Here is a 57,671-nt window from a genome sequence, read left to right on the forward strand (position 1 = left end):
CCTCGCCACCTGCGGCAACGGCCTACGTCACACCCACCAATTTTGCCTACTTCCCCCAAGACATTCGTCCTTTACCCGGCAAGTTGGACGATGTCCCCGTGTTTAACAGCAATAGTCCAGAGATGGTGCGCTCTGAGGGGATTCTCCTCTCCACCTTTCCACCCCACGGGAAATGGCAACCGGCGGCTCACCTCAACTATCCCTTAGAGGGGCGCTTTGATGTCTTTGCCCACCACATTACCCAATCCAATCGGGCGGTGAGTACGCCAACCCTCTATTTGGGGCTGCTTGCCTATAACCCAACGGATCGCTATGTCACGGTGAGATTTCATCAAGCCGCTAGTTTTTTAAGTACGCCAGATGCTCCCTTCCGCAATTTGCCCGCCATGCTCGATAACCCCACGGGCTTTGTTTTTTCAGGGCCTGGGAGTCGCGTCACCAACCAAGTGCTGCGGGGGGTACGGCAGACGTTCTTTCCCTCACAGATAACCATTCCCCCTCGCGAAGCGCGGATGCTGGCGAATTTGCCGCTGCCGTTGCCCACTCAATTTCCCAATGCGGTACTCAATCGGGTTCGGGCAGAGTTTATGCTCAATGCCGATGGCAGCGTCGGCCCCAAGTTACCCCTAATCCCGGATACAAATCCCTTTGGTGAGGTCTCCTCCTCCAATGGCCGTTCCACCCTGATGTATTTAGAAAGTAGTGGCCCGATTTACTTAGCGCAAATGTCAATGTTTGCCCGCATGAACGAGCAGGGCACCGAACGGGCACCCACCCTAGAGGAATGGTGGGCAATGCTCCATCGCGGTCAACTGGTTACCCCCCGCGACATTCCACCCACGCCCCCCAATAGTGGTCAGTTTGGGCGCTTCTTTTATGGCCGTGTGGCCGGTGTCAGTCAAGGCTCTCGCTGGCAAGCCACCCTCACCGATGGCCAAACCCATGGACAGGCTTTAACGATTCCGGCACCGGGGCGAGCCATCTCCTATGGCATTAGTACGCTGCACCGCGGCACCCTTGGCACGGGTCAAATTCAAAGTGCCCCCATGTTGGTACGCTATCCAGACACCGCCTACTACGCCCATGGCAATTATGGTGTTCACTATAGTTTGACCTTGCCCTTGGTCAACAATACCCGTCAGTTCCAGTCGGTGGTGCTAACGCTGCAAACCCCTCTCAAACAAGATCACCGCAGTGTCGTCCTCCAATTTTTGGAACCCCCGGCTCCCCAAGTGTTTTTCCGGGGAACGGTGCGTGTTCGCTTTACAGATGATTTAGGACAGAGGCAAGAGCGCTATGTCCATTTGGTACAGCGGCGGGGTCAGCGGGGAGAACCATTAGTGACATTAAATATGCGTCCAGGTGAAAAACGGGATGTTACTGTGGATCTACTCTACCCACCCGATGCCACCCCACCCCAAGTGCTGACAGTAGCGACATTGCTTGGTCCTAGCTATGAGAACACGACTCAAGTGCCGGCCGCTCCCAATTCTTTGTCCCTCACACCCGTGACGACACCCTAGGAGTGACGAGAGTGGGCGATCGCGCCGCGTGGCCAAAGGACAATCGCCTTGTTCTCATTGGGGATGTCCACGGTCACTATGAAGGCCTGTGCCGTTTACTAGATCTCGTTTCACCTCGCGTGGGCGATCGCCTGTACTTTCTTGGCGACCTTGTGGATCGAGGGCCGAGTAGTGCCGCTGTCGTGGAATTAGTGCGCCAGTGTGGCTATGGTGCTGTGCGCGGCAACCACGAAGACATGATGCTCTTCACCTTTGAGAATAAACAAATCAATCCAGCGCGGCTCTTTGTCTGGTCGAATAGTGGTGGGGATGAGACCCTTGCCAGCTACACCTCCACAGAGTTGCTTTGGCAGCACCTCGACTGGCTGCACAGAGTGCCTTTTTATCAGGATTTGGGAACGGTGTTTATCGTCCATGCGGGGCTTGATCCAACACTGCCCCTAGTGCAGCAAACCAGTAAAGAGTGCTGCTGGATCCGCGAGTCGTTTTTAGGCCACCCCATCCCCTACTTTGCGGATAAAACAATTGTGGTCGGCCACACGATTACCTTTACGTTTCCCAATGTCGAAGCAGGACAAATCGTGCGGGGTGCTGGCTGGATAGACATTGAAACCGGTGCTTATCATCGCCGCAGTGGCTGGTTGACGGCGCTGGATTGGACGAATCAATGGGTCTATCAAGTGAATGTCCTCTACGGCGGTACCCGCCAAGGGAAACTGGAAACATTCCTTGTGGATTTGGCAGATTTCTCTTGGAGCACGAGCTAGCGCTGGCGCCATGCCGACCACAAAAGACACGCAATGCCGATATTAATGGCAATATCCGCCACGTTAAAGACGGGAAATTGAATCCAGCGAAAATCCAAGAAGTCAACGACTTCGCCCGTGAGAAAGCGATCAATGCCATTGCCTAAGGCGCCACCCAGTAAACAGCCATAGCCCACTTGCTGCCAGCGATCTAATCTCGGACCGAGCACCGCCCAAGTGATCAGACCCAAGCTCACGATGAGAGACAGCCAGCGCAACCAGACACTGCCATTGGCAAAGAGGCTAAAGGCCGCCCCAGTATTTGTAACGTAGGTAATGTGAAAGACACCGGGGATAATGGGCGTTGTTTGCGGCGGTACTGTTAGGGCATAGGTGGCCACAATCCATGCTTTCGTCAGGCGATCGCTAACTAAGGCGAGGCCAGCCGCCCACCAAAAAAGGGGATTCTTGATCTTGAGCCGCTTACTGCTCATCCCACAGGACTAAGGGCGGCCACTGAGACCCGTGCCGCCACCTGTTGGGCGATCGCCCGTAGGGCTTGCGCCGAAGCAGACTGCGGATCCGCAATGAGAATCGGTTGACCCAAATCTCCCCCTTCCCGCACGGGCAATTCCAAAGGCACCTGTCCTAAAAGGGGTACACCCATTTCCGCCGCCAAGGCTTCGCCGCCCCCACTGCCAAAAATGTCATAGCGACGATTGGGCAAATCGGGGGGAATAAAGTAGCTCATATTTTCCACTAGCCCAAGGACTGTGACTCCCAACTGCTGAAACATCCGCAATCCCCGCCGTGCATCCCCAAGGGCAACAGGTTGGGGCGTTGTTACAATCACTACACCTGCCATTGGTACCGCTTGCGCCAGTGTGAGTTGGGCATCCCCAGTGCCGGGGGGCAAATCCACAATCAGATAGTCCAATGCGCCCCAATCGCTTTGGTAGAGAAATTGGCGAATAATGCCATTGAGCATGGGACCGCGCCAAATGACCGGCTGATCACGATCAATCAGGAAGGCCATCGACACCACTTTCAAACCATGAGCTACCGGAGGTAACAGGACATCGCCTCTGGCTTCCTTGCGCACTTCGACAATGGCATCCTCTAGCCCCAGCATCGTGGGAACATTCGGCCCATAGATATCCGCATCAATAATGCCAACGGCAGCCCCCGCTTGGGCAAGGGCAAGGGCTAAATTCACCGCAACGGTACTTTTGCCGACCCCCCCTTTCCCACTGGAGACGGCAATAATGTTCTTGACTCCTGCTACATCGGTGCGATCGGGCAGGCTCTTTTGCTGCGGCGTTTCAGCGGTAACCGCCACTTGCACATCCATCACCCCCGGCAGAGTAAAGACGGCCTTCTTGCAATCCTCGACAATAAATTCCCGTAGGGGACAAGCCGGGGTTGTCAGTACCAGTGTAAAGCGAACCGTGCCATCCTCAATGGCAACATCGCGGATCATGTTGAGTTCCACTAGCGATCGCCGTAACTCGGGATCTTCCACAGGACGGAGAACGGCCAACACAGACTCAACAGTAAGGGGGGCACTCATGCAGGTGATTCGTTACATTCGCTACTTAGATAGCGATCGTACCATCGTTGGGCAGATTCCTCCGCCAGCCACAGCAGCGATACAGCCAACGATGCAAGCCAAGACCGCTCTCAGACAGGATCACACCCCCATTTGCCTACACTATATTTCAGAAAAGGGCGGTATTCTGGAAAGTATTAGCCATTTGGGATCAGAAGGATTGCAACGTTGACTCACTCCACCCTCCACCAACCCGCCACAGCCGCCGGCCAAGGCCTGCAACGCCAACTTATTGTCATTCTTGATTTTGGGTCGCAATACTCCGAACTTATTGCCCGCCGCATTCGAGAGACCCAAGTCTATTCCGAGGTCATTTCCTACCGCACCACTGCTGAGCAACTTGCCCAATTAGCCCCCAAGGGCATCATTCTCTCCGGTGGCCCCAACTCCGTCTATGACGAGAATGCTCCCCAATGTGATCCAGAAATTTGGAACCTCGGCATTCCCATCCTTGGCGTGTGCTATGGCATGCAACTGATGGTGCAACAGTTGGGGGGAACTGTGGAGCGAGCCACCGCTGGCGAGTATGGCAAGGCAGCGCTCTTTATTGACGACCCCACGGATCTGCTCACGAATGTTGAGCAAGAAACAATTATGTGGATGAGTCATGGTGATAGCGTCACCGAGTTGCCCCCCGGTTTTCGCGTCTTGGCGCATACCCACAATACGCCAATGGCGGCGATCGCCCATCCAGAGCGGAAACTCTATGGCGTTCAGTTCCACCCAGAGGTGGTGCACTCCGTGGGCGGTATTGCCCTGATCCGCAACTTTGTCTATCACATCTGCGATTGTGAACCCACTTGGACAACGGCTGCCTTTGTCGAAGAAGCGATCCGTGAAGTGCGCGCCAAAGTGGGGAACAAACGGGTACTCCTTGCCCTATCGGGGGGGGTGGATTCCTCGACACTGGCCTTTTTGCTCCACCGCGCCATTGGCGATCAACTCACCTGTATGTTCATTGACCAAGGGTTCATGCGCAAAGGCGAACCGGAGCGACTCCTCAAGCTCTTTCAAGAGCAGTTTCACATCAAGGTGGAGTACGTCAATGCCCGCGATCGCTTCCTTGCCCAACTGGTGGGCGTCACAGACCCCGAAGAAAAGCGCAAACGCATTGGCCATGAATTTATCCGCGTTTTTGAAGAAGAGTCGCAGCGGCTAGGGCCTTTTGACTACCTTGCTCAGGGCACGCTGTATCCCGATGTCATTGAATCGGCAAATACCAACATTGACCCGCAAACCGGCGAGCGCGTAGCGGTGAAAATCAAGAGCCACCACAATGTGGGCGGTCTGCCGGAAAACCTGCGCTTTAAGCTGGTGGAACCCCTGCGCAAGCTCTTCAAGGATGAAGTGCGCCAAGTGGGGCGATCGCTGGGTCTGCCCGAAGAAATTGTGCGGCGGCATCCTTTTCCCGGTCCCGGTTTAGCGATTCGGATTCTGGGGGAAGTGACCCCGGAACGCCTAGAGATTCTGCGGGATGCGGATCTGATTGTGCGGCAGGAAATTAACCGCGCCGAGATGTACCACGACTTTTGGCAAGCCTTTGCGGTGCTGCTGCCGATTCGCACTGTGGGGGTAATGGGCGATCAGCGAACCTATGCCTATCCAGTGGTGCTGCGGTTTGTCACCAGTGAAGATGGAATGACCGCTGATTGGGCACGGGTGCCCTACGATCTCCTCGAGCGCATTTCCAACCGCATTGTCAACGAGGTGCCGGGGGTGAATCGGGTGGTCTATGACATTACCTCCAAGCCACCGGGAACCATTGAGTGGGAATAAATTTGCCAGAAAGGGGAGCGATCGGTTTAACTGGGAGAGATGGTGGTGTGAGTGATGTGGCATGAATGGCAAATGGACGCTGGCCCTTGGCTTTAGTGCAGGTGTATGGCTGCCCCTCGCGGCAACGGCGCAATCTAGCCCGCCCCAATGGCAAATTGAGGCTCGGCCAATAACTCACCCCACCTTTGAAGTGGCACCAACGGTGGAAGCACTGCCCCAATGGCAAGCCGTTCCCGAACCTAGGGGCGATCGCCCGTGGCAGCCAGCAACGCCAGAAGAACTGGCGCAACCCATTTTGCCCCCTGTAGCTGAGCAGGCACCGACACCCGTCATTGCCGAGGAACCCCAGTATCGCATTCCTCCCTTAATGCGTCCGCCCACCCGTCTCTTTAACTTGGAGACTGCCAATATCCTGCCGGAGCAAACCCTTGAACTACGGGGGGGAATTCGCAACTATGATCCCCAAGTGGCTGGGGGCGGCGGCGGTCTGCAAATTTTCTATGGCTCCATTGACTATGCGATCAATCATCGCTTACAAGTGAGCTTTAGTGGCAATTACTACGACGATCCCTTGGGACGCTTGGTGAAGGGGCTACAGCCCGACCTTCAGTTTGGGGCGATCGCTGCTGGTCTCAAATATCAAGTGCATCGCGGCGAGAATCTATCGGTGGCTGTGGCTGGCTCCCTAGAGGCAGTACGGGTGCGATCGGACAATTTCCTCTTTGTGCCGGGTGCTGCCCAAGCAGGTACTTGGACGGTTGCCGCCTCATTGCAAGCGCCAATGACCTATTCCTTTAATCCCCAGTTGCAGTGGCACTTTACGCCCAACCTCACCTATTTTCCCGACACAGTGAACAAGGGAGGAGAATTTTACGGCACGAACTTCAACTTTGGCACAGGCATCAGTTGGCAGCCCCATCCTCGCTTTAATCTTTTTGCCGATGTCAATATGCCCGTCGGTCCGGGGGGCAATGCCGTGCGCAGTAGCGATGGCGCGATCGTCAACCTGCCCGTGTGGAGTGCCGGTGTGCGCTTTCTAGTGAACCCTTCAGTGAGTATTGATTTGGCAGCCACCAACGCCTTTGGCATTACACCTGCAAGTCGTACCTTGGCTTTTTTGCCCGGTGCGGATCAAGTGGGTGTCATGGCGGGATTAAGCTATACCCCCAATATGGGGCCTGATTTTGCGCCACCCTTTTTGCCCAGTTTTCGCAGTGGGCCTCGGCAACCCCTCACGGATCGCGATCGCCAGCTTTTACTCAATGGCCTCACCCTTACCTCCCCCAGCACCCTTGATCCGGGGATGCTGCACCTGCGGGGCAATAGCGGCACCACAGGAACCGGTTTTCAGGTGGGCTTTGGTCTTGCCTACGATGCCCAATTTGCCATTGCCATTGAACAGTGGGAACGCGGCGAAACCCTCATCGAAAACATCAACTACAGCGGTAACTTGCAGTTGGGGCTAGCAGCGAAGTTGCGTTTCCTCGATCAGGCTCAAGGGGATCCCTTTTCTTTGGCCTTTCAAGGCTCATTTAATCGTGGCATTAAGCAGGGGGGAGGTGGCAGTCGTTCCCTAGGCGGCTTGGAACTGGCCTTTATGTATGAGCCAACCAAGAATGTGGCACTCCTGTTGAATCCCAAGTTGGGCATCTTTAGTCCCAGCCAAAAAATCGTCGGTGGTGTGGGGGTCGGCCTCAATGTTGAGGTAGTCCGCAACCTCCAATTCATTGCCGAAGCCACGCCGGTCTTTGGGCAAACGGGGGTCTATAGTGCCGGCTTGCGTTACGTCGTGCCCCAGTGGGGACTAGGCATTGATCTCTATGGATCAACGGCAGTCGGCAGCAGTATTCCCAATGCAGGTCTTGTCGGTCAGGGGTCGCCGGGGGTGGGGGTCAACCTCCATTGGCTGTTTGGCGGATCGCGGCCACAGGAGAATTAAAGTCATGCAAACTCAATAGTTGTTAGTCCCCCCTCAAGCGCAATGAAGGGGGAGCAGGGGCTAACACCTAACTGCCGTAGATGCCTTTATCATCCCGTTGGAAGAGGCGTTTGATGTGCTCCCACGCCTTAATGAGGGCATTTTTTTCATCGTTGGACTCCTTCAGCGCCTCGTTGTAGGCTTCGACAAATTTAGACTGAGCGGCCTCCGAGAGATCTGCGCGTACCTCTGGGGAAATATCCTCTGGCCCAGACAACTGCCCCTCAGGCTGACGCGGAATTTGCATCTCCGTAATGGCTGCCTCTTGACCGCCAGCGGATTGCAATAGGAGAAAAATCTCGCCGGCTTTGTCCTCAGGGACTTCAACGACCAGCAAAAATTCACCTGCCTGTACCCGCGTTTGATAAATGGCAGCTTTGTCCTGCGGCATCCCCAAGGAAATCAGTGCGGATCCTAGGCCGGCGCCCAAAGCACCATAGAGCGCACCACTGGTCGCCCCCAAAAGGGCAGCCGCCAGAGGGCCAGCAGCAGCCACAACGCCAATAAAAGGAATAAACAGAACGCCGACTCCGGTCAGCAAACTCAGCAGTGAACCAAACACCGAGCCATAGAGGGCACCCGTGGTGACGCCATCCAAAATAATATCTTTCTTAGTAATAAATCCACTAATGCGGGCTTCAGACTGAAAATTGCGGCCAATGATTGAGATATTTTCCTTGGGCACACCGCGATTCAAGAGTCGTTCGATCGCCTCTTTGACTTTGGCCTCTTCCTTGAAGGTGGCCGAGACACATTTTGTTGCTGGTTGAGCAAAAGTCGTACGCATTGATGGGTTTCCTCATCAGGACATGACCCCAGTATAGATACGAGCAATTATCGTTGACACCGAACCTCCAAGGTGAGGAAACAGAACGCTCTCCCCACTCGACTAATCGCGGGCAAGGTTTTCAAAGCGAGTGTATTGGGGGTCAAAGAGGAGCTTGACGGTGCCCACTGGGCCATTGCGGTGCTTGGCAATCAGGAGTTCACAAATGCCGCGATCGGGGGTGTCAGGGTTGTAATATTCATCGCGGTACAGCAGAATCACTAAGTCGGCATCCTGTTCAATAGAGCCGGATTCGCGCAAATCAGACATCAGGGGGCGTTTATTTTGCCGTGATTCAACACTGCGGCTGAGTTGGGAGAGGGCAATGACAGGGACATTGAGTTCCCGCGCCAGTCCCTTGAGGGAGCGGGTAATTTTGGAGAGTTCCTGCACCCGACCTTCGGTAGTTTCTTCGCCACCCATTAGTTGCAGATAGTCAATCAAAATGAGGCCGAGGCCATTGGGATGCTCGGCATGGAGACGACGGGCAGTGGAGCGAATCTCCCCAAGGGTGGGATTGGGAGTGTCGTCAATGTAGATGGGCAGTTGCGAGAGAATACCGATCGCCCGACTTAGGGGTTCCCACTGGTGTTGGCTAATGCGCCCCGCCCGTAAATAGTTGCTGTCAATGCGGGCTTCGCTGGCAAGGAGACGTTGCACCAGTTGCTCCTTGGACATCTCAAGGCTGTAGATCGCCACCCCCAGATTATGAATTTCGGCAATGCGACGGGCAATCTGTAGGGCGATCGCCGTCTTGCCCATTGAAGGACGACCGGCAATGATAATCAAGTCCGATCGCTGGAAGCCTTGGGTCATGTTGTCCAGATCATAGAAATTGCAGGATAGACCCGGCTGAATATGACCGATCGCCCGCTGCTCCAATTCCGTAAACGTGCGGGTAAGAATTTCATCGGTGCGGGTCAATCCCTGCTGAATCCGATCCTGCGTCACACTAAAGATCTGCTGCTCGGCCTGATCCAAGATCACATTCAATGGGAGGCTGCTATCGTAACCCAGCTTCACCACATGGGTACCGGCTTCAATAAGCTTACGGCGCAGGTATTTTTCCTTGACCAAGAGGGCGTAGCGATCGATATTGATCGCGCTCACTGTGCGCTCGACCAGTTCCACCAGCTTGGTGTGCCCCCCAACTCGTTCCAATAGCCCCTGATCCTGTAGCCAAGCGGTAACGCACAGCAGATCCGTGGGGCTGCCGCGACTGTGGAGCGAAACCGCTGCCCGATAGATCTCGCGGTGGGCACTGAGGTAAAAGGCCTCAACCGGCAAAATATCCACCACGCGGTTGATGGCTTCCGGGTCTAAGAGAATACCCCCCAAGATCCACTCTTCCGCTTCGAGGTTCTGGGGGGGAATCAGTTGGCTATCGGGCTGAAAACTTGGCTCCTGAACCATCAAGGAGGCTAGCCCTAATCGGCAACGACTTGGATATTGAGTTTGACACTCACTTCGGGGTGAAGCTTGATTTCAGACGTGTAGGTGCCCAATTTGCGAATCTCCGGCAGAGTTATTTCGCGACGATCGATGGTTTCACCCGTAATCGCTTGAATTGCATCGGCCACATCTTTGGGTGTAACGCTGCCAAAGAGCATATCTTTTTCGCCCACGGGCATTGAGATGGTAATGGTGGCCAGTTTTTCGAGGGTGGCTTTTTGTTTTTCAGCAACGCCTTTAAGTTCGGCGAGCCGCTGCCGTTCTTTTTCTTGGAGCCGCTCTACGCGCCGCAGGGCACTGGGGGTTGCTGGCTCGGCAATCCCTCTTGGAAATAGGTAATTACGGGCATAGCCGGGGGCGACTTCGACAACTTGACCCATTCGCCCGAGTTTATTGACGGTTTCATTCAAGACAACTTGCACCCGCTTTGCCATGGGGATCCTCTTTCATTGAACTGGATGGGTTAACAGCAAGCGTCAGCGCTGGTGGCTACGGCTGCTATTTTAGGACAAATAACTATTCTATAGCCTCTCGGCAGCAATTGCGACAAAAAAAGGGCAGAACGCTGTTCCACCCTTGTACCGAGTTTGTTCCAAAGTTAAGGGTTCACTTAGAGGGGATGGAAGAGCAAGTCGGGATAGAAACGATTAAACTCAATCAAAATCCCAGCGGTAATCGTCATCCAAATGGCGGCCAGCACGGGCGCGGTGGAAAGATAGGTCAAAAAGTGTTTCATGGTACGTCGTCCTTATGACAGTCAACAAACAGTGAAGCTAGCGAGGGGAAACGGTGATTTCGTTGTCTTTGGCGGTGAGTTCACCCGATGCCAGCTCCTTGAGGGCAGCCAATGGCCAAGCAAACCCCGTGAGCATGCATTTGATGGCAAGGGGCACATCAATAATGATTTCTTTTTCATTGGCCTCACCGCTGTTGCGCACAGCAATCAAGTAGGCGCGACCCACCCAGCCAATCCAGCCGGCAATGTACAGGAAGAGCACACTGGGAATGAGAAAATCACCGGCACGGCTGAGGCGACCATCCACAACGAGGTGGGGCAAACCATCTTGGCCGCATAGGGCTTGACTATAGCGCTCAAACCGTTTTTGACCGGAGGCGGGATCAGCGGTGGTATTCACAGCAGCGGCAGCACGTTTTTGAAAGGCAGGAGAATCTTTGCAGGGGACGAGTCCTGCCACATCAGCGGCGGCTAGAGGGGTAAAACCTAGCCACAGGGTCAAGACAAGGAGTAGGGCTAACAATCGACGCATGGAGTGTTGTCCTCAAATGCAGACAGGTCAAAGTGCATTCACGGAGAGAGCAATCCCTCCCAAAGCTGCCATCATTTTAGCGGATGGGCTTCAACCCAACCCTAGGGGAAAGGTTAATAATTTTTACGAGGGCAAATGCTGACTAATGCTTCCTCTGGCGATCGTTCTATGGTTGATTGGTGCTACCGCACAAACTGCATCTATTGAGCCAGACAAAGCTCCTTTGCTAGACTGGATCTATTGCTGGATTTGACTTTGAAACATCTACACATCGGTGGCGCTGGGGGGAGAGCTGACCCACGGTGATTTCGCAACCATGAAAAGTGTTTCTCCTATTTTACCCCCCATGGATGCTGACCTGACCTTTAACTTGCCCGACCAAAAGATCCTCGAGACCTTACCTGCCCAACAGTTAGTGGCGATTATTTTGCGTCAGCAGCAAATTATTAATCAACTCCGCCATACCCTCTCGCAGATTCCCGGCGCCCCTGAGGTCGTTCACCTTGAGACCCCACCCCCCTCAGAACCCCATCTGGCACTGGTGAGTGAGGACACGGTTTGTTATTTTCCCTTGACAGGGGGGAACTGCTGGACCATTGGCCGCAGTGAAGACAATTCCATTGTGCTCAGCGATCGCTGGATGTCACGGAACCATGCCATGATTCAGCGCATGGGACAGGGGGAGTTTTATCTCATTGATCTCGGCAGTCGCAATGGCACGTTCGTCAATGGTCGCCGCGTCAGTATTCCCGTGGCCCTGCACAATGGCGATCGCATTACCTTTGGCCAAACGGAACTGGACTTTTTTAACGAACCCTTTGCCTCCCTATTTGCCGAAAATGCCACTCTGTCTTTGCCTCAATCCGAAGGCTCCTCCACAGCACTGCTCCATGTCCGCCGCCTGTTGACGGTTCTGGTGGTGGATATTCGTGACTTTACCAAGCTAACGCGGCAACTCGAAGAGGAGCTACTGTCGGAGCTAATTGGCACGTGGTTTCATCGGGCGGGCGAGATTATTCGTCAGTACGGCAGTTGGGTTGATAAGTACATTGGCGATGCGGTCATGGCGGTTTGGATCCACGAAAGCGAGGAGATTGGCTATCAAGAAATTTGCCACACCCTCTCTGCCTTAGAGGATTTACGGCTGATGACGGGAGAACTGCACCAGCACTATCCCTTGCCGTGGCCACTGCGCATTGGTTCTGGTTTGAATACGGGCTATGCCATGGTGGGTAATACGGGGAGTGGCGATCGCCCCGACTATACTGCTCTGGGAGATACCGTTAACGCTGCCTTTCGCCTTGAGAGTGCCACCAAAACCATTGCCGCTGATCTGGCTATGGGGGCAACCACCTACCACTACCTTGTGCAGTCTTGTCCAACCGTTGTCCCCTTTCGACCCCAAGTGCTGAACCTCAAGGGCTATGATGCTCCTGTACCCGCCTACGTGGGCAGCTTTGATGACCTCCATCGGTTCCTTGCCCAAGCCATCAAAGGTAGGGACACCCTGCACTAAACACCTGAAAAAAGGGATTAAGGGACGGCCTCCCTCTGATATTATTGAATCACCTGTAGGGGGCAGTCTAGACATCAGTCTATTGTGGGCGTGATGCCTCAGTTTCCTCTGTCACCCTGCTGGCGATCGGCTACCGCCGCCTGCGCTCGCTGTGCGATGTGGTCAGTTCTTTGCTTTGACTCTTAATGAACCGCTGTTTTTTGTAATGACCTGTGAGATTTGGGAGGTAAAGGAATTATGCAACGTTTGGGCCGCTGGCTAGCACTGGCTTACTTCGTGGGCGTTAGCCTGTTGGGCTGGATCAACTGGAGTGCCCCAACCTTGGCGGCAACTGCATCCACCGAGGAAGAACTGGTCAATGTGATAGATGAGAAACTTGGCACTGCCTATGGTGAAAAAATTGACCTTAACAATACCAACATTGCCGCCTTTATTCAATACCGGGGGTTATACCCAACCCTAGCTAAGTTAATCGTTAAAAATGCCCCCTACCAATCCGTTGAAGATGTCCTGAATATTCCCGGCTTGACGGAGCGGCAAAAGGAAATTCTGCGGGAAAACTTGGATCACTTTACGGTGACCGAGGTGGAAACGGCTCTCGTTGAGGGTGGCGATCGCTATAATAATGGGCTATACAAATAACTACCCTCATTAGATCAACTTTGGGTTAGCGTTGACTCCCGCAACTTCTGGATTTGATGTCTTAATCATTGGCAGTGGTGCTGCGGGTCTCAGTGCTGCCCTTGCCCTTCCCCCTAGTTATCGCATTGGCCTGATTACCAAAACTGACCTTCGCCAATCTGCCAGTGGCTGGGCACAAGGCGGTATGGCTGCGGCCATTGACCCGACGGATTCTCCCCTACTCCATGCCCAAGATACCCTTGCTGCGGGGGCTGGCCTCTGTGATCCAGTGAGTGTCCAGTTTTTGGTTGAGCAGGCACCGGCACAGGTGGAGCGGCTCTTGGCGATGGGGGTGGCTTTTGATCGCGTGGGCGATCGCCCGGCTCTGACCCTCGAAGCGGCTCATTCTCGTCCTCGGGTACTTCATGCCGCTGACACCACAGGTCAAGCCCTGATTACAACACTGCTCGAACAGGTCACTGCTGCACCCCATATCGCGCTTCTGCCCAATAGCTTTGTCTTTGATCTGTGGCTAGAGTCGGGGCGATGCTGTGGGGTGTGTCTGTTGCGTCAGGGACAACTTCAGTGGCTGCGCTCGGGGGCAGTTGTTCTCGCCACAGGGGGCGGCGGTCAAGTTTTTGCCCAAACCACGAATCCCCCCTTAAGCACTGGCGATGGTGTGGCAATGGCATGGCGGGCAGGAGCACACATTCGGGATGTCGAGTTTTTCCAATTTCATCCCACCGCTCTTGCCGTTGAGGGAGCACCGCGATTTCTGATCAGTGAAGCAGTGCGCGGTGAAGGGGCACATCTCATAGACCACACAGGGCATCGCTTTGTGGCGGACTACCATCCTGCTGGCGAGCTGGCACCACGGGATATTGTCAGTCGCGCCATTTACCGTCACCTTCAGCAGAGCCATGCCCCCCATGTCTGGCTGGACTTACGACCGATTTCTCGCGATCGCCTGCACTACCGTTTTCCGAAAATCATTGCTGTCTGTCGGCAGTGGGGCATTGATGTTGAACAGCAACCCATTCCCGTGTCTCCAGCAGCCCATTACTGGATGGGAGGAGTCGTCACCGATTTACAGGCCAAGACCAGCCTTCCCGGCCTCTATGCCGTTGGTGAAGTTGCCAGTACTGGTGTCCACGGTGCCAATCGCCTTGCGAGTAACTCCCTTTTGGAATGCTTTGTCTTTTCAGCTCAACTGGCACATCTGCACCCTCAGCCCCTTCCCTTGGCGGTGTCCCCTGTTAGCCAGCAAGCCCTTGAAATTGAGCCAGTGAGTTTTCGGCAGTGGCGCCAAGATCTGCGGGAACTCCTGTGGCAAAGTGCTGGCATTTGTCGCGATGCTCCCACACTGATGGCCGCTCTTTCCCAAGTGAAAGAATGGCGCCAAGAACTGCTGGCTCATCCGATTGCGATCGCCCTTCGTGAACTCAACCCCAATCACTGCTATACCCTCAGCAATACAGCCGCCCAGACAACTCTTTGGGAATGGGGCGAGCTACGCAATCTCTTGGACATTGCCTACTTAATTCTCAAAAGTGCCCTCTTTCGGGAGGAAAGCCGCGGAGGCCACTACCGTCAAGACTACCCCCAACCCGATCCCAATTGGCAAATGCACACCCTAATTTGGGGAGAGCACTGGCAAAAAGCGGCAATTCAAGGCGTCCAGAGTAAACTATAGTTGCTATAGATTCCAAAAATTTTTTGCGGTGATCTATCCCTATGATGCAGTCACGGCGTGTGCAGGAAAGTTTGGTGGGTCTGGTGATCCTTGCGGGCTTAGCCACATTAGGGGTCGGCCTACTCTGGTTGCGGGGCAACCTTGCCGGTACCAATAGCTACACCCTTGAGGTGGAATTGGATACAGCACCCGGCTTAGCGGTGGGGACACAGGTGCGCTATCGCGGTGTCCAAGTGGGTCGCGTCACGGCCATTGGGTTTGACGCCAATGGTGTCCAAGTGAGTGTGCGCGTCAATAATGTGTTGATTCCCCGTAGTGCTGTACCGGAGATTCGCCAGTCGGGCTTTATTGGTCAGGCTTTCTTGGACTTTACCCCCAAGGAGCGAGTACCGGAGATTCCCGAGGGCGTCACTGCCTTTGCCCCCAAGTGCCAACCAGACTTGATTTACTGCAATGGCGATCGCGTGACGGGCGTCCGAACAGCCAGCCTCGAAGACCTCATACGGGCAGCTACCCGCTTTACCCTAGCGCTGGAAGAATCAGGGATTATCAATAACGCCAATACCCTCATTCTGGGCGCAACCCGCACCGTCAATCGTGCCGATCAATCCCTGACGAAGGTGACCACTGCCCTCGATAGTTTCAACGCCCTCAGTAATGAAGCCCGTGCTGAACTACGGAACTTTAGCACAGCCTCGCAAGCGGTGACCCGTGCGGCCAACCAGATCAGTGAAATGGTTGAGGTCAACCGCAACACGATTAACTCCGCCTTGCGCAACATTGATGGCGCGGCCCGCGATCTGAGAACCACGCTTCATGCCCTTCGTCCCCTGACCAAGCAGCTGGAGCAGGGGGAATTATTGGCCAATTTGGATGCCCTCATTAAAAATGGTGCTGAGGCAGCAGCCAATCTCAATAAAGTCTCTGGGACACTGAGCAGTCCTATCATTATGCTGTCGATCGCCCAAACCCTAGATGCAGCACGGGCAACATTTATCAATGCCCAAAAACTCACGAATGACTTGCTCAAACTCACGGGCGATGAATCGTTCCAGTCTGATTTGCGACGCCTCATTAAAATCCTCAGCCGCCTACTGGCTTCGAGTGAGGAGCTTGAGCAGCAATTCTTGGCACTCCATGCCACTTCCCTAGGAGAAACTCAGCCACCACCCCCCAACCCTGCCCCGAGTCCAAGTGTGGCTGCGACGCCCCCCAAAGAGGAAGAAGCTGCCGTGACCAGTGATCCCTAGGTTGGCAATTGGTTGAGCGGGCGGTTTCTGTGCTACCCATACAGGTAAAGCGCACTTCGCTACGACGACGGGAAACATCTGGATTGCGGTTTACTGGTGCGAGTTGACCATTGAGCCAGTAGAGCTGCCCCGCAGAGTAGGCGCGAAATTTCAGGCCAGCCAGTTTGGGTTGTTTTGCTTGGGCCTTGCGCAGTTCGTTGGCGATCGCCAGTGCCCGCATCAGACCGAGATCAGCATTCGAGCCGGGGGTCAAGCAGTTCAATGTATTACTGGCTGCCGCCTGCTCTAGCAAGGCAAGGATTGGCGTTTAGTACAGCCCTTTTCCAAAATATCCCGTGCCCAATCCCGACGTAAAAATCCGTAACGTTGATTTTAACGAGCTGTTCGGGTTTCTCCTGTGCGGGTAAAGCGCACTTCGATACGACGCCGGGAAGCATCTGGATTGCGGTTCGCTGGTGCGAGTTGACCATTGAGCAAGTAGAGCTGCCCCGCAGAGTAGGCGCGAAATTTCAGGCCAGCCAGTTTGGGTTGTTTTGCTTGGGCCTTGCGGAGTTCGTTGGCGATCGCCAGTGCCCGCATTAGACCGAGATCAGCATTCGAGCCGGGGGTCAAGCGGTTCAATGTATTACTGGCTGCCGCCTGCTCTAGCAATGTATCGAGATTACTGCCACTGCCTTGATTGGGCTGGCCGTCGGTATGGCCAATGATTTCCACGGTGTCAATACCATACTTTTCACGGGTATCCATAACCATTGAGGCTAAATTTACCCAAATGTATTGGCGAAACGGTTCAGAGAGTTGCGCACTGCCCGCAGGGAAACGAAATTTTTCATTATCTGGAATAAAGAGAATCGGCGGCGGTCCTTGGACAGTCTGTTGGGTTTGAAGCTGTTTTCTCAGTTCATTCACTTGTTTTTGATTAACAATCATAAAAATCATCATGAAAAACGTGATTAAGCTCAAAATCAGCAAGCTGCCAGACATCAGATCCGTGTAGGACATCCAAGGGTTGAAGTCCTCTGATTCCTGTTGCCAAGAGCGACGGAGTGGGCGCATAGACAATTACCTAAGTTTGCGTGGGAGCGGGTGTAATTTTTTGGGAGAGAGTCACCAAGTTGCCATTGATTTGCTCAAGGGATTGAACGGCTTTGGTCATTGATTGGCTAGAGTCTTGGCTGTGTTTCTTCAATTGGCTTAACTGCTCGTTGACCACTTGGGTAATTTGATCCGTCACTTGCTCTAGGCACTTCTCAAGGGCTTTGATCTGGCTCTGGCGATCGCCATCGCTTGCGGAGCGTTGCTTGCGATAGTTTTCAAAGCTATTTCTGAGAGTTGTTAACTGGTCGGTGAGGGATTTATATTGCCGATCCAACTGCTCTGTGACACGGGAAATTTGGTTTGCGGCTGTACTCAGTTGTTCGACATGGGAGGTATTCTTCCTCAAAAGAGTGAGCAACTGCTCTTGACTGGTTTTGTTCTGCTCAATAATATTGGACACTTCCGTGCAAAACTTGCTAACACCAAAACGCACTTGCCGCAGTTCCTCATTCCCTTGGAGGAGGTGTTGGCCAACATCATTACTAAGTCGCTCCATAGAGCGCAGCATCGTTAGGAGTTCCTGTTGATTTTGGCTCAGGGTATTTTGTGATCTTTGGGCGATCGCCAGCAGTTCCGTCAGTTGATCTGCGACTTGTGCCAGTTCCGTGGACTTCTGCGCCACTTGCCGATTCACCTGCTCAATCTGGTTGACCAAGCCCAAAACCATGTCGTGAATATGTCTAAAGGTGGTCGTGGTGGTGCTGAGATCGCTGGCAATTTCCTCAAAATTCACGTGGGTGCGATTGACCCGCTCTAGGGTTTCTGAAACCTTGGTGGTCAGGGCAATCACTTGACTATTCAGTTCTTGCGATCGCGCCGCCGCTGTCGTCAACTGATCAATAAACTGCGCAAGTTGCTGTGTTGCCGTACTAAATTTCTCCGCAAACTCGCTATTTTCCAATGTCTGCACTGCGGTCTGAAAGATATTTGCCCCAGACACAAGATTGCCCGCTGCGTTATCGATTCTGGCAAAGACCCTCTCCGCTAGCTCAATATTCCTGCTGTACATTTGCCTAAGATTGGCCAATTCCCGCTCGAGGGGTTCTCTAATTGCGCTAGTGACAGTTTCATGGAAGTTCTCTAAAAAGATAGAAAAGTTGTCATCAATGGATTTAATCAACCGTCCAGTGGGGTTTCGTTGTTCACTAGCTAGTTCATGATCCAGATACAGTTCTACAGCTGTGAAAAAGTGCCGCCGTGCCAAAGTGGTATTCCAAATAGAATTGATAAAGGTTAGCAAAATTCCCAGCGAAAGGCTGACCAAACTCGACACAAAGGCCAGCGCCATTCCCCGCAGCGGCTGACGGAACCGAGTGAACAATTCCTGAATCACAACATTCTGTTGGGCAGGATTTTCCCCTTGAAGGGCAGAAATATCCAGTGTTCCCAAGTTGTCGATGATGCTAAAGACATTGATCGTGATTCCCAAAAACGTGCCCAGCAACCCAATCGCAATCAGTAAGTTGGGGGTTACCCGTGTCAGGTACTCAATTTGTTCTAGGGACATGCCCCACAGCCGTTCTTGGCCAAGCATGTAGTCCACCAAGGTAACTGTATTGATCTCGTCGTACTTTTCTAAGCAGCGCGTCATCCGCTGCCGCAGGTTCTGAATGAGAACGGGCGCTTGTGTCGTCTCACTGGCCACAGCCCACTGCCAGCGGATAAACTCCATTAACCGTAAAAAAAGGCGCCACCGCAGCACAGCACTCATAAAGGCAATGAGGATCGGCGTGCCAATAAAGAGTTGGAGGATGGGCGAACCCTGCACCTCTTCTAGAAACAGGCTAAACAGCTCCATTCTTTTTACCTCAGGGAAAACAATGCGTTATTGCTCTAGTTTGTCTTGATCATCCTCATCTGCCGCGTCAACATCTTGTTGCTCAGGGGGTGGTGACTGATTGAGTAGGCGATCGCTCCGAGTTGTACCCGAGGTCAATGTTTGGCTCCAGCGATCCTCAATGCGTTTGTCCAGTTCCTCAATCAACTCCTCAAGAATGCCCTTTTGGGCAATCTCCGTGAGGCCTTGAATCTCTGTCCCTGCCACAATTGGCACCATGGCAAAGTTAATGTGATCGGGTGAGTAGGCGCGAATTTCCTCAATGAGTGTCATCACATGTGGCCGATAGTCCTTTTGCCATTGCGGGGGATTACTCACTAGAAGCTCAATTACCCCATTCAGTTGTTGGTGAAGGACATCTGTTAATGTCATGGTACGTTGATCTTGGTTGCGAATCTGCACCCAAGTTAATTGATCAATAACGACTGACCAATCATTCCCAAAGGTAATTTTCCTGCCCTTGTTTTTAGGATCAAAGACAAGATTATCGCCCTCTAGGGCAAACATTCTCAAGCCGAGGCACTTAAAGAACAGCTCCTGCACTTCCCGCACCACTTCTGGCGGGGGCGGCAAAATATCCGTGAGCGTAATCGTTTTATTGGTATGCAGGGCGTCAAAATTGCCCGCGTCGCCTCGGTTTTCGTAGGCATACTGGAAATTCTTGGCCGTCAAATCATTGATCAACCGCAGGGGAAAGCCGGCATACTCCGTCATGAAAATCACTTGATGCTGTTCTGACGCCGGCAATTGCACCCGCTGTGCATTCCCCAGTATCCCTGTTTCCGTCAGCAGTTGGGTAAAGGCCTGCACATAGGCATCCTCTGTGGGGGGTTGGTGATAGGCAATGAAGACCGTTCGCTTATGGGGGGCGTTGTTAAAATAGCCGTCATTAAGATTCAGAGGCAGCAGAATGTCCGACTGATTCTTCAGCGATGTTAAATACGCAATCAACTGCTCGCGGCTGCCCATTTCCATAAAACGCTGAATTGCCGATCCCCGCAGTGCCAGCATCAAGGTCGAAATCCGTCTGTCCACCACTTGATCAAGGGCAATGGGAACTTCCGCTGTAAACTGGGGTTTGAGGAAGCGTTCTAAGCTCGGTGGCGCCTCTGTGCTGACAACCACTGCTTTTTGAATCACCTCAGTAGAAAGCTGTTCCAGAGCCAAGCGCCGCTCCCCTTCCTTGGGGGGCAACACCGCATTAATCGCATTTTCGGTGTCTTGGGGATTGACAATGGGCAAGCCAATTCGCTCTTGAACATTGACTTCCGAGAGCTTTTCACCCCGCCGTTGCAGTACGAGGATATTTTCTTGGATGAAGTTGCGTAACTGCACCAACTGGGCAATTTTTTGATTCGTAAATACAATCAGGTCTTCTGTAGCCACCCGGGCTTGACGACTCACCTGCGATTGGTAATTTTGGCGAGCGAGGGTCAGCACTTGATCCACAGCCACCCGAAAGGCAGTTTGAATTTTTGCCGTTTTGCCAAAGGGAAGAAGCTGCCCCTGAATTGCCTGCACCTCATTTTGCAGTTGGGTAGTGATATTGCGCAGTTCCGCATCAGCATTTTGGGGACGATTCGCCTCGTATTGAGCACGGACACGCTCGAAGTTAGTCTTGAGTCCCTGTAGCCAGTTAATGGCATTGTCGAGGCCAAAGAATTGGTGATCTGGTTGCAGGATTTGCTCTAGAAATTTTTCAATACTGGCTTTGATGTCATTGGTCACGTCTGACGTGTGCTCAACAATTGGCGTGAGCCAAACCCCCCGTTCTTTGCTGTTCTCTGCAGGGCGCACATAGTTCAGCAGTGCCATGGCATTCTGGGGAAATTGCGTTTTTAACAGATCTTGTTGCCCACGGGATTGGGCTGCACTAATTTGACTATATTGATCGTTGCGCCAGCGTTCTAAATTGGCACTTAGCGTTCCTCCCTGCACGGGGACTTTTTCTAACCGTTGTTTCAGCAGTTGCCCTAGATCATCCGTCCCCCAGTCAAATTGACTTGTATAGAACTGCTGCATTTGGCTGTTAGTGGGGGCTTGACCAAGACCATTTTTCCAGAACTCTAACACTTGAATTTTGATTTGGTTGGCGGCCAGCAAATTGATCTTGTCTTGGGGGAAGTAAATGCTCGCCAGTCCAGTGGCCATGTAGCGCTGGCGATTTGGGCGGGGGTGTTTATCGTATTCTTCGGTGGCATCAATGGAACGCAAATTGTCACGGGCAGAGATTGCAGCGGCAGCCGTCGCACTACTACTCAAAAAGAGGCAAATTTTCTGAGCAATGGTGTTGGCGATTTTGCCCTTGGCGTTGGGATCCGTTGGGGGAATGATGAATGTGCCGCCGGGGGTGGCGTTGGACATCAAGTAGATGTAGTCGTAGGGCGGGCGAGACTCCCCTAGACGGCGTTCGCCGGGGTATTGGGCATTAAAAATGGTGCCCTTGCGGGTGTAATAGTCCAATTCCTTGAGGGCAGCGTAGCAGTTGGCCTTGACGACATCGTTGCCACCGTAGAGATCGGGACTGACGACAAAGTAGCCGTAGGTTTCAAAGTTGGGCACACTTTCGGCAAAGAGCCGCCGCAGAATGTAGCCGATATCGAGAAACAGGCCGCTACCGGTACCGCCGCACAGGGAACCCGCCACAAAAACCCGTAACCCCGGCCTGACTTCGATGCCACGGGCAATCAGGGCACCCGCATCAGCACCAACCACACGGCCATGGGCTAAGTTCAAGGTTCTCACCACCCGATCATAATTTTTGAAGAGGGCAAAACGACCCACTGCCCTCACGGCACCTGCTCCCTGCTCAATGGCGCTGAGGTTGCGAATCAGTTGATCGGGAAACCATTCAAGGATATGGTCGTCGGAATTTTGCACATAGGTATTTTTTTTCCGCCGTTCGTAGTTCTGCTTAAATTCATTGACTTCGTTGAGGGAAACGCGGATATGGACTTCCTCAGCCGGGGTAAATTCAATGCTTTGGCCTCGGTAACTGGGAATGGGCCCCCCGCGATCGGTATCAATTTGCACAAAACTGACGATGGGTAGATCGGCCAAGGAACCAAATTCTTCAATGATATTTTGGCGAATGCGTACCAGAACATCTCGCCCGGTGCCCCCTAGCCCTACGCAGATAACGGGCATAACGGTCAAATTATTGTTTTCTGCGGTATCTGTGGTAAACATCCAGCCCCCTATGAGTCTGCTGCTAAACGAAAGAGATCAACCTTAAGGAATCACTTTATAGGGTTATCCTGATGATTTTATCCTTGTATGCAAGGAGAGCAAAGCTACGCTGTTTAGGAATGGTGATCGAGCCAAAGATTGGCTGACCATCACAGGTGAGTTCTCCTGATTCTAGGGCATGAATGATCAGGTTTTGATCTCGCCGTTCAAGGATGGCGATCGCCATCATACTGGGCAAAGGCACCACCAAGAACGTACCAGCGACACTACCGCCGACACCAATTTTTTGGCCATGCTTGAGGGCAAAGCGATACTCTTGATCCCCCACCTGAACAGTGACAGACCAAGGAATTTGCTGCCGCAGCCAATGCACAGCGAACCACAAGCCAGCCCCAAGAACCAACACCCCCAAGACACTCGCCAGCAGAATCTGCCACCCCAGTTGTCCCCGAAGATAGGCGTCCACTAGACAGATGTCGCCGCCGCCGGGTTTAGGGGTACAAAATTCCTGCACTGTGGCTGGCACATCGACAACGGTTAGCTGAAAGTTGCCGGGCTGAATACTGCGCTGCTGCATTGGTAGAGCCGCAAACCATTGGCTGCGCTCTTGGGCTTCTGGGGTATCGGCTAGACCACAGACACTATTGGGGACTTCTATCCATTGATCCGCTTGCCCTTGGGGAAGGTTGAGGGGAGCATCCGTAATCCAAATCACCGACTGGTTTTTGATCGGTTGCTGATTGTGGAGGCGGTCTTGGTTGAGTTGCGCCAAATAGCGATAGACAAAGAGTTCGGCACACATAATATCGGTACCCTGCTCAGTGCCGGCATTCATGGGCACCGCTTCTAAAATTTTGGGAATATCCACAGACCCTTGGTATTCAAAGACCACGGGCGATCGCACCGTCATGGCAAAGGGCAGAATATGAACGGTGTCCCCCTTGGTTAAGGTTTTTTCAATGATCTGCCGTAGGTGGAGCCGCCCTGGATCATTGAGGCCGACACTTTCCGTGAGGTCGATCGCCAGCACCACATCCCGACCGCCCCAACGCCCAACCCACGCCAACCCGTCCTTTTGCTGGGGGGTGAGGGGACGATTGCCGGGAACCACAGGTGGATTCATAGTCAGTGGCTTAAATTGCGAGATTTCTAGGGTTAAAGGGGTCGCCTCTGTTTATCATAGACCTAAGGAATAAATGCGTAGAGCCTCAATTTTAGAATGATCGGTTGTTACTGGGGATACGACTTACCATGGAGAATGCCTTACCTGCGGTTTATTTAAGTGTGTTGATTATTCTACTCGGCGTCTCAGCTTGGTTTGTGGTCAAACAAATCCTCAAAACCCGCCGCATTGAATCTACTTTGGCACGCCTGCAACGAAAACTCAAGCAGGAACCAGGGACCACTCAAGAATACTTTGAACTCGGCAGCATCTACCTGACAAAGAAACTGGCCAGTCAAGCGATTCCCCTGTTTCAAAAAGCCCTGAAGGCGGCTGAAAGTGAAGGTGAAACCTATGTGGCTCCCATCTACAATGCCCTTGGCTATGCCTATTTCATGCAGGAGCAGTATGATCTCGCAATTCGCCAGTACAAGGAGGCTCTGAAAAATCAGCCTGAGTACATCACGGCTGCCAACAACCTAGGCCATGCCTATGAGAAAAAGAATCTAGCCCAGCCAGCCCTTGAGGCCTATCAGCACACCCTGAAATACGACCCCAACAATGCGATCGCCCAACGGCGGGTGAATTCCCTGAAAAAACGGCTGAGTGGCGCGGCGGCTTGAGGATCCCTCGCCAAACAAAAACTGGTTAACAATAAAAAACTGGCTAGGACATTCCCCAACCAGTTCGCAATTCACTCTGTGTATTTAGCTGGATAAGCTACCCCTCGGTTTAGGCGTCTCCTTCGATGTAGAGGAACAGCAACCCCATCACCACCGTGGGCATCAGCCAGCACACTACGGGAATAAAAATCCAAGGCAAAAAGGATGCAGCGTAAGATCCCATCATAATCAGCGGTTCTCCTTCTGGGTGATCAAAAGTAAAGTGTGACCAAGGCCCTAGTTAAAGAGGCCGGTCATGATGCCATCCACAACAGCAAAGTTTTCGAGGAGGAAGAAGGCAACAAAGGCACCACCCATAGCCCCCACAAAGAAGCCAGCCGTAAACTGACTCCAACCCTCACCGGTTTTCAGGGGATCGCTGCTGCTGCCACCCTTTTGAAAACTCACAAGGCCATAGGCGGCTAGGCAAGCTGTGGCAATCAAAATCAGGGCGATACCAGAAATTAAACCGCCCAAGTTGGCCACATCGGAATCCCGCAAGGGACCGAGCTTGACCCAAGGACCAATGACAAAGTAGCCGTGAGCCATCCCTACTTCTAGCCCCCGCAGAATGGGCGAGAGGCCTTGACGATAGGCGGGGAGATTGCCAATAAAGGTCTTGACTAGGCCAGAGTCAGAAATGGGTGTAGATAGGTGACCGATAAAGGGATCACCATTGTATGGCTTAACCAGTTCTTCTGCCATGATTTTTATTTCCCTAGCATTCCGTCATGTCCGCGCACAGGCACGAACCTAAGTGGTTATTCTAGGCAAGGGCGGGCGATCGCGCGAGAGAGAGCGTTCATCTCTTTAAGAAAGTTCATGTATCGCAACATCCCCTTACGCAGCCCCGCCCTCAAGTTGGGGTTAGTAGGTGGGTACGCTGGGATCGACTTCCTGACTCCAAGCGTTGATGCCCCCTTTGATATTGATCCCCTCAATGCCAGCCTGTTTCAGTATGCCCAAGGCTTTGGCAGAGCGACCCCCCATCTTGCAGTGCACCAAGAGGCGATGGCCATTCACCAGATTGCGGATTTTCTCCACACCGGGGCCATTTTCAATCTCCGAGAGGGGAACGAGTACAGCGCCGGGAATCCGAGCAATTTCGTACTCGTTGGGGTTGCGCACATCCACAAGAACGTAATCTTGGGCACCGCTGTCCATGAGGGCTTTGAGTTCCTGGACGGTCATTTCGGGAATTTCTGCCATTTGGGCGGCCTCCTGTGCTTTGGCTTGGCGAATACCACAAAATTCTTCGTAGTCAATGAGCTTGTCAATGACTGGCCGTTCGGGGTTTGGGCGCAGCTTGAGTTCACGGAATTTCATCTCTAGGGCGTTGAAGAGCAAGAGGCGGCCACTGAGGGTTGTGCCTTTGCCAAGAATAATTTTAATCGTCTCCGTGGCTTGGATGACGCCAATAATACCCGGCAGAATCCCAAGAACGCCCCCTTCCGCACAGGAGGGCACTAGGCCCGGTGGCGGCGGTTCCGGATAGAGATCACGATAGTTGGGGCCGCCTTCATAGTTAAAGACCGTGGCTTGGCCCTCAAAGCGAAAGATGGAGCCATAGACATTGGGCTTATTCAGGAGCACACAAGCATCGTTCACCAAGTAGCGGGTGGGGAAGTTATCGGTGCCATCCACCACAATGTCGTAGTCCGCCATAATCTCAAGGGCATTGGCGGCGCTCAAGCGAGTTTCGTAGAGATCCACTTGGCAGTAGGGATTGATCTCAAGGATGCGGTGCTTCGCCGATTGAATTTTCGGCTTGCCCACCCAAGAGGTGCCGTGGATCACCTGCCGTTGCAAATTGGAGCTATCCACCACATCAAAATCTACAATGCCAAGGCGGCCAATACCGGCAGCGGCGAGATAGAGCAGCAAAGGCGATCCCAATCCACCCGTGCCAATGCAAAGCACGCTGGCAGCTTTGAGGCGTTTTTGACCCTCAACACCCACCTCTGGCAAAATCAGATGGCGGGAATAGCGTTCATAGTCGTCTTTCGTGAGTTCAATCGTAGAAAGGTCTGGATTTAGCATGGTAGCCCTTCATAAAAAATGCGGCTGATCTAACCCGATCAGCAAGGGTGAGGGGATTTTCTTATTTTACTTAGGGGCGCGACAGAGGATCTGCCAAGGTTTCAATTGTCAACACTTGCGGGGGGGTGGCATCCGGCGGATAGAGCAGGGTGAACTGTACCCAGCGGATTTCTTGGGGTTGTAGCGTGAGCCGCACCAGATCGTCCCCCTGCTGGCCTTGGCGTTGGACAAGGTGAATGATCCGACTTTGGGGGGTGCCTTGATCATCGCGGAAGCGCAATCGGACACTGCCTCGGAAAAAGATGCGGTTGGGTGGTTCAGCAAAGAACCGTAAGCCCCTGGCGGGGGCGTCGAATTTGATGGGGGTTTGGAGGGCAAGGCGCAGGGTCTGGGGGCGATCGCTGGTGTTTTGTAGCGGTAGCACCAGATCATATTCAATGCCATAGTTGCCATGGGCAGCATAGGCCGTATCGGGATAGCGCACCACGAGGGGAGCCGTTTGCACTTGTCCTGTGCCCAAGCGCCCTGCCACTAACGAACTAATGGGATAGGAGAAGGCGGTCCCCGCGGCGGGAATCGGAATTGGTTGTTGTTGGGGATTGTGCCAGCGGGAGCCAAGGGCGACACCCGCCACTCGGCCATAGATAATGCTGCCCCCTTGATCGGGGGGGGTGGGGGCGCGATCGCGGGGGGTGACCAATTCCCCTGCCGTCAGTGTCTGCTGCCATTGCTCTAGGGTCGGCGGTTCATTGCCAAAGCGGGCTAAACTGGCGAGGTAGAGGTTGCCACTACTGCGGGCACGAATCAGCAGCGAACGGCCATTGAGGGGGGGGTCGAGTCCCTTGACCGGAATCGGTAAATTGGCGATCAGGGCATAACTGCGCGGGGGAATCATGATTTGTGCGGGCCATCCCGATTGCCGCCGTTGTCGCAAAATATCCAGCATGACGCGATCGCCCGGACCAGCAAAAACTTGGCCGAGATCATTGGCCTGCTGATTGGGCAGAGGACGAAAGGGCGCATCCGGCTGACTCAAGTAACTGGCGGCATGGATCAAATTCACCGTTACCGGTTCAGAACTGGGGTTGTAGGCGAGAATCCCTAGGTAGAGGGTCGTGAGATCCTGCGGGTCGAGGGGCTTCGCAATATGGTGGGCAAAAATATCAAAGCGATCGCGAAAAGCAAAGTTCAAGTGGGCACTAGGAGTTGCTTTGCCCTCTGGCGGAAATGTGGACAGGAGAATCCCTGATCGCTGCACCACCTCTGGGCTATTGCTATTCAACACAGGCACCCGATCAAGGGCACCCGGCAAAGGGAGCACTTTTTGCGGTTTTTCAATTGTTGCCGGCGCCTGAGCTAGCACTGGGGAAATGACAACCAAGGCCGCACCGCTCGCCAACCACCAACGGAAATCAACAGACATTACCGAGACCTAGTAGCTCATTTGCAGCGTTACACTCGCCTCTACCTGTAATTCCCCGGACACCACAGGGGTGCTATCGGCCATGTTTGCTGCGCGAACGGCAAGGGGTCTTGGCGGGGGTGCCGCCTGATTAATTTGAATGCTCACCACTTGGCGCGGTTGGAGATTGAGGGCACTGAGTACCGCTTGGGCTTGACTTTGGGCATCTTGGGTCGCGCGCTGCAGGGCAGTGCGTTGGGCAGCGGCAATCGTCGCCTCTGGTGCGGTGAAGCTAATATTGTCAATCGTGGTTGCGCCAGCTTGGACAGCAGCATCAAGAAGGGACCCTACGCGATCGCTAGCAATGCGAAAACTCACCGTATTGCGCCCGATATAGCCCACCAGTATCCGCTGATTGTTGGTGTACTGATAATTGGGACTGAGGCTCAGCCCCGTGGTTTGCAGTTGACTGACTTCCCGTGCCCGCAGAACCGCCAAAACGGCATTGGCTCGCCGCGCCACCTCTTGCTGTACCTCTTGAGCCGTGCGACCTTGCACCTCGACCCCTAGGCTGACTTGGGCAAGGGTTGCTGAAATGGCTTCTGTCCCTCGACCTGTAACCGTCAGGGTACGTTGGGCTTCTTGGCTCACGGCGGGTCGCTCAGCAACCACCACAGATCCCCCAACAAGAAGCGCGGCAAGACTGAGGGTATAAAAAGGCGTTAACGGATGTTTCACAGCGGTATTCACCACAGCTCAGCAAAAAACTCATGAACCTTGTTCCTCTCCAGACCGCCTCCCACTCGGATTCTGTTCCCCTTTAGGCGCTAATCGTATGAATTTTAATAAAATTCGTTCCTTGGGGAGTTTGGGCAGGAATGCCGCCCAGAATCAAAATTTTATCGCCCTCAGTGACCATCTGGCGCTCCTTGAGTTGGTTTTCAGCCACGGCAATCATCCCTTCAAACGTCATAGGCAGCGTTTCCAAAAGAATCGGCTTCACACCCCAGAGCAAATTCATCCAGTGATAAACGCGGGGGCGATCGGTAAAGGCGACAATCATGGGTTTCACCCGTTCCCCAGAGGCAATGGTTGCGGTATAGCCCGTTTCCGTAAAGCAGGCGATCGCCCGCAGATCGAGGATTTGAGTAATGGTGGTTAAGGCTTCACCTAGGGCATGGGTCTCATCATTGCGGTAGGCGGGCATATTGTCAAACTCAAGGTGCGGCTCCACATCCGCTGCAATCCGCGCCAACATCTTCACCGCCTGCCCAGGAAAAGCCCCCACAGCAGATTCGCCCGACAACATCACCGCATCTGTACCATCAAGAATGGCGTTGGCGACATCACTGGCCTCTGCCCGCGTCGGACGGGGATTGTGAATCATGCTCTCTAGCATTTGGGTTGCCGTAATCACAGGAATACTGCGGTAGTTGCACTCGCGAATAATTTGCTTTTGCAGCAGCGGCACCTTCTCTACCCGCATCTCCACACCGAGATCGCCCCGCGCAACCATGATTGCATCGGCCACCCCCAAAATCGCTGAGAGATTTTCCACTGCTTGGGGTTTCTCAATTTTTGCCAGCACGGGCATATCACTGGCACCGTGGGCCGCCAAGTACTCCCGCAACTCCCAGAGATCCTCAGCTCGGCGCACAAAACTCAGGGAGATAATATCAACCCCCTGCTCAATGCCAAATTGAATATCCTGCTTGTCTTTGTCTGTGAGGGAAGGCAGCCGCAGATTGAGATCCGGCAAGTTTACCCCCTTACGACTTTTGAGCGTGCCCCCCTGCACCACCCGGCAGGTGACCCGATCTCCCGCAATGGCCTCGACCACCAATTCCAAGAGGCCATCATCCAAGAGCACCTGCATCCCCGGCTGCGCCTCTTCGGCAAGATAGGGATAATCAATGCCAATGCCTTGTGTCTCTTCCTCAGTGAGCGGCACGAGGTGGACTTGCTCCCCTTCCACTAATTCGATGCTCCCTTCAGGAAGCTGGCCAACGCGAATCTTCGGCCCTTGCAAGTCTTGCAGCAGGGTTAAGGGGGTTGCTGCTTCATTGGCCACTTGTCGTAGCAGAGTAATGGTTTCGGCATGATCTTTATAGTCACCATGGGAGAAATTTAACCGTGCCACATTCATGCCGGCGGTTAGCATCTGCTGGATCACTTCCCGCGATCGACTGGCAGGGCCAATGGTGGCCACAATTTTGGTGCGACGAAACAGCATAGGAGAGGGGGATAACTTCATGCTCTCCTAAATCTTAGGCATAGGTCAGGGAATCCGGTGGTGTTCTGGCTTGCATTGGACATTAACTTTTGTGGCTACAGGGATGTGGCTATAATTTGCCTCGTGGAGACTACCGCTGGAGGCCGCGATGGCACGCCCCCTTACCCCCGATAATCAAACGCTGAATCGTGCTTGGACTTGGCAAGATGGCCTGATTATTTTGGCCTTGATTGCCCTGATCTTTTGGATTGTCAACACGGCGGCGCAGTTTACAGGACAGTATGACCCCACGATCACCATTGAGCTGAGTCCAGCGGTCTTGCCCAGTTACACCGCTCAAACGCTGCTGCGGATGCTGATTGCCTACATCATCTCCTTGGTGTTTAGCATCCTCTATTCCTATATTGCCTACTACAATCGCACTGCTGAAAAAATCCTGCTGCCGCTGCTGGATATTCTGCAATCGATTCCCGTGCTGTCGTTTTTGCCGGGGGTGGTGCTGGCACTGATTGCCCTCTTTCCGGGGAGCCGTATTGGCGTGGAATTGGCGGCCATTATCCTCATCTACACGGGAATGGCTTGGAATATGACGTTTAGCTTTTATCAGTCTTTGATTAGCGTGCCTCGAGAGCTGCGGGAGGTGGCAAAAATTTATCGGCTGGGGTGGTGGCAGCAGGTGTGGACGCTGGATTTGCCGGCGGGTGCCATTGGCCTGATCTGGAATAGTGTGATGTCAGTGGCGGGGGGCTGGTTTTTCCTGATGGCGATCGAGTCTTTTACCATTGGCGAGAAAACCTTTACGTTGCCGGGGTTAGGTTCCTATCTGGCGGAAGCAGCCAACCAACAGGACTATGCAGCATTGGCCTACGGTCTGGCGGTATTAATTGGCATCATTATTGTAATTGATATTCTGGTGTGGCGCCCTCTCATTGCTTGGGGCGAAAAATTCAAGATGGAAATGGTCGAGGCGGAGAATGTGCCTAAATCCTTCGTTCTTGATTTCCTGCGGCGATCGCCCACGTTGCGAGCCTTCCACCAAAATATCTTTGCCCCCGCCTGGGAACGACTGGATGAGCAGTTGCGCCCCAAACACCCACGTCAATCTGTTGCCCCCCAGAATGACCAAGGCAACTGGCCGATAACCCCCATCATTTTGCTGATTTTTGCCGCCTTCGTGGGTTGGGGAGCGATCGCCTTTTTGCGGCAAATGTTTGGTGTCAGTTGGCAAGATTGGCAGCAAATTGGTCTAGGGGCGGTTCTGACCACGGTGCGGGTAGCGGTGGCACTGGTTCTCTCCCTACTGTGGACAGTTCCAGTGGGGGTGGCGATCGGTCGCAATCCCCGTGCTGCTCAAGTGTTGCAACCCATTGTCCAAATTGCGGCATCGGTACCGGCTACGGCGCTGTTTCCAGTGCTGCTGTTGGCGCTGGCCAATGTGGGTGGGGGTTTGGAGATTGGCTCTGTGGCACTGATGATGCTGGGCACGATGTGGTACATCCTCTTTAATGTCATTGCCGGTGCCCAAGCGATTCCCACGGAATTATTTGAAGCAGCGGTGGTCTATCAACTCTCTTGGTGGCAGCGGTGGCGCACCCTGATCCTGCCCGGCATTTTTCCCTATTTGATTACGGGCATCATTACGGCGGTGGGCGGCGCTTGGAACTCCAGCATCGTCAGTGAATATGTGGAATTTCAGAATCAAACGGAGCAAACCCTTGGCTTGGGGGCCACGATTTCTGAGGCTAGCGTTCGGGGGGATTTTCCCCTACTGATGGCCGCCACGGCAGTCATGTCACTATTGGTGGTTTTGACCAACCGCTTGGTTTGGCGCCCCCTCTACCGCTTGGCGGAAACCAAGTATCAACTGCTGTAGGCGGTGAAGATGCGCGTTATTGGCCTCATGAGCGGTACCTCGGTGGATGGCATTGATGCGGTTTTAGTGGAGCTACAGGGGGGCGATCGCGACCTTGAGGTACAGGTGCTGAATTTTTGTACGGTGCCCTATCCCACAGCCCTACGGCAGCAGATTCTCGACATTTGTGGCGCAAAACCTTTGACCCTTGCAGCGTTGGCGGAGTTGGATGAGGCGATCGCCGAGGCCTTTGCTTTGGCAGCACAAACGGTTCAACAGGGATATCCCCGCGCAGATCTCATTGGCTCCCACGGTCAAACGGTCTTTCATCGCCCCCCCACGGGCGATCGCCTCGGCTACAGCCTACAACTGGGACGGGGAGATTGGATTGCTTGGCGCACGGGGATTACCACCATTGCTAACTTTCGTGCTCAAGATATTGCCCTAGGCGGCCAAGGAGCGCCCCTTGTGCCTCGGATCGATTGGTGTCTTCTCAGTCATCCCACGGAAGTCCGCTGTGTGCAAAACATCGGTGGCATCGGCAATGTTACCTACTTGCCGCCTCAACGAGAGGATCCTGAGGGCAAAGGGGTCATGGGTTGGGATACAGGTCCCGGCAATGTGCTGCTTGATCTGGCCGTAACGGAGTTATCGGGGGGTGAATTCACCTACGATGCCGATGGGGCATGGGCGCGGCAGGGCAAAATTATCGATCCCCTAGTAGAGCACTGGCTGCAAGACCCCTTCTTTCAGCAGCTGCCGCCAAAGTCCACAGGGCGAGAATACTTTGGTCTGCCCTTTTGGCAGCGATGCCGCACTGAGGCTGCTGGTCTGGCGCCTGCGGATCTGCTGGCCACACTGACGGAATTTACGGCTCGCAGTATGGTTGAGAGCTATCGCCAATTTTTGCCCCAAAAACCGCAGCGGCTCTTCCTCTGTGGCGGCGGTGCCCACAATCGTTTTCTCAGGGAGCGCCTTCAGGTGCATTTAGGAGACATTCCCGTGGAAACCACTGCGACGGCGGGCGTACCGGTGGATGCCAAAGAGGCGATCGCCTTCGCTATTCTCGCCTACTGGCATGAGTTGGGCTTGCCGGGGAATTTGCCCCAAGTCACAGGTGCGCGCCAAGCGGTTCCCTTGGGTCAGTGTTGGCTGGGACAGTCATGAAAACACCCTTTCCAGCCATTGTCACCACGGCTGAAATGCAGGCAATCGAAGGGGCGATGTTCAATGCCGGCTTTCCAGTGGCTGCCCTGATGGAAAAGGTGGGACAACGCCTCAGCGACTTTCTCCAGCGTCAGTTTCCACCGTATTCCCGTGTTGGGGTTTTGGCCGGTCCGGGGCACAATGGCGGCGATGCTCTGGTGGTGGCGCGGGAACTATGGCACCGCGGCTATGGGGTGAAGGTCTGGCAGCCCTTTGAACGTTTGAAACCCCTGACGGCAGATCATGCCCGCTATGCCCGCTTTCTCGGTCTGCCCTTTGTCGAGACAGTGGACAGCTTGCAAGAGGTTGACCTGATCGTGGATGGTCTTTTTGGCTTTGGCCTAGAGCGGGAACTGACGGGTGAACTTGCCGCTGCCATTGACCAAATCAACACGTGGCGGCAACCACGGGTGAGTATTGATGTCCCCTCGGGGCTACACAGTAATACCGGGGCAGTTTTGGGTACGGCAATTCAGGCCGATCGCACCCTCTGTTTAGGACTCTGGAAGCGGGGGCTACTGGTAGAGGAAGCACAGCCTTGGGTGGGGCAGGGGGTGTTAATTCCCTTTGATATTCCCTCGACGCTGATTGAAGCGGTGTTGGCGACTGCGCCTCGGCGATATTGCTTAGATGCTTCCTGTTGGCAAGAATTGCCCCTGTCGCGATCGCCCATTACCCACAAGTATCAGCAGGGACAACTGTTACTCATTGGCGGCTCTGCCCAGTTTGGCGGCAGTATTCTCCTCAGTGCCCTTGCTGCACGCTGTACGGGTGTGGGAATGCTGGTGGTGGCGGTGCCCCAGTCCCTGAAGTCCCTTGTGCTCTCACGAGTCCCCGATGCCATTGTTGTTGGCTGTCCAGAAACAGCGAGGGGGGCGATCGCTGGCTTGCCGGAACCACTAGACTTGAGCAAGTTCTCAGCCATTGCCTGTGGGCCGGGGCTAACCCCTGAGGCGGTGCCCGTTGTGGAAACCGTTCTCGGTGCCGGGCAACCCCTTGTCTTGGATGCCGATGCTCTGAATATCCTAGCGACGCTCTCGCCATGGCCGCTGCCAAGTCCGACCATTTTGACCCCCCACTATGGCGAATTTCGGCGGCTCTTTCCAGACCTTGTCACCGGCGATCGCCTTGATCAAGTGACCGCCGCCGCGAGCCGCAGTAATGCCATTGTTCTTCTCAAGGGCGCACGCACAGCCATTGCCTCTCCGAAGGGTGAGCTTTGGATCAACCCCCACAGTACCCCTGCCCTTGCCCGAGGGGGTAGTGGGGATGTTCTCACTGGCCTCATTGGTGGCCTTTTGGCGCAGCAGGAAGCCCTCAGCGCCACCTATGGTGGGGTTTGGTGGCATGCCCAAGCCGGCCTTCAGGCAGAACGAGAGGCCACTGCTCTAGGGGTCTATCCTGAACAACTGATTGCCCACCTGTTACCGACGCTGCACGCTGCTCTAACTGCTGGCGTTTAGCTTTTTGGCCAAGAGTTGATTGGTCAGCTTCGGGTCGGCTCGCCCTGCTGTTTTCTTCATGATTTGGCCAACAAAGAAGCCCTGAAGTTTCGTTTTGCCCGCGCGGTATTGTTCCAGTTCATTGGGGTGCGCTGCTAGCACTTCATCAATCATTGCCTCTAGGGTAGCCACATCGGAGATTTGACTGAGGCCTTTTTTCTCGACAAGGGCTTTCGGGGAGCCACCTTGAGCCAGTAATTCCGGCAGCAGATCCTTGGCCATTTTGCTACTGATAGTGCCCGCCTCAATGAGTTGGATCAATTCCGCCAATTCAGCAGGTTTCAGAGGTAGTGCCTCGATCGCCAGTTTTTGTTCCTTGAGATAGGCGGTAATATCGCCCATGATCCAGTTGGCCGCTAATTTCGGGGGTGCCCCGGCGGCAACGGTGGCTTCAAAGTATTCGGCAACGGCTCGCTCATCGGTGAGGACACGGGCATCTTGGGGGGGCAGGCCCCACTCGGTCTCGTAGCGGTGCCGCTTTTGCGCTGGCAGTTCAGGCAAATCCGCACGCCAAGTGGCCAGTTGCTCCGCACTGACTTCAATGGGGCCGAGATCGGGTTCAGGAAAGTAGCGGTAGTCACTGGAGCCTTCCTTGACCCGCATGGTGCGTGTTTGCTGCGTGGCCTCATCCCAGAGGCGGGTTTCTTGAACGATGGCTTCGCCCGCTTTCACAGCAGCGACTTGCCGCTCAATTTCATAGTCAATGGCGCGTTGGATGGCACTAAAGGAGTTCATGTTCTTAATCTCGACCTTGGTGCCAAAGGTGTTGCTGCCCACGGGGCGCACGGAGATATTCACGTCGCAGCGCAGCGACCCCTCCTGCATATTGCCATCGCAAACCCCCAAGTAACGGAGAATACGCCGCAGTTCTTGGGCATACTCGGCAGCTTCTTGACCCGTGCGCAGATCTGGCTCAGAGACAATTTCCACAAGGGGCACCCCTGCCCGATTCAAGTCCACTAGGGAGTAGGTGGAGCCAGACAGGCGATCGCTCCCCGCGTGAACCAGTTTGCCGGCATCTTCCTCCATGTGCAGGCGAGTAATGCCAATTTTTTTACGGTGGGCGGTGCCGTTGTCATCCACCAGTTCAATCTCAAGGTAGCCATGCTGGGCAATGGGCAGGTCGTACTGCGAGATTTGATAGTTTTTCGGCAAGTCGGGATAAAAATACTGCTTGCGATCGAATTTGCTGTAGGGGGCAATCTGACAATTGAGGGCTAAGCCCGCCTTCACGGCATACTCGAGCACCTTTTCATTCAAGACGGGGAGTGTCCCCGGCAAACCCAAACACACTGGGTCAATGTTGGTATTCGGGGGTGCGCCAAACTGGGTTGAGCTGGACGAGAAAATTTTGGTTTGGGTACTCAGTTGGCAGTGAATCTCTAGGCCAATCACCGCCTCGTAGGTGAGACTGGCGGGATCCACAGGGGTGGGTTCAGGCGCAATGGTTGCTGCCTGCTGCGTCGAGGTTGGTGGGGTGGATTTCGCCGTTTTTGATGTTTTTGAGGTTTTCGATGCTTGCCGTTTGCTTGATTTTGCCTTTGCCATCAGAAACTCCACAAGGGTACCGCCACTATAAAGCAGCTTACAGCCCTTTTCCCAAGGATGGAACACGCTCAAGGCTGTGAAAGCAAGTACAGGAGAGTATTTGATTGCCCTAGGTCTATATGCATTTTCAGAAAAGGACTGTCTTCAGGGGGGGGAATTGAGGATCAAGAGCTAGGGGCGATGATTGCGCTCCTCCATGGGCACATAGGGCTGATTGTGGGCACCCGTATAGACTTGGGTGGGGCGATAGATGCGATTGGCCTCCAGTTGTTCTTTCCAGTGGGCTAGCCAACCGGCCACGCGGGCGATCGCAAACACAGGCGTAAACAGATCACTGGGAATGCCCAACCGCCGATAGACAAGCCCCGAGTAAAAGTCCACATTGGGATAAATCCCCTTGTAACTGAGGTATTCACCCACCACTTCTTCCAGTTTCAGGGCAATGTCGTAGTAGCGATCGCCACCAAACTTATCAAACAACTGCTCCGCCAGCTTCTGCAAAATCGTGGCACGGGGATCCTTGACCTTATACACGCGGTGGCCAAAGCCGGCAATTTTGATCTTATTCTGAACGCACTTTTCCACATAGGGACGCACATTCTCGACACTGCCGATTTCCTCGAGCATATTGATCACCTCTTCATTGGCGCCCCCGTGGAGCGGCCCTGCCAGTGTACCCACCGCTGAAGCAACCACAGCGTAAGGATCTGTCAATGTCGAGGCCGTCACCCGCGCCGAGAAGGTAGAGGCATTCATCGTGTGCTCGGCATGGAGAATCAAGCAAATATCAAATACCCGTGCCGCAAAGGGATCGGGACGCCGCTCATTGAGCATGTAGAGAAAGTTGGCCGCATAGTCCAGCTCATCACAGGGCATGACCGGATCATTCCCCTTGCGAATCAGTTGAAACGCCGCCACCATTGTTGGAATTTTGGCCAAGAGGCGGATGACTGCTGCCCGAATGTACTCCGGATCGTCGAGAGCCCGCCGCGAATAGAACAATCCCAAGGCGCCCGCCGAGGCCTGTAGGGCATCCATGGGGTGGCCACTGTCGGGAAAGCATTTCATCATGTCGCGAATGCGATATTTCACGCGGCGATGGTAGGTAATATCGTGCTCAAAGGCCGCCAACTCCTCCTTGCTCGGCCAGTAACCCCAAATCAAGAGGAAGGCAGTTTCCAAAAATGTGCTTTTCTCCGCTAGTTCCTCAATCGGGACACCGCGATACTCAAGAACGCCTGCTTGGCCATCCACATAGCTAATGGCCGACTGAGCAACGGGAATACCGTCAAGACCGGGGCTAAATTCGCAAGCAACCATGCGTGGGTGTCCTTAAAAGGGGGCAAACTGAATCGCAATTGCAACATCTATCAATTTTAGGGGAGAGGGGAAAGATGTTGAGATGTTAAGCTGCATTCCCGCTTCCTTGAAGTTTTCCAACGTTTTGTCGGGCGAGGGAAAGAGCCTCGCTACGATCGCGATCGGACATCAAAATGCCTTTGCCCAAGGAGTTGACGCGATGAAACTTGCCTACTGGATGTATGCAGGGCCGGCTCACATTGGTACTCTGCGCATTGCCAGTTCCTTCAAAAATGTTCATGGCATTATGCACGCGCCCCTTGGAGATGACTACTTCAACGTCATGCGATCGATGCTCGAGCGAGAGCGCGACTTTACGCCTGTCACCGCCAGTATTGTCGATCGCCATGTCTTGGCACGCGGCTCCCAAGAAAAAGTGGTGGACAATATCACCCGCAAAGACACTGAAGAGCACCCTGATTTAATTGTGCTCACCCCCACCTGCACCTCTAGCATTCTTCAGGAAGACTTACAAAACTTTGTCCAACGCGCCAGCCTCAGCACCACTGCCGATGTCCTCTTGGCGGATGTCAATCACTATCGCGTCAATGAATTGCAAGCCGCCGATCGCACCCTTGAGCAAATCGTGCAGTTTTATATTGACAAAGCCCGCCGCCAAGGCACCTTAGTGACCAACAAAACCCCCACCCCTAGCGTCAACATTATTGGCATCACCACCCTCGGCTTCCACAATCAGCACGACTGCCGCGAGCTGAAACAACTCATGGCCGACCTTGGCATTCAGGTGAACCTTGTCATTCCTGCCGGTGCCAGCGTCCACGACCTTGCCCGACTGCCCCAAGCTTGGTTTAACCTAGTTCCCTATCGAGAAATTGGCGGTCTCACCGCCCAGTACCTAGAAGCCGAATTTGGCCAGCCAAGCGTCAGCATTACGCCGATGGGTGTGGTGGAAACCGCCCGCTGTATCCGTGCCATTCAAGCGGTGCTCAATGCTCAGGGGGCCAATGTGGACTATGAGGCCTTTATTGAGCACCAAACTCGCGAAGTGTCCCAAGCTGCTTGGTTTTCCCGCTCCATTGACTGCCAAAACCTCACCGGTAAAAAAGCAGTGGTCTTTGGGGACAATACCCATGCAGCGGCAATGACCAAAATTCTCAGTCGGGAAATGGGCATCCACGTTGTTTGGGCGGGGACGTACTGCAAATACGATGCCGATTGGTTCCGCGCAGAGGTGGCGGGCTTTTGTGACGAAGTACTCATTACCGATGACCACACCGTGGTGGGGGACGCGATCGCCCGCGTTGAACCCGCGGCCATCTTTGGCACCCAAATGGAACGCCATGTGGGCAAACGCCTCAACATTCCCTGTGGCGTCATTGCCGCTCCCATCCACATCCAAGACTTTCCCGTGGGCTATCGCCCCTTCTTGGGCTATGAGGGCACGAATCAACTGGTGGATTTAATCTACAACTCCTTCACCTTGGGCATGGAAGACCACCTGCTAGAGATTTTTGGTGGCCATGACACCAAGGAAGTGATTCACAAGGGGCTTTCCGCCGACTCGGATTTGACATGGACCGCGGATGGGCTAGCGGAATTAAACAAGATTCCCGGCTTTGTGCGCGGCAAGGTGAAGCGCAACACCGAAAAATTTGCCCGCGAACAGGGGATTAGCGAGATCACCGTAGAAGTGCTCTACGCTGCCAAAGAAGCCGTGGGGGCTTAAGTTTCACCTCTGGAACCTGTATGAACCTGACCCTTGCAGCGTATAGCGATTGGCATTTAACAAGCAATTGCTATGGTATTGCTGAAACGTTTCATTGCCCTTGGTTTACTGGCAGCAGGGGTTGGCTTTGCACCAAGTGCCCTTGCGCAGCGGGTGCCGCGTTTACGCCAAGGCATGAGCTATGCGGATGCCCGCCAACGCCTCCTTGATCGGGGTTGGCAACCCGTGGTTAATCCAGCAATGGTGAATCCGACAACAACGACCCCGATTGTGGCCTATCTCGTCGGTCAAGGCTATAGCGAACTGATGGGTTGTCAACTAATAGGGGGGGTGGATCTCTGCACCTTTCAGTTTCGCAATCGCAAGGGGCATCTTTTGGAAATTGGCACCGTGAATTTGCTCATTTTCCCCGGCGGCACGGTGACCAGTTGGGTACTGCGGAAGAATTCCCCCTAGGCGATTCTTGCGTATAATGGGGAGCCGTAACCTTTTTTAAGGAACCGCAGTATGGTGTCTTCTCCGATTAAATCTGAAGCCCCTGTTCGTCACGATGTTAAAGACTTGAGCCTTGCACCCTTAGGGCAGCAGCGCATTGAGTGGGCCAGTCGGGAGATGCCGGTACTGCGGCAGATTCGCGATCGCTTTGAGAAAGAAAAGCCCCTTGCCGGTATTCGCTTGGCCGCCTGTTGCCATGTGACCACAGAAACCGCCAATCTAGCGATCGCCCTCAAAGCCGGCGGTGCTGACGCGGTTCTTATTGCCAGTAATCCCCTCTCCACCCAAGACGATGTCGCCGCTAGCCTAGTGGTGAACTACGGCATCCCGGTCTTTGCCCAAAAAGGGGAAGACACCGCCACCTATATGCGCCACGTCAATATTGCCCTTGATCACCGTCCCAACATCATCATTGATGACGGCTGTGATGTGGTTGCCACCCTCGTCAAAGAGCGCCAGCACCAACTCAGTGACATTATTGGCACCACCGAAGAAACCACCACTGGCATTGTCCGCCTCAAGGCCATGTTCCGCGATGGCGTCCTCACCTTCCCCGCCATTAATGTCAACGATGCCGACACCAAACACTTCTTTGACAACCGCTACGGCACTGGTCAATCTACCCTCGATGGCATCATTCGGGCAACGAACATTCTGCTTGCCGGTAAAACCGTTGTCGTGGCTGGCTATGGCTGGTGCGGTAAAGGGACAGCGCTGCGGGCACGGGGCATGGGTGCCAATGTGATTGTGACGGAAATTGATCCTGTGCGTGCCATTGAAGCAGTCATGGATGGCTTCCGGGTCATGCCCATGCTTGAGGCGGCGCCCCTTGGGGATATTTTCATTACCGTGACGGGGAATAAGCATGTGATTCGCGCCGAGCACTTTGCCGTCATGAAAGATGGGGCAATGGTAGCCAACTCTGGTCACTTTGACATTGAAATTGACCTTGCCACCCTGAAAACCCTCGCCAAGGAAGTCCGCGTCGTGCGCAACTTCACCGAGGAATACATTCTCCCCAGCGGTAAATCCATCATTGTTTTGGGTGAAGGCCGCCTGATTAACCTTGCGGCTGCCGAAGGCCACCCCGCCAGTGTGATGGATATGAGCTTTGCCAACCAAGCCCTTGGCTGTGAGTATCTTGTCAAAAATAAAGGTCAGTTGGCAGCCGGCATCCACCCTATTCCCGCAGCAGTGGATCAAGAAATTGCCCGTTTGAAACTCCAAGCCATGGGCATTGCCATTGACACCCTCACTCCCGAACAGGTGGAGTACATGAACTCTTGGACCTCTGGCACTTAGACCCCCCATCCACCTGCAAAATCATTAGAACGTTGCGTGCTGCGTCCTAGCTAGGGCTAACCTCAGGGTGCAGCTTTTTATTTATCGCTTAATTTATTGTCATCAACAGCCTTTTTCTAAAATAGTGGCTACCGCTACCGGCTGTCATCTTGTTATAGAGCAATTTGGGCTGTTTTAGTTGTTTGGGCAGATTTAATCTCCCGCCCTGAAGTTAAGGTTAGATACAGTTTTGGCATATTTTTAATACGGAAACTGTATAGCGACAAAGAAAATGTAGCAAAATTTACAAATGTTCATGATTGACCTGCCTAAATTGGGTGTTCAAGTAACCCGTTGAAACCAAGGGCAACAACCGTGAGCAACAAAATTGAAGCCATTAAAAAAGAGAAAGATGTTTTAGCGGTTAAACAAGAGCTAGAGAAATTCGCAGCCATGGGCTGGGAAAACATTCCTGAAGCTGACCGCGATGTTCGCCTCAAGTGGCTTGGGATTTTCTTTCGCCCCGTTACCCCTAGCAGGTTCATGATGCGGCTGCGGGTACCCAATGGGATTCTCACCAGTCAACAACTGCGAACCCTTGGCGAAATTGTGGATCGCTATGGTGAGAACGGCAATGGTGACATCACCACCCGTCAAAACATTCAGATTCGGGGTCTGCCCATTGAGGATATTCCTGAAATCATAGAGCGGCTGCAAGCCTGTGGCCTGACCTCTGTGCAATCCGGCATGGACAATGTGCGCAACCTCACTGGATCGCCAGTGGCGGGCATTGATGCGGCCGAACTCATTGATACTCGCCCCTTGATCATGAAATTGCAGGCCATGATTACCAACAATGGTCAGGGGAATTTGGAATTTAGCAATCTACCCCGCAAATTCAACATTGCGATCGAGGGGGGGCGGGATAACTCTGTCCATGCGGAAATTAACGATGTTGCCTTTGTGCCTGCCTATCGGCAAGGGCGTTTGGGCTTCAATGTTTTAGTCGGTGGTTTCTTCTCTGCTCGGCGTTGCGCTGCCGCTATCCCCCTCAATGCTTGGGTGCCTCCCGATGATGCTGTGGTGCACCTCTCACGTGCCATCCTTGAAATTTTCCGTGACCATGGCCTACGGGGCAATCGCCAAAAAGCGCGGCTCAGGTGGCTGATTGATGAATGGGGTATCGAGAAATTCCGGGCAGCAGTCGCCGCTAAACTCCCCTTTGAACTCCTCAGTGCCGCTCCCAAGGATGAAATTGACTGGGACAAGCGAGATCATCTGGGGGTGCATTGCCAAAAACAGCGGGAGTTGAACTATGTGGGACTGCATGTGCCCGTAGGGCGCCTCTATGCCACTGATTTTTACGAGTTGGCACGGCTAGCTCAAGTCTATGGCCAATCGGAAGTGCGGCTGACCGTGGAGCAAAATCTGATCATTCCCCATGTACCTAGCGCTGTTTTACCAAGCCTGCTGCGCGAACCCCTCCTCACTAAGTTTCGGCCGGAACCACCGCCTTTAGAACGTGCCCTCGTTTCCTGTACGGGTGCTCAGTTTTGCAACTTTGCCCTCATTGAAACCAAAAATCGTGCCCTTGCCCTCGTCCGCTGGCTGAATCAACAACTGGTGCTCCCTCAACCGGTGCGCATTCACTGGACCGGGTGTCCCAACTCCTGTGGTCAACCCCAAGTAGCCGATATTGGCCTAATGGGTACAAAAGCCCGTCGTAACGGCGAAACCGTGGATGCCGTGGATTTGTACATGGGTGGCAAGGTCGGTAAGGATGCCAAGCTGGGCACCTGTGTGAAAAAAGCGATTCCCTGTGATGAACTGCCGGAGGTACTGCGCCAACTGTTGATTGATCACTTTGGTGCTCAGCCCATCAGTTCACATACGCTGCAGGTTCCGATACACGCTGAATTAGCCTTGTCGATTGTTTAGGAATTAAAGGATTTGTAAACCAATGGTGACTTTCTCCCGGCGTCACTTTCTCGTGACCGCTGCGGCTACAACGGCCGTGACATTGATCTCCCACGGTTGTGGTAATAGCCAGCAAACTAGTGATGTTGCCCAACCCACCACCCTAGCGGAAACTCCAGAAGTGATGGGAGCGAAACTGGGCTTTATTGCTCTGACGGACGCGGCTCCCCTGATTATTGCCAAGGAAAAGGGCTTGTTTGCCAAGTATGGGATGCCCGATGTGGAGGTGATTAAGCAGGCTTCTTGGGGCGTGACCCGCGACAACTTGGTCTTGGGTTCTGCCGGGGGTGGCATTGATGGTGCCCACATTCTCACACCAATGCCCTACCTGATGACCGTGGGAACCATTACCGGTGGCAAACCTGTACCCATGTATATCTTGGCGCGGTTAAACACAAATGGTCAGGGAATTGTCTTGGCCAATGCTTACAAGGATCTCAATATCAGGACTGACAGTAGCCCCCTGAAGGAGGCCTTTGCTAAAACCCGTGCTGAACGGCGTGCCCAGAATCAGCAAGAGCAGATCAAAGTGGCAGTGACATTTCCAGGGGGCACCCATGATCTGTGGATGCGCTACTGGCTGGCTGCCGGCGGCATTGATCCTGAGAAGGACGTTTCTGTGATCGTTGTGCCTCCTCCGCAAATGGTGGCCAATGTGAAAACTGGAACCATGGAAGCTTTCTGTGTGGCTGAGCCATGGCCACAACAAGCGGTGAATCAAAAGGTGGGGGTTGATGCTATTACCACGGGTGAATTTTGGCAGGATCATCCTGAGAAATCGCTGACTTTGCGGGCGGATTGGGTTGATCAGCATCCGAAGGCCACTAAAGCTCTATTGATGGCTGTGATGGAAGCACAACAGTGGTGTGACCAACCTGAAAATAAACCAGAAATGGTCAAGATAATTGCCCAGCGGCAATGGTTGAAGGTACCCGAGAAGAATATTTTGGATCGCTCCCTCGGTAAGTTTGACTTTGGCAATGGCCGTACCTTTGACAACCCCGATCTAGCGATGAAGTTCTGGCGAGACAATGCCTCTTATCCCTACCAAAGTCATGATCTGTGGTTCCTGACGGAGGACATTCGCTGGGGGTATTTGCCGCCGAATATGGACACTAAAGCTCTCATCCAAAAAGTAAACCGTGAGGATCTGTGGCGCGAAGCCGCTCAAGCGATGGGGGTGCCGGCAGCGGAAATTCCCACCACCACCTCTCGGGGCGTGGAGACCTTTTTTGATGGTGTGGCCTTTGATCCCCAAAATCCTCAGGCCTACTTGAGTGGTTTGGATTTGAAAAAAGTTTAGAGGTAAAGAGCAATGGCAAGTTCTTCTATGGGTTTCACTCAATCTCGACGGCGGCGCTGGTTAAAGCATCTCAAGAAGTCAGCGATGTTCCGCAAAGTGGTACTGGGTAGTTTGGGGGCGCTGTGTTTCTTGGTCATTTGGCAGTTTGTCTGCATGGCGGGGCTACTTCGCCTGCCAACGCCCCTCACTGTTATTACTGAAACTTGGGGGTTGATAGTTGATCCCTTTTATCAAGGGAGTGGCACGGATGTGGGGTTGGGGTGGCAAATTCTCTCCAGTCTGCGGCGGGTGGCCGTTGGCTTTTCCTTGGCAGCAGTCATTGGAGTGGGGCTGGGGATGCTGATTGGCTCTAGTCGAGTGCTCTACGATGCAGTGGATCCCATTTTGCAGGTGTTGCGTCCGGTGCCCCCCCTTGCGTGGTTGCCCATTTCCTTGGCGGCTCTGCGGGACAATGAACCGGCAGCGATTTTTGTGATCTTCATTACCGCAATTTGGCCGATTATCATCAACACAATTGTTGGTGTGCAGCAAATTCCCAAGGACTACAAGAATGTGGCACGGGTGTTGCAGCTCTCCCGCAAGGATTATTTCCTGAATATTCTCGTACCAGCAACGGTGCCCTATGTGTTTACGGGGCTGCGCATTGGCATTGGGCTGTCTTGGTTGGCGATTGTGGCAGCGGAGATGCTCATTGGCGGTGTCGGCATTGGCTTCTTTATTTGGGATGCCTGGAACAGTTCTCTGATTAGTGAAATTATTGTTGCCGTGATCTATGTCGGCATTGTCGGCCTGGTTCTGGATCGCTCGGTGGCCTTTGTGGGTTGCCTGCTCAGCCACGGTGAAGAGGCGCATTCCTAGCTCCCTCACGTAACCCATCCTCCCCTCTTTTCCCCTTACTGTCGAACATTAGGTTGTTTAACCCTATGGCCAAGTCTTTACCGTTTATTGAAATTGACCATGTGGATCAGGTTTTTGATCTGCCCGGGGGCGATCGCTACATTGCTCTCAAGAATATCCACCTCGAAATCCAAAAAGGGGAGTTTATTTCCCTTGTCGGTCACTCTGGCTGCGGCAAGTCCACGCTCTTGAATATCATTGCTGGCTTTCAGCGGCCTAGCAGTGGTGGCGTGGTGATGGCAGGACGGCAGGTGACGGAACCGGGTCCCGATCGCATGGTGGTGTTCCAAAACTATTCGCTGTTGCCTTGGAAAACGGTGTACCAGAATGTGGCCTTGGCGGTGGCGGCGGTGCTGGGGCATTTGAGCAAGGCAGAGCAACGACAGCGGGTAGAGGCGGCGCTGGAACAGGTGCACCTCAGTAAAGCCCGCGAGAAGTTCCCTGCCCAACTGTCGGGAGGAATGAAGCAACGGGTGGCGATCGCCCGTGCCTTGGCGATTCAACCGGAGGTACTCCTGCTGGATGAACCCTTTGGTGCCCTTGATGCTTTGACGCGAGGCTCTTTGCAGGATGAGTTGATGCAAGTGTGTCAGGGCAGTCAAACCACCTGCATTATGGTCACCCATGATGTGGATGAGGCACTACTGCTTTCGGATCGCGTGGTGCTGCTCACCAACGGCCCTGAAGCCCACATTGGCCAAATTCTCAAAATTCCCTTTGCCCGTCCCCGCAATCGCCATGACGTGCTCAACCATCCCAGCTACTATGGCCTGCGCAATGAGATGATTGCCTTTCTCAATCAGCAGAAACGCCGCCGTCCCTCCTTGACGGTACCGGCCATTGCGCCAACTACCCCCGTGGAACTGACCCTTGGCTTTATGCCCCTCATGGACAGTGCCCCCCTCATTGTCGCCAAGGAAATGGGCTTCTTTGCTAAGTATGGTTTGGAGTCAGTCACGCTGCATCGCGAAGAAAGCTGGCAGGACTTGGTGATGGGGGTGATCGCGGGTCGCTTGACGGGCGCTCAACTGTTGGCGGCCATGCCCTTAGCCATGACCTTGGGGTTAAACGGTCAGCCTTCACAACCGCTGATGACCTCGTTGGTACTGAGTCGCAATGGCAATGCCATCACCTTTAGTCGCCAGTTGTGGCAGCAGGGGGTGAAGACTGCTGAAGATCTGCGCGCCTATATTCAGCGCACGGGCGATCGCCCCCGGCTGGGAGTGGTTCATGCCGCATCAATGCACAACCTCCTGTTGCGGTACTGGCTGGCCGCCGCTGGCATTGACCCCGATTACGATGTCGAGTTGTTGGTGATTCCCCCCTCCCAAATGATCTATCACCTCAAGGCCGGCCATATCAGTAGCTTTTGTGTCGGTCAACCGTGGAACTCCCATGCAGTGCGCGAGGGTATTGGGGTGATTGTCGCTACGGATTTGGAGATTTGGTCGGGGCACCCGGAAAAAGTTGTGGGCATGCGTTCCGATTGGGTGCAGGCCAACCCGCAGCTACACCAAGCGTTGGTCAAGGCATTGATCGAAGCCTGTGAGTACTGCGATACGATCAAACATCGCCCCGAAATTGCCCAACTGCTTTGTCGGCCAGAGTATGTGGGGTGTACTCCTGAGGATGCCTATGCCGGCTTTGTGGAACCCCTTGATCGGGGGGATGGCATTGTTGCTGCTTTTCAACCCCGGTTTCACCAGTTCTATGTGGATCGCTCTCCCTGTCCTGGGCGGTTGGAAGGGCTGTGGATCATGACCCAATTGGCTCGCTGGCAACTTACGCCCTTCCCGAGAAACTGGCTAGAAATTGTTGAGCAGGTGCGGCGAGTCGATCTCTTTGGGGCGGCAGCGCGGGAACTGAAGGTTGTAGATAATGAGCCAGATCGTTCTGCCTTTGCTCTTTTCGATGGACTGCCCTTTGACCCCGATAATCCCCTTGGCTACATTGAGGCGGCTGCGATTCGCCGTGGCCTTGATATTCGCACTGTTGATCCCCAAGAGGTTGTTGCTGTCTAGGTATTTTTGAGAGAAGTCTATGGAAACCCTCTATCGTCTTGATCCCCATTTAACGGCCACCCAGCATCTACGCATTGATGGGGTGAGCAAAGCCTACCCTACGGCTAATGGCGACCATGTGGTACTTGAGGATATTCACCTTGAGGTGAGCAGCGGCGAATTTGTCTGTTTCATTGGCCATTCCGGCTGCGGCAAAACCACACTCTTGAATATGGTTGCGGGTTTTACAGCACCAACACGAGGGGAAATTACTCTCAATGGCGTGCCCGTGCGCCGTCCGGGGCCGGATCGCATGATGGTGTTTCAAAACTACGCGCTGCTGCCTTGGTTGACGGCCTATCAAAATATTGAGCTAGCAGTGAAGTCCGTTTATCCCCAGAAAACTCGCCAACGCCGGCGCCAAATTGTCGAGGAGCACTTGGAACTGGTGGGGCTAACAGCGGCTGCCCACAAACGCCCTGCTCAACTGTCGGGGGGAATGAAACAACGGGTGGCGATCGCCCGCGCCCTCGCCATTCGCCCTGAAGTGTTGATTTTAGATGAACCCTTTGGTGCCCTCGATGCCATCACGAAGGAGGAGTTACAGGATGAACTCTTAAAGATTTGGCGCAGGCACCGACTGACGGTACTGATGATTACCCACGACATTGATGAGGCGCTGTACCTCGCGGATCGGGTGGTGATGATGACCAATGGCCCTGCCGCCCGCATTGGCGATATTGTGAAGATTCCTTTTCCGCGGCCACGGCAGCGATCGCAACTCCTTGAGGATCCGCAGTACTACGATCTCCGCAACCAAGTGGTTGACTTTCTGTACACGCGGTTTGGGCACTAAGTAGCGTATGAGTACCCCACGGGTTGGCTCGTTAGCCGTTCAGTCCAGTCGTTACCTCTGCTACTACCGCAATACCAGCGAGAGCGTTCAGCAGATTTATTTGTCAAATCAGCCCACTTGGCAACAGGTGGTGTTTCCGAGGCAAGAGCTTTTTTTCTATGGCGATGCTACAGCGGATCTGATCATTTGCTCGGAGCAAGGGGTCAGGTGCTGTTCCTGTGAATTCCTGCGGGTTGAGGAAAAAGGGCGTGCTGTGCCTGAACCAAGTGAGCCAGTGTCCTCGCTGTGTCCCTACTGTGGGGTGGGCTGTGGCTTAGAAGCAGTCCCTCAAGGCAAGGGAGCCTATAAAATTCGGGGCGATCGCCAGCATCCCTCCTCCCAAGGTATGGTCTGTGTCAAGGGGGCAACTATTCTAGAAGCCCTTGATCGCGATCGCTTGGTCTACCCCCTGTGGCGGGAGCGTTTGGATCAGCCCTTTACGGTCATTTCGTGGGACGAGGCCATGACCCGCCTTGTGGAACGCATCCAATGGGTGCGCCGTGAGCGGGGCGCCGATGCCATTTGTATGTACGGTTCCGGTCAATTTCAAACCGAGGACTACTATGTGGCGCAAAAGCTGATCAAGGGCTGTTTGGGTACGAACAACTTTGATGCCAACTCGCGGCTATGTATGTCCTCGGCAGTGTCGGCCTACATGGCCAGCTTCGGTGCTGATGGCCCCCCCTGCTGCTACGACGATTTGGAGGCCACCGATTGTGCGTTCCTCATGGGTACTAATACTGCCGAATGCCATCCCATTGTCTTTAATCGTCTGCGCAACCACCACAAGCGCGATCGCCGCGTCAAGCTGATTGTGGTCGATCCGCGGCGCACCCCGACAGCGGAAGTGGCGGATCTGCACCTTGCCATCCGCCCCGGCACGGATATTGATCTGCTCCACGGCATTGGCCATTTGCTACTGCAATGGGGACAGATCGATGCTGAGTTTATAGAGGAGTGTACCCAAGGCTTTGCCGAGTATGTAAAGCTGCTGGCGGCCTACACCCCAGACTGGGTAGCGAAACGCTGTGGCATTGCTCAAAGTGATCTAGAACAGGCGGCTCGCTATTGGGGGCATGCCCAAGCGGTACTCTCCCTCTGGTCAATGGGCATTAACCAGTCCGCTGAAGGGACGGCCAAAGCTCGTTGTCTCATCAATCTCCACCTGTTGACGGGGCAAATTGGCCGCCCAGGGAGTGGTCCTTTTTCGCTGACGGGGCAACCCAACGCCATGGGGGGGCGCGAAGCCGGCGGCTTGAGCCATCTGTTGCCCGGCTATCGCCAAGTGACGAATCCACAGCATCGCCAAGAGGTAGAGGACTTTTGGGGACTGCCGCGAGGGCAAATAAGCGATCGCCCCGGTCGCACGGCATGGCAAATTGTCGAAGGTCTAGAACAGGGAGAAGTGGGTCTGCTGTGGATTGCGGCCACCAATCCTGCGGTTAGCTTTCCCCATTTAGAACGTGCTAAAGCCGCCTTTCTGCAATCCCCCTTTACGGTCTACCAAGATGCCTACTTTCCCACTGAAACAGCAGCCTATGCCCATCTGATTTTGCCGGCGGCGCAATGGAGTGAGAAAACAGGTGTGATGACCAACTCTGAACGCCGCGTCACCCTTGCCCCCGCCTTTCGATCGCCCCCCGGTCTGGCTCGCCCTGATTGGGAAATTTTTGCTGAGGTGGGGCGCCGCTTGGGATATGGGCATCTCTTCCCATTTGTCGATGCCGCTGCCGTCTATGCTGAATTTGTCCAACTCACTGCCGGTCGCCCCTGCGATCAATCGGGTCTGAGCCACGAACGCCTTGCCCGTTTAGGCGCCTTGCAGTGGCCCTGTCCTGCCGGTATGGATGATGCAGAAGCCCGCAAACCCAAACGCCTCTATACTGACTGGCGATTTCACACCCCCAATCAACGGGCATATTTTTGCCTTGCTCATAGTCAAGGGGTGGCTGAACCCACCGATAACCTCTATAGCTTTACCCTGACAACGGGTCGTCTCTACGGCCACTGGCACACGCAAACCCGTACCGGTCGCATTGCCAAAATTCAAAAAATGCACCCCGATCCCTTTGTGGAAATGCACCCCGACGATGCCGCAAACTTACATCTCAAAGACGGAGATTGGGTGGAGGTGCGATCGCGCCGCGGTCAAGTGTGCCTGCCGGTCATCCTCACCAAGGCCATTCGTCCGGGCACTCTCTTTGTACCCATGCACTGGGGCTTTCTCTTTGCTGATAGCGGTGAGGCAAACCAACTGACCCATCCCATTGCCTGTCCGGTCTCAAAGCAGCCAGAACTCAAAGCCTGTGCGGTGCAGGTGCTGCCCCTGAAGTTGCGGCAGACGCCCCATACCCCCACCATGCAGGAAAGCGGCACTGCCCTCAAGCAATGATAGAATCTGATTCCCTGTGGAGGGTTATGGCTATTGATGTCCCACTTCTTTGAGTTTGAGGCCGAATTCACGGCTTCGTTACGCTGTATTCCAATGATTGTTCGCTATAAACTAGATCTATGTGGGGTCAAGCTGAAGCTGCTCCACTGGCATCAACTTTCCCAAGAACAGCGACAATGGCTCGTGGTGACTCCCTGCGACACCCCCGAAGCTCAGGCAGACTATCGTCAGCAACTGCGGGATTGGGTGACCCACACCCATGGAACCCCACCGAGTGATATAGAGATTCCCCAACCCTACCCTTGGGACATCACCACTGAACTGCCAGAGACAGTGCAGCAACAACTGATCAAGGTATCTCACCACAGCTTGACGGTGGAAAAATGGTCAGCCCTGACCCCCCTCCAACGCTTTGCCCTTGTGAAGCTCAGCCAGCCCGGCCACGAGAATCGCAATTTTTGGCCAGCATTGCAGGAATTTGGTCTGGCCTAGAGGGCTAAGAGAGTTGTAGTGGCATTTTTCTGCTGAGGTAGTACAGAGTTGTACCAACGAGGGTGCCCACTAAGAAGCCTTGGGGCACACTGAGGGCGATCGCCCCCACTAAGAGGGTAATCATCCAATTTGCGGGCATGGCGGCTTGATCTTTAATAAAGCCCATGAGTACCCACGCTTCAAACAAAAGAATGACCCCCAAAATCGAGAGGGGAAAAATTTCCAGCAGCTTATCCACACTGGAACCAAAGAAGAGACCCAAGAGAAGGTAGAGACTGCCATAGATCACCACCGCCCCACCTGTGCGGGCACCAAGGGCATAGTGTCCTGCCAAACCGCTACAGCCATGGCAGAGGGGGACGCCACCAAAGAAGGGCAGGATCAAGTTGGTGAGGCTATACGTGAGGCCAATTTGGCGAATCGAGAGGGGGCGATCGGGAAAGAGATCGTGGACAGTTTGCTGGGTTGCAATCACTGCATTGGCGATCGATAGGGGTAACTGCGGCAGTGCCAATAGCACGAGTCCGGGAATCAAGGCCTGAGGATCTAAAGGCCGCAGGTAGGGAAGCTGCCAAGCAATGGTTAACTGCAATTCGGGCTCAGCCAGAACACGGCTAATCGCTACACCCACCCCCAGCAATACCACCAGTAACCCTGCGGGAACTCCCCGTTCCTTGGGCAAAAGGAGCAAGATCAAAAAGCCCATAACACCCAACAGATAACCAAAGAGGTCACCCGCGGGCAAGTAGGTCTTGAGGGCAACGGCGGCTAGGGACAGTCCCAGTCCCAATTGACAGCCCCGCACCACGGGCTGGGGAATCCAGCGAGCCAGCCGGGTCAGGATTCCGGTGGACGTTAACACCAACATCATTGCTCCTACCATCAGTCCCCCGGCCCAAAGGATAGATCCAGTGAGTTTTTCCGTCATCACAATTACAGCCATTGCCTTTAGGGGCTGCATGGGCATGGGAAGGCCATAGAATACCCCCGTGAGAATTTGCGCTACGCCAAACAAAGTGAAGACGTTAGCACTATCCAACTGGGCAGCCATGATCATCCCCACCAACAGGGGCAAATCCGTACCCAAATCACCAAAACTGCCACTGAGTTCTTGCCAATTAAAGCGCAGTCGCTCCCGCAACACCTATATCTTCTCCAACATGGTTTGCAATTTCTGTAGGTGTTGAGCCACCCGACCACTACGGAGGAGTTCGCTGCTGAGTGCGAGTCCGGAATTGAGACTATCGGCTTTGCCCCCCTGCCACAGGTAAAATCCACTATTCCAGATCACAGAGGTGGTGAGGGGTTGCTCCTCTGCGGCTAAAACAGCAGCCATCATTTTTGTAGCGGTCGTTGTCTCCTCTGACCAAGGCACATTACTGCTGGCCATACCATACTCTTGGGGATGGAGACGCAGGCGTTGCCAAGGAGGGTCTTGATCACGGGCAAGGCCGATAATGGCGGTGCGATCGCGGGGCAAATCACAACTGCCTTCAAGACCTTTGACGGTAGTAAATTCATGAACACCGTGGAGATAGAGGGCATCGCGCATGATCCCTTCCGTCGGCGGATGAACAAACCCTGCTACGAGGTGACTGCGCCCTTGGTAAGGATTCCAGATTAATTCCAATGTGGCAATGGGGGGACGTTTACCAATTTGCTCCCGGTAGGGGACTAGCCCTTGGGCTGCTGGAAAATGACGCGGGAGATAGACAAAACCTAAACCCGTTTGCTCTAGGCAGTGGGCAATTTGCTCTAGGGTTAGGGTTGACCAGTCCACCCCCAAACATCGCCACAGCTCAATGAGGGGAATGCCTTCTTTGGTGGGTATGCGATCGCCCCCGTGTTGAAGTACTGGAATCCCAGCAGCCGCCAAAACCAATGCTGTTAAAGGACTCAGGGGAAACGTGCGATCGCGACCATCGTAGGGCTGACTGAGGATCATCACGGGGCAACTGGTCTCAACCGCTGGAATTTTCGGCCCTAGCTCGTTGTAGGTATCGAGCATACCCGCCATCTCTTCCGAGGTGGGTCGCTTAATCCGATGAGCAATCAAAAACGCCCCAATTTGGGCAGGGGTTGCCACCTGCTCCAGCATGAGTTGCAACGCCAAGGCTGCCTCGGCGCGGCTCAGGTCTTTGTGGGTGTGGGCACCACTGCCGACTTTTTTAAGGAGATCACGAAAAAGAGGACTCATGGGCAGCCTGCTGGCGGATCAACGTAAGCAACTGGGCAACGGGCGGTAAGGTCAGGCGATCGCGGGTGGTAATGGCCAACACCTGACGCAGGGGCAGTGGCGTGGATAAATCACGAATCCCTAGGGCAGGATCGTGGAGCGCTTCCTTGAGGGCAGAGCGCGGCAGCAAGGCAACCATCTCACTTTCGCGGATCACAGCAATAAACGCATCAGGCGTGTTGAGTTCAAGAGCGGGTTGCCAAGGTAAACCCCGACGGCTAAATTCTTCAGCCACCAAGCGGCGCATGCCATAGCCATCCTTAAATACCACATGGGGAACGCGAGCTAGTTCTTGCCATGTCAAGGTCTCATTAACAGCGAGGGGATGTTCAGCCGCCATTAGCACTTGCACAGGCTCACTGTACAGCGGTTCAATCACCCATTCCGCCTGTTTTAAGAGGTGGCGATCGCCCATGACAATTGCTAGATCTACTAGGCTATCCTGCAAGACTTTGAGGGCGCGATCGCTCCCTAGGGCAGTCACCCGCAACTGCATTTGGGGAAATGCTTGGCAAAACGTCGGTAACAGCGTGGGCAAAAAGTAGCGGCAAATGGAGTGAATAGCGGCAATGCAGAGTTCCTGCTGCTGGCCATTTTGCATGGCTTTGAGTTCAGCATTGGCGGCCTGCCACTCTTGCCAGATGCGATGGGCACGGCGCAAAAACAAGTCCCCCGCCACAGTTAACTTGGCGCGATTCGAGCGGTGAACAAGTTGCATCCCCAAACTTTCTTCTAGAGCTTGAATTTGCCGACTAATTGTGGGTTGCGTCACCCCACACCGCCGCGCTGCCGCTTGAAAACTCCCCGTTTCAGCAACAGCTAAAAAAGATTGAAACTGATCAAGTCGCATAATACTTGCTGTGTTCTCCCTCTGCGTCTATGTCTATTGATGCAATTGTGGCTCTTGTGGCTCTTCATCTTATGCAACTTTCGGATAGTAAAGGGTGTTAATTGATACAGTTTCTTGAGAATGTCCTACAGCATACCCTCTTGGTTCCAGCGCTGAATGAGGTAAACTGATTGGTCATACTTGCCCTCCCATGCCAGTTCTGTTTCTTCTGTGCGCATTTGAGAGGTTAGGCTATACTCAAAGCGTCATGAATGTTACTCAAGAATATGAGCTATAGCTTGGACTGACGAGAGCGGGTTGTCTCCTACATCCAGCAAGGTGGCAAAATTAGTGAAGCAACTCAAATCTTCCAAGTCAGTTGCGCCACTATCCATCGCTGGCTGAAGCGAGACGACTTAGCCCCCACGGTTGTCCCCCGTCGTCATCAAACAGACCGTAATGGTGATGCTCACGGCAATACACCCAAGTAGCTGGCTCATTTAGATAGTATTCCTTTTTCCAAATGGGTAGGCGGTGTTTAATTTCATCAATGATGTAGGCCGCACCAGCAAAGGCTTGTTGGCGATGAGGCGCCGTCACCCCTACCCACACAGCAATCTCGCCAAGAGTTAGCGTTCCATAGCGATGGCTGGCGATCGCCCCCAGCAAGTCAAATTTCCCAATGGCTTCTGCTAGGATCTGTTCTCCTTCTTTAAGAGCCAAGGCAGGATAGACCTCGTATTCTAGGGCAGTGACGATCTTGCCGTGGTTGTGATTGCGCACCCAACCCTCAAAGCTAACAAAGGCACCGGCTCGCAAGTTGGCTAGGGGCTGCCACAACTGAGCTGGCTCTAGGGGAGTATTGGTTAGGGAAAATTGCTTGATCACCATCGCTTAGTTAACCCCCGGCAACAGGGGGAATAAAGACGACCTTATCTCCAGCTCGTAGGGGTTGATCCAGTGTCACAAACGTATCATTAGCCGCAACCTTAACATGGGTCAGATCAAGGGTAAACCCGTACTGGGTCTTTAGTTCTTGGTATAGCTCGCCATAGGTTTGGGCGGTGGTCACTCGCTCCTCCTGTTCCCGTTGGCTTTGCTCGCGTAACTGGGCAAAGTAGTGTAGATGAATAGTTTTAGGGCTGTCGGACATGGTGTAGGGCTTCCAGATAATCTTCAGGGGTGTTGATGTTGGCAGTAATGGTCGGCTGGGGTGGGGCAATCCGCTGGCAGGGCGATCGCTGGAGAATTTTCACAGGGCAGTAGATCCCTTCTGCATAGGCGGCCTCAAATACCGGCAGAGCTTGGGGGGTATAAATGGCACACAATGGCTCTGGGAAACCCTCTTGGGGATGGTGATAGCAGGTGGCCACCACATCTTCGCGGTAATGGTGCAACAGGGGCGCAAGGGTTTCTGTGGTCAAATAGGGCAAGTCACAGGCCACCACTAACCAGTTCACGTGGGGATAGGCACGTAAAGCTGTTAGGATGCCGGCAATGGGGCCAATCTGAGGCAGGGTATCGGGGAGGGTTGGCAAATCGGCAAGGGGAGTCCCCTGCCATTGATTGGGTTGCGCTGAGAGAAAGACTTGTTCGCAGGATTGAGCCAACAAATTGTAGAGGTACTGGGCATGGGGTTCGCCGTAGTAGTCTAGCAGGGCTTTGGCCTGACCCATGCGCTGACTCTGGCCGCCAGTGAGCACAAGGCCGTAGAGGGGATATTGGCCGAGGGTTTTCTTGCCACCACTTTTCGCCAGCAGGCGCACCTCGCGAATCACAATATGGGGGCTGAGGGCTTTGGCCATGTCGTAGATTGTGAGGGCTGCGATCGCCACCCCATGCAGGCTTTCCATTTCCACCCCGGTGCGATCGCGGGTTTTGACCTCACAGCGCAGGCGAATTCTAAGGCCACTCTCAAGTGACTCGATATCCGTCTCAAAGCGACAACTGGTAATCGGCAGCGAATGGCAAAAGGGAATGACTTCAGCGGTGCGTTTTACCGCCATTGTGCCAGCAATAATCGCCGTTTGCACCACAGGCCCTTTCGTGAGAAAGAGATCTCCCCCTTGCACATAGGCCTGAAAGACTGGTGGCAATTCAATCAGGGCTTCTGCCACCGCTCGGCGATCGCTCACGGCCTTCTCGCTAATATCCACCATCTGGGGTTGTTGGTGCTCATTGATGTGGGAGAGCATCCTCCTAGCCTCCAATCTGGTGCATCGCATGGTGAACTTCTGCTCCGCGCAAGCTGGGTTTCATGCCCAACACTTGCTCATAGGCGGCATACCGTTCCCTTTGACTTAAGCCCCGTAGGGACACCCCCGCCTCCTTAAACAGGCACGCTCGCAGGACACCACCCGCAGACAAGCGCCAACGGGAGCAGTGGCCACAAAAGGGTTGGGATTCTGAAGCGATAAAACCAATCTGCCCGCCACAGGCCGTCTCAAAGTTAAACGAAGTGGAATCCAAAGGACGTGGCACAGGTCGCAGATCATAATGCTGACGCAAGCGCTCAATCATCGTGGCAGCACTAACAAAGCGATCGCCCCCCAAGTGGCAAGCATAGCCAATGCGCATCAGCTCCAAAAAGCGCACCTCAATCCCCAACCCCTTGGCGTACTCCACCATCGGCACCAGTTCGTGATCATTGACACCCGCCATAACCACCATGTTCAGCTTCACCTGAAACCCTTGGTGAACCGCAGTGGCCACCGCCGCCTTCACCGTTTCCAAGTGGTGGCCATGACTAATGGCGGCAAAGGTTTCGGGGTCTAGGCTATCCAGACTGATATTCAAACGCCGTACCCCATATTGTTCCAAGAGGGGCAAAAAGGGCACCAAGCGAATCCCATTCGTGGTTAAGCTTAGCTCTGGCACCCCCACTGCCACCAAGGCTGCGACAATCTCAGCAAACTCGGCTCGCAGGAGCGGTTCACCCCCCGTTAGGCGCACCGACTCAATCCCCAGTGCCACCAGTTCAGCCACAATCGTGGCATACTCTGTGGGGCTTAAATAGGTCTGGGGGGGCATAAAGGCGGCATCCACGGGCATACAGTAAGTACAGCGCAAATTACAGCGATCGGTAACCGACAGGCGCAACTTGCGAATGTGTCGCCCTTGGTTATCCAGCAAACGTTGGCTAGGGATAGCTGTGGTGACAACCATCCGCCCTAACTCCACGGAAAATAGCGATAGCACTCCCCAGCGGCAAATATCCCTTGCGAGGCAGGTAGTTCCAAGAAGCCATCACTGTCAGCCAAGGCCAAAAAATCACCAGAGTTTTGCATCGGACGGGGGTGGGCAATCAGTTCAGCAGTTTTCGTGGTTTCTAGTTTAACGGGTAAAAAGTAGGTTAAGGGCTTCTCAAAAGAGAAGGGAGTGGCCAAGCGGGCATAGAGGCGTGGCATGTCCAAAATATAGCGGTGTAAACACACCAAACTGGAGACGGGGTTCCCCGGCAAGCCAAAGACTGCCGTTTGCTGCGTGTGATCCACCCCAAACCAGAGGGGTTTTCCGGGGCGCTGAGCGACACCGTGGATATATTGCTGCACGCCATGATCGCGCCACAGTTGCGGTAAATAGTCAAACTTGCCCTTGGAAACGCCGCCGCAATAAATCAGGAGATCGTACGCTTGGCTCGCTTGGCAGTAGTGGGTTGCCAGTTGCAGCGGATCATCGGGTAAATGGGTGATGCTGACGTGGCTGTACCCTTGGCGCTTGAGGGCAGCCATTAGGGCGTAGGCATTGGAGAGGCGCAGTTGATGGGGTTGAGGGACGTGGTCTGGCGGAATCAGTTCATTGCCGGTGGCAACAATTTGAGTGCGGGGGGTGCGCTGGAC

At 54.0% G+C, this 57,671-nt stretch carries 50 protein-coding genes (2 of these 50 cut by a window edge); 23 read left to right on the top strand and 27 right to left on the bottom strand.

Annotated elements, in window-relative coordinates; genetic code table 11:
- Together RHK62_RS02330 and RHK62_RS02335 are read left to right on the top strand one after the other, a co-directional pair.
- A protein-coding gene (locus RHK62_RS02330; protein WP_302678743.1) for a DUF3370 domain-containing protein crosses the window boundary here: on the top strand, positions 1-1,523 show its 3' portion. The gene continues 145 nt to the left of window position 1, outside the view; 1,523 of the gene's 1,668 nt are visible here — the last part of the coding sequence; its start codon lies off the left edge, out of view; the stop codon is at positions 1,521-1,523.
- Between the two features lie 11 nt (positions 1,524-1,534).
- Positions 1,535-2,290: a metallophosphoesterase family protein gene (locus tag RHK62_RS02335; RefSeq protein ID WP_310453211.1), complete on the top strand. Its 756-nt coding sequence runs from the start codon at positions 1,535-1,537 to the stop codon at positions 2,288-2,290.
- Here the strand turns inward: RHK62_RS02335 and lspA are convergent.
- On the bottom strand, positions 2,287-2,763 hold the full coding sequence (lspA, locus tag RHK62_RS02340) for a signal peptidase II (protein WP_206200904.1): 477 nt from the start codon (positions 2,761-2,763) through the stop codon (positions 2,287-2,289). The two genes, RHK62_RS02335 and lspA, sit on opposite strands and share 4 nt — an antisense overlap.
- Positions 2,760-3,839: an Mrp/NBP35 family ATP-binding protein gene (locus RHK62_RS02345; protein ID WP_149820305.1), complete on the bottom strand. Its 1,080-nt coding sequence runs from the start codon at positions 3,837-3,839 to the stop codon at positions 2,760-2,762. Before RHK62_RS02345 ends, lspA begins: the two co-directional genes overlap by 4 nt.
- Between RHK62_RS02345 and RHK62_RS02350 the strand changes: the two genes are divergently transcribed.
- The 3 genes from RHK62_RS02350 (at position 3,838) to RHK62_RS02360 (ending at position 7,593) form a co-directional block, all read left to right on the top strand.
- A complete protein-coding gene (locus tag RHK62_RS02350; protein WP_302678745.1) occupies positions 3,838-4,050 on the top strand; it encodes a hypothetical protein in 213 nt (70 codons plus the stop codon). The genes RHK62_RS02345 and RHK62_RS02350 overlap by 2 nt on opposite strands.
- The gene (gene guaA / locus RHK62_RS02355) at positions 4,047-5,654 is read left to right on the top strand and encodes a glutamine-hydrolyzing GMP synthase (protein WP_304941102.1); all 1,608 of its coding nucleotides are present in this window, start codon (positions 4,047-4,049) and stop codon (positions 5,652-5,654) included. The genes RHK62_RS02350 and guaA overlap by 4 nt, the downstream gene beginning before the upstream one ends.
- A gap of 61 nt (positions 5,655-5,715) precedes the next feature.
- The gene (locus RHK62_RS02360; protein ID WP_206200906.1) at positions 5,716-7,593 is read left to right on the top strand and encodes a hypothetical protein; all 1,878 of its coding nucleotides are present in this window, start codon (positions 5,716-5,718) and stop codon (positions 7,591-7,593) included.
- 67 nt (positions 7,594-7,660) lie between these two features.
- On the opposite strand, the gene RHK62_RS02365 is transcribed toward RHK62_RS02360, so the two are convergent.
- From RHK62_RS02365 to RHK62_RS02385, 5 genes are all read right to left on the bottom strand, one after another.
- Positions 7,661-8,419, bottom strand: coding sequence for a ChaB family protein (locus RHK62_RS02365; protein ID WP_206200907.1), 759 nt, complete (start codon positions 8,417-8,419; stop codon positions 7,661-7,663).
- Positions 8,420-8,521: 102 nt separating this feature from the next.
- Positions 8,522-9,871 carry a replicative DNA helicase gene (gene dnaB / locus RHK62_RS02370; protein WP_310453212.1) on the bottom strand — a complete coding sequence of 450 codons (1,350 nt, stop codon included), beginning with the start codon at positions 9,869-9,871 and terminating at the stop codon, positions 8,522-8,524.
- A gap of 14 nt (positions 9,872-9,885) precedes the next feature.
- Positions 9,886-10,344, bottom strand: coding sequence for a 50S ribosomal protein L9 (gene rplI, locus RHK62_RS02375; protein WP_302678747.1), 459 nt, complete (start codon positions 10,342-10,344; stop codon positions 9,886-9,888).
- 176 nt (positions 10,345-10,520) lie between these two features.
- Complete coding sequence (gene psaJ, locus RHK62_RS02380; protein WP_011058244.1) at positions 10,521-10,646, bottom strand: photosystem I reaction center subunit IX; 126 nt, start codon at positions 10,644-10,646, stop codon at positions 10,521-10,523.
- 37 nt (positions 10,647-10,683) lie between these two features.
- On the bottom strand, positions 10,684-11,178 hold the full coding sequence (locus RHK62_RS02385) for a Photosystem I reaction center subunit III (RefSeq protein ID WP_206200909.1): 495 nt from the start codon (positions 11,176-11,178) through the stop codon (positions 10,684-10,686).
- Positions 11,179-11,494: 316 nt separating this feature from the next.
- Here RHK62_RS02385 and RHK62_RS02390 point away from each other — a divergent pair, with 316 nt between their 5' ends.
- The 4 genes from RHK62_RS02390 to RHK62_RS02405 all read left to right on the top strand — a co-directional run bounded on the left by RHK62_RS02390 (position 11,495) and on the right by RHK62_RS02405 (position 16,258).
- Complete coding sequence (locus RHK62_RS02390) at positions 11,495-12,694, top strand: adenylate/guanylate cyclase domain-containing protein (RefSeq protein ID WP_206200910.1); 1,200 nt, start codon at positions 11,495-11,497, stop codon at positions 12,692-12,694.
- Positions 12,695-12,931: 237 nt separating this feature from the next.
- Positions 12,932-13,336 (top strand): photosystem II complex extrinsic protein PsbU, encoded by a 405-nt coding sequence (psbU, locus tag RHK62_RS02395; protein ID WP_302677231.1) that lies wholly within the window; start codon positions 12,932-12,934, stop codon positions 13,334-13,336.
- Between the two features lie 31 nt (positions 13,337-13,367).
- Positions 13,368-15,008: an L-aspartate oxidase gene (gene nadB, locus RHK62_RS02400; RefSeq protein WP_310437964.1), complete on the top strand. Its 1,641-nt coding sequence runs from the start codon at positions 13,368-13,370 to the stop codon at positions 15,006-15,008.
- Between the two features lie 41 nt (positions 15,009-15,049).
- Positions 15,050-16,258, top strand: coding sequence for an MlaD family protein (locus RHK62_RS02405; RefSeq protein WP_206200913.1), 1,209 nt, complete (start codon positions 15,050-15,052; stop codon positions 16,256-16,258).
- Positions 16,259-16,630: 372 nt separating this feature from the next.
- Here RHK62_RS02405 and RHK62_RS02410 read toward each other — a convergent pair whose 3' ends face one another.
- From RHK62_RS02410 to RHK62_RS02425, 4 genes are read right to left on the bottom strand one after another with little or no spacing between them, the layout of a single operon-like run.
- A complete protein-coding gene (locus RHK62_RS02410) occupies positions 16,631-17,314 on the bottom strand; it encodes a hypothetical protein (protein WP_302677235.1) in 684 nt (227 codons plus the stop codon).
- Between the two features lie 10 nt (positions 17,315-17,324).
- Entirely contained in the window at positions 17,325-19,154 is a 1,830-nt protein-coding gene (locus RHK62_RS02415) for a hypothetical protein (RefSeq protein WP_302677236.1), read from the bottom strand.
- A gap of 27 nt (positions 19,155-19,181) precedes the next feature.
- Complete coding sequence (locus RHK62_RS02420) at positions 19,182-22,382, bottom strand: tubulin-like doman-containing protein (protein ID WP_310453213.1); 3,201 nt, start codon at positions 22,380-22,382, stop codon at positions 19,182-19,184.
- Positions 22,383-22,437: 55 nt separating this feature from the next.
- The gene (locus tag RHK62_RS02425) at positions 22,438-23,505 is read right to left on the bottom strand and encodes a hypothetical protein (RefSeq protein WP_302677238.1); all 1,068 of its coding nucleotides are present in this window, start codon (positions 23,503-23,505) and stop codon (positions 22,438-22,440) included.
- Positions 23,506-23,633: 128 nt separating this feature from the next.
- Here RHK62_RS02425 and RHK62_RS02430 point away from each other — a divergent pair, with 128 nt between their 5' ends.
- On the top strand, positions 23,634-24,167 hold the full coding sequence (locus RHK62_RS02430; protein ID WP_206200915.1) for a tetratricopeptide repeat protein: 534 nt from the start codon (positions 23,634-23,636) through the stop codon (positions 24,165-24,167).
- 109 nt (positions 24,168-24,276) lie between these two features.
- On the opposite strand, the gene RHK62_RS02435 is transcribed toward RHK62_RS02430, so the two are convergent.
- From RHK62_RS02435 to pyk, 6 genes are all read right to left on the bottom strand, one after another.
- Positions 24,277-24,393 (bottom strand): photosystem I reaction center subunit VIII, encoded by a 117-nt coding sequence (locus tag RHK62_RS02435; RefSeq protein ID WP_149820283.1) that lies wholly within the window; start codon positions 24,391-24,393, stop codon positions 24,277-24,279.
- A 50-nt stretch (positions 24,394-24,443) separates the two neighbouring features.
- Entirely contained in the window at positions 24,444-24,911 is a 468-nt protein-coding gene (locus RHK62_RS02440) for a photosystem I reaction center protein subunit XI (RefSeq protein ID WP_302677239.1), read from the bottom strand.
- Between the two features lie 162 nt (positions 24,912-25,073).
- Positions 25,074-26,246, bottom strand: a complete 1,173-nt coding sequence (gene moeB, locus RHK62_RS02445) for a molybdopterin-synthase adenylyltransferase MoeB (RefSeq protein ID WP_206200917.1) — start codon at positions 26,244-26,246, stop codon at positions 25,074-25,076.
- A gap of 70 nt (positions 26,247-26,316) precedes the next feature.
- Entirely contained in the window at positions 26,317-27,669 is a 1,353-nt protein-coding gene (locus RHK62_RS02450) for a DUF3370 domain-containing protein (RefSeq protein ID WP_206200918.1), read from the bottom strand.
- Between the two features lie 9 nt (positions 27,670-27,678).
- On the bottom strand, positions 27,679-28,386 hold the full coding sequence (locus tag RHK62_RS02455) for an SIMPL domain-containing protein (RefSeq protein ID WP_302677241.1): 708 nt from the start codon (positions 28,384-28,386) through the stop codon (positions 27,679-27,681).
- Between the two features lie 82 nt (positions 28,387-28,468).
- Positions 28,469-29,902, bottom strand: a complete 1,434-nt coding sequence (gene pyk / locus RHK62_RS02460; protein ID WP_310453214.1) for a pyruvate kinase — start codon at positions 29,900-29,902, stop codon at positions 28,469-28,471.
- Positions 29,903-30,029: 127 nt separating this feature from the next.
- On the opposite strand from pyk, the gene RHK62_RS02465 reads away from it, so the two are divergent.
- The 3 genes from RHK62_RS02465 to RHK62_RS02475 are packed head-to-tail and all read left to right on the top strand — an operon-like array spanning position 30,030 to position 34,402.
- Complete coding sequence (locus tag RHK62_RS02465) at positions 30,030-31,754, top strand: ABC transporter permease subunit (RefSeq protein ID WP_310453215.1); 1,725 nt, start codon at positions 30,030-30,032, stop codon at positions 31,752-31,754.
- A 9-nt stretch (positions 31,755-31,763) separates the two neighbouring features.
- On the top strand, positions 31,764-32,900 hold the full coding sequence (locus RHK62_RS02470) for an anhydro-N-acetylmuramic acid kinase (RefSeq protein WP_302678755.1): 1,137 nt from the start codon (positions 31,764-31,766) through the stop codon (positions 32,898-32,900).
- A complete protein-coding gene (locus RHK62_RS02475) occupies positions 32,897-34,402 on the top strand; it encodes an NAD(P)H-hydrate dehydratase (RefSeq protein ID WP_310453216.1) in 1,506 nt (501 codons plus the stop codon). Before RHK62_RS02470 ends, RHK62_RS02475 begins: the two co-directional genes overlap by 4 nt.
- Here RHK62_RS02475 and gatB read toward each other — a convergent pair.
- Both gatB and RHK62_RS02485 read right to left on the bottom strand, forming a co-directional pair.
- Positions 34,385-35,887: an Asp-tRNA(Asn)/Glu-tRNA(Gln) amidotransferase subunit GatB gene (gene gatB / locus RHK62_RS02480; protein ID WP_302679144.1), complete on the bottom strand. Its 1,503-nt coding sequence runs from the start codon at positions 35,885-35,887 to the stop codon at positions 34,385-34,387. The two genes, RHK62_RS02475 and gatB, sit on opposite strands and share 18 nt — an antisense overlap.
- 273 nt (positions 35,888-36,160) lie before the next feature.
- The gene (locus tag RHK62_RS02485) at positions 36,161-37,309 is read right to left on the bottom strand and encodes a citrate synthase (RefSeq protein WP_206200924.1); all 1,149 of its coding nucleotides are present in this window, start codon (positions 37,307-37,309) and stop codon (positions 36,161-36,163) included.
- Positions 37,310-37,508: 199 nt separating this feature from the next.
- On the opposite strand from RHK62_RS02485, the gene bchB reads away from it, so the two are divergent.
- From bchB to RHK62_RS02535, 10 genes are all read left to right on the top strand, one after another.
- On the top strand, positions 37,509-39,035 hold the full coding sequence (bchB, locus tag RHK62_RS02490; protein ID WP_310453227.1) for a ferredoxin:protochlorophyllide reductase (ATP-dependent) subunit B: 1,527 nt from the start codon (positions 37,509-37,511) through the stop codon (positions 39,033-39,035).
- Positions 39,036-39,107: 72 nt separating this feature from the next.
- The gene (locus RHK62_RS02495) at positions 39,108-39,491 is read left to right on the top strand and encodes a hypothetical protein (RefSeq protein WP_302678758.1); all 384 of its coding nucleotides are present in this window, start codon (positions 39,108-39,110) and stop codon (positions 39,489-39,491) included.
- Positions 39,492-39,542: 51 nt separating this feature from the next.
- Positions 39,543-40,832, top strand: coding sequence for an adenosylhomocysteinase (gene ahcY / locus RHK62_RS02500; RefSeq protein WP_302678759.1), 1,290 nt, complete (start codon positions 39,543-39,545; stop codon positions 40,830-40,832).
- Positions 40,833-41,186: 354 nt separating this feature from the next.
- Positions 41,187-42,749, top strand: coding sequence for a ferredoxin--nitrite reductase (locus RHK62_RS02505; protein WP_310453217.1), 1,563 nt, complete (start codon positions 41,187-41,189; stop codon positions 42,747-42,749).
- 22 nt (positions 42,750-42,771) lie between these two features.
- Positions 42,772-44,091, top strand: coding sequence for a CmpA/NrtA family ABC transporter substrate-binding protein (locus RHK62_RS02510; protein WP_302678761.1), 1,320 nt, complete (start codon positions 42,772-42,774; stop codon positions 44,089-44,091).
- A gap of 12 nt (positions 44,092-44,103) precedes the next feature.
- Positions 44,104-44,949, top strand: coding sequence for a nitrate ABC transporter permease (gene ntrB / locus RHK62_RS02515; protein ID WP_310744761.1), 846 nt, complete (start codon positions 44,104-44,106; stop codon positions 44,947-44,949).
- 65 nt (positions 44,950-45,014) lie between these two features.
- Positions 45,015-47,009, top strand: coding sequence for a nitrate ABC transporter ATP-binding protein (locus tag RHK62_RS02520; RefSeq protein WP_286625476.1), 1,995 nt, complete (start codon positions 45,015-45,017; stop codon positions 47,007-47,009).
- A 19-nt stretch (positions 47,010-47,028) separates the two neighbouring features.
- Positions 47,029-47,844: an ABC transporter ATP-binding protein gene (locus RHK62_RS02525; RefSeq protein ID WP_149820251.1), complete on the top strand. Its 816-nt coding sequence runs from the start codon at positions 47,029-47,031 to the stop codon at positions 47,842-47,844.
- A gap of 7 nt (positions 47,845-47,851) precedes the next feature.
- The gene (locus tag RHK62_RS02530) at positions 47,852-50,275 is read left to right on the top strand and encodes a molybdopterin oxidoreductase family protein (RefSeq protein WP_286625474.1); all 2,424 of its coding nucleotides are present in this window, start codon (positions 47,852-47,854) and stop codon (positions 50,273-50,275) included.
- 36 nt (positions 50,276-50,311) lie between these two features.
- Complete coding sequence (locus RHK62_RS02535; protein ID WP_149820247.1) at positions 50,312-50,767, top strand: nitrate reductase associated protein; 456 nt, start codon at positions 50,312-50,314, stop codon at positions 50,765-50,767.
- A gap of 4 nt (positions 50,768-50,771) precedes the next feature.
- On the opposite strand, the gene RHK62_RS02540 is transcribed toward RHK62_RS02535, so the two are convergent.
- The 8 genes from RHK62_RS02540 to RHK62_RS02575 all read right to left on the bottom strand — a co-directional run.
- Complete coding sequence (locus tag RHK62_RS02540; RefSeq protein ID WP_310453219.1) at positions 50,772-51,911, bottom strand: putative sulfate/molybdate transporter; 1,140 nt, start codon at positions 51,909-51,911, stop codon at positions 50,772-50,774.
- Positions 51,912-52,964: an anthranilate phosphoribosyltransferase family protein gene (locus RHK62_RS02545; protein WP_310453220.1), complete on the bottom strand. Its 1,053-nt coding sequence runs from the start codon at positions 52,962-52,964 to the stop codon at positions 51,912-51,914.
- The gene (locus RHK62_RS02550; protein ID WP_310453221.1) at positions 52,945-53,853 is read right to left on the bottom strand and encodes a LysR family transcriptional regulator; all 909 of its coding nucleotides are present in this window, start codon (positions 53,851-53,853) and stop codon (positions 52,945-52,947) included. The genes RHK62_RS02545 and RHK62_RS02550 overlap by 20 nt, the downstream gene beginning before the upstream one ends.
- A gap of 366 nt (positions 53,854-54,219) precedes the next feature.
- On the bottom strand, positions 54,220-54,723 hold the full coding sequence (locus tag RHK62_RS02555; protein ID WP_225901625.1) for a molybdenum cofactor biosynthesis protein MoaE: 504 nt from the start codon (positions 54,721-54,723) through the stop codon (positions 54,220-54,222).
- 7 nt (positions 54,724-54,730) lie between these two features.
- Entirely contained in the window at positions 54,731-54,985 is a 255-nt protein-coding gene (locus RHK62_RS02560) for a MoaD/ThiS family protein (RefSeq protein WP_302678769.1), read from the bottom strand.
- Positions 54,969-56,027: a cyclic pyranopterin monophosphate synthase MoaC gene (gene moaC / locus RHK62_RS02565; protein ID WP_302678770.1), complete on the bottom strand. Its 1,059-nt coding sequence runs from the start codon at positions 56,025-56,027 to the stop codon at positions 54,969-54,971. Before moaC ends, RHK62_RS02560 begins: the two co-directional genes overlap by 17 nt.
- Before the next feature lie 4 nt (positions 56,028-56,031).
- Complete coding sequence (gene moaA, locus RHK62_RS02570; protein WP_310437975.1) at positions 56,032-56,997, bottom strand: GTP 3',8-cyclase MoaA; 966 nt, start codon at positions 56,995-56,997, stop codon at positions 56,032-56,034.
- Between the two features lie 5 nt (positions 56,998-57,002).
- Positions 57,003-57,671 carry the 3' portion of a molybdopterin molybdotransferase MoeA gene (locus RHK62_RS02575; protein ID WP_206200940.1) on the bottom strand. The gene runs 507 nt beyond the window's last position, so the window shows 669 of its 1,176 coding nt (coding positions 508-1,176); its start codon lies beyond the right edge, outside the window; the stop codon is at positions 57,003-57,005.

Origin of the sequence: Thermosynechococcus sp. HY213 (assembly GCF_031460975.1) — a bacterium.
In the GTDB taxonomy this organism is placed as follows: Bacteria; Cyanobacteriota; Cyanobacteriia; order Thermosynechococcales; family Thermosynechococcaceae; genus Thermosynechococcus.

Bases quoted from the DNA above. Each gene is read 5' to 3' on its own strand.
- lspA (WP_206200904.1), bottom strand. From the start codon at position 2,763: ATGAGCAGTAAGCGGCTCAAGATCAAGAATCCCCTTTTTTGGTGGGCG.
- RHK62_RS02350 (WP_302678745.1), top strand. From the start codon at position 3,838: ATGCAGGTGATTCGTTACATTCGCTACTTAGATAGCGATCGTACCATC.
- RHK62_RS02345 (WP_149820305.1), bottom strand. From the start codon at position 3,839: ATGAGTGCCCCCCTTACTGTTGAGTCTGTGTTGGCCGTTCTCCGTCCT.
- RHK62_RS02360 (WP_206200906.1), top strand. From the start codon at position 5,716: ATGAATGGCAAATGGACGCTGGCCCTTGGCTTTAGTGCAGGTGTATGG.
- RHK62_RS02365 (WP_206200907.1), bottom strand. From the start codon at position 8,419: ATGCGTACGACTTTTGCTCAACCAGCAACAAAATGTGTCTCGGCCACC.
- dnaB (WP_310453212.1), bottom strand. From the start codon at position 9,871: ATGGTTCAGGAGCCAAGTTTTCAGCCCGATAGCCAACTGATTCCCCCC.
- rplI (WP_302678747.1), bottom strand. From the start codon at position 10,344: ATGGCAAAGCGGGTGCAAGTTGTCTTGAATGAAACCGTCAATAAACTC.
- psaJ (WP_011058244.1), bottom strand. From the start codon at position 10,646: ATGAAACACTTTTTGACCTATCTTTCCACCGCGCCCGTGCTGGCCGCC.
- RHK62_RS02385 (WP_206200909.1), bottom strand. From the start codon at position 11,178: ATGCGTCGATTGTTAGCCCTACTCCTTGTCTTGACCCTGTGGCTAGGT.
- RHK62_RS02390 (WP_206200910.1), top strand. From the start codon at position 11,495: ATGAAAAGTGTTTCTCCTATTTTACCCCCCATGGATGCTGACCTGACC.
- psbU (WP_302677231.1), top strand. From the start codon at position 12,932: ATGCAACGTTTGGGCCGCTGGCTAGCACTGGCTTACTTCGTGGGCGTT.
- RHK62_RS02405 (WP_206200913.1), top strand. From the start codon at position 15,050: ATGATGCAGTCACGGCGTGTGCAGGAAAGTTTGGTGGGTCTGGTGATC.
- RHK62_RS02410 (WP_302677235.1), bottom strand. From the start codon at position 17,314: ATGCGCCCACTCCGTCGCTCTTGGCAACAGGAATCAGAGGACTTCAAC.
- RHK62_RS02415 (WP_302677236.1), bottom strand. From the start codon at position 19,154: ATGGAGCTGTTTAGCCTGTTTCTAGAAGAGGTGCAGGGTTCGCCCATC.
- RHK62_RS02420 (WP_310453213.1), bottom strand. From the start codon at position 22,382: ATGTTTACCACAGATACCGCAGAAAACAATAATTTGACCGTTATGCCC.
- RHK62_RS02425 (WP_302677238.1), bottom strand. From the start codon at position 23,505: ATGAATCCACCTGTGGTTCCCGGCAATCGTCCCCTCACCCCCCAGCAA.
- RHK62_RS02430 (WP_206200915.1), top strand. From the start codon at position 23,634: ATGGAGAATGCCTTACCTGCGGTTTATTTAAGTGTGTTGATTATTCTA.
- RHK62_RS02435 (WP_149820283.1), bottom strand. From the start codon at position 24,393: ATGATGGGATCTTACGCTGCATCCTTTTTGCCTTGGATTTTTATTCCC.
- RHK62_RS02440 (WP_302677239.1), bottom strand. From the start codon at position 24,911: ATGGCAGAAGAACTGGTTAAGCCATACAATGGTGATCCCTTTATCGGT.
- moeB (WP_206200917.1), bottom strand. From the start codon at position 26,246: ATGCTAAATCCAGACCTTTCTACGATTGAACTCACGAAAGACGACTAT.
- RHK62_RS02450 (WP_206200918.1), bottom strand. From the start codon at position 27,669: ATGTCTGTTGATTTCCGTTGGTGGTTGGCGAGCGGTGCGGCCTTGGTT.
- pyk (WP_310453214.1), bottom strand. From the start codon at position 29,902: ATGAAGTTATCCCCCTCTCCTATGCTGTTTCGTCGCACCAAAATTGTG.
- RHK62_RS02465 (WP_310453215.1), top strand. From the start codon at position 30,030: ATGGCACGCCCCCTTACCCCCGATAATCAAACGCTGAATCGTGCTTGG.
- RHK62_RS02470 (WP_302678755.1), top strand. From the start codon at position 31,764: ATGCGCGTTATTGGCCTCATGAGCGGTACCTCGGTGGATGGCATTGAT.
- RHK62_RS02475 (WP_310453216.1), top strand. From the start codon at position 32,897: ATGAAAACACCCTTTCCAGCCATTGTCACCACGGCTGAAATGCAGGCA.
- RHK62_RS02485 (WP_206200924.1), bottom strand. From the start codon at position 37,309: ATGGTTGCTTGCGAATTTAGCCCCGGTCTTGACGGTATTCCCGTTGCT.
- bchB (WP_310453227.1), top strand. From the start codon at position 37,509: ATGAAACTTGCCTACTGGATGTATGCAGGGCCGGCTCACATTGGTACT.
- RHK62_RS02495 (WP_302678758.1), top strand. From the start codon at position 39,108: ATGGTATTGCTGAAACGTTTCATTGCCCTTGGTTTACTGGCAGCAGGG.
- ahcY (WP_302678759.1), top strand. From the start codon at position 39,543: ATGGTGTCTTCTCCGATTAAATCTGAAGCCCCTGTTCGTCACGATGTT.
- RHK62_RS02510 (WP_302678761.1), top strand. From the start codon at position 42,772: ATGGTGACTTTCTCCCGGCGTCACTTTCTCGTGACCGCTGCGGCTACA.
- ntrB (WP_310744761.1), top strand. From the start codon at position 44,104: ATGGCAAGTTCTTCTATGGGTTTCACTCAATCTCGACGGCGGCGCTGG.
- RHK62_RS02520 (WP_286625476.1), top strand. From the start codon at position 45,015: ATGGCCAAGTCTTTACCGTTTATTGAAATTGACCATGTGGATCAGGTT.
- RHK62_RS02525 (WP_149820251.1), top strand. From the start codon at position 47,029: ATGGAAACCCTCTATCGTCTTGATCCCCATTTAACGGCCACCCAGCAT.
- RHK62_RS02530 (WP_286625474.1), top strand. From the start codon at position 47,852: ATGAGTACCCCACGGGTTGGCTCGTTAGCCGTTCAGTCCAGTCGTTAC.
- RHK62_RS02535 (WP_149820247.1), top strand. From the start codon at position 50,312: ATGTCCCACTTCTTTGAGTTTGAGGCCGAATTCACGGCTTCGTTACGC.
- RHK62_RS02545 (WP_310453220.1), bottom strand. From the start codon at position 52,964: ATGAGTCCTCTTTTTCGTGATCTCCTTAAAAAAGTCGGCAGTGGTGCC.
- RHK62_RS02550 (WP_310453221.1), bottom strand. From the start codon at position 53,853: ATGCGACTTGATCAGTTTCAATCTTTTTTAGCTGTTGCTGAAACGGGG.
- RHK62_RS02555 (WP_225901625.1), bottom strand. From the start codon at position 54,723: ATGGTGATCAAGCAATTTTCCCTAACCAATACTCCCCTAGAGCCAGCT.
- RHK62_RS02560 (WP_302678769.1), bottom strand. From the start codon at position 54,985: ATGTCCGACAGCCCTAAAACTATTCATCTACACTACTTTGCCCAGTTA.
- moaC (WP_302678770.1), bottom strand. From the start codon at position 56,027: ATGCTCTCCCACATCAATGAGCACCAACAACCCCAGATGGTGGATATT.
- moaA (WP_310437975.1), bottom strand. From the start codon at position 56,997: ATGGTTGTCACCACAGCTATCCCTAGCCAACGTTTGCTGGATAACCAA.